The organism is Streptomyces sp. NPDC041814 (genome assembly GCF_055590565.1).
Genome location: NZ_JBVJAM010000002.1, coordinates 510,625 through 567,503 on the forward strand (window position 1 = coordinate 510,625; position 56,879 = coordinate 567,503).

The 56,879-nt window shown below is 71.6% G+C and carries 47 protein-coding genes and 1 pseudogene (2 of these 48 only partly in view); 22 read left to right on the top strand and 26 right to left on the bottom strand.

Annotation, left to right across the window (positions count from 1 at the left end):
- On the top strand, window positions 1–605 hold the final stretch of the coding sequence (locus ACZ6C6_RS07680; protein WP_469200141.1) for a protein kinase domain-containing protein. 1,150 nt of this gene lie to the left of the window's left edge; the window shows 605 of its 1,755 coding nt (coding positions 1,151–1,755); its start codon lies beyond the left edge, outside the window; it ends in the stop codon at window positions 603–605.
- A 6-nt stretch (window positions 606–611) separates the two neighbouring features.
- Here the strand turns inward: ACZ6C6_RS07680 and ACZ6C6_RS07685 are convergent, their stop codons facing one another.
- Complete coding sequence (locus tag ACZ6C6_RS07685) at window positions 612–2,162, bottom strand: alpha/beta hydrolase (RefSeq protein ID WP_469200142.1); 1,551 nt, start codon at window positions 2,160–2,162, stop codon at window positions 612–614.
- A gap of 358 nt (window positions 2,163–2,520) precedes the next feature.
- On the opposite strand from ACZ6C6_RS07685, the gene ACZ6C6_RS07690 reads away from it, so the two are divergent.
- Together ACZ6C6_RS07690 and lepB are read left to right on the top strand one after the other, a co-directional pair.
- Window positions 2,521–3,165: a hypothetical protein gene (locus ACZ6C6_RS07690; RefSeq protein ID WP_469200144.1), complete on the top strand. Its 645-nt coding sequence runs from the start codon at window positions 2,521–2,523 to the stop codon at window positions 3,163–3,165.
- Window positions 3,166–3,333: 168 nt separating this feature from the next.
- The gene (gene lepB / locus ACZ6C6_RS07695) at window positions 3,334–3,996 is read left to right on the top strand and encodes a signal peptidase I (RefSeq protein ID WP_469200146.1); all 663 of its coding nucleotides are present in this window, start codon (window positions 3,334–3,336) and stop codon (window positions 3,994–3,996) included.
- Between the two features lie 98 nt (window positions 3,997–4,094).
- Here lepB and ACZ6C6_RS07700 read toward each other — a convergent pair whose 3' ends face one another.
- Entirely contained in the window at window positions 4,095–4,658 is a 564-nt protein-coding gene (locus ACZ6C6_RS07700; protein ID WP_469200148.1) for a dihydrofolate reductase family protein, read from the bottom strand.
- A 58-nt stretch (window positions 4,659–4,716) separates the two neighbouring features.
- A pseudogene (locus ACZ6C6_RS07705) lies at window positions 4,717–5,667 on the bottom strand (sigma-70 family RNA polymerase sigma factor); the annotation flags it as partial.
- A 163-nt stretch (window positions 5,668–5,830) separates the two neighbouring features.
- Between ACZ6C6_RS07705 and ACZ6C6_RS07710 the strand changes: the two are divergent.
- Window positions 5,831–6,334 (top strand): lamin tail domain-containing protein, encoded by a 504-nt coding sequence (locus ACZ6C6_RS07710; protein WP_469200150.1) that lies wholly within the window; start codon window positions 5,831–5,833, stop codon window positions 6,332–6,334.
- Window positions 6,335–6,382: 48 nt separating this feature from the next.
- On the opposite strand, the gene ACZ6C6_RS07715 is transcribed toward ACZ6C6_RS07710, so the two are convergent.
- The 10 genes from ACZ6C6_RS07715 to ACZ6C6_RS07760 all read right to left on the bottom strand — a co-directional run bounded on the left by ACZ6C6_RS07715 (window position 6,383) and on the right by ACZ6C6_RS07760 (window position 19,889).
- Entirely contained in the window at window positions 6,383–6,958 is a 576-nt protein-coding gene (locus tag ACZ6C6_RS07715; RefSeq protein WP_469200152.1) for a hypothetical protein, read from the bottom strand.
- Window positions 6,959–7,143: 185 nt separating this feature from the next.
- The gene (locus ACZ6C6_RS07720) at window positions 7,144–8,418 is read right to left on the bottom strand and encodes an alpha/beta fold hydrolase (RefSeq protein ID WP_469200154.1); all 1,275 of its coding nucleotides are present in this window, start codon (window positions 8,416–8,418) and stop codon (window positions 7,144–7,146) included.
- A 48-nt stretch (window positions 8,419–8,466) separates the two neighbouring features.
- Complete coding sequence (locus ACZ6C6_RS07725; protein ID WP_458335995.1) at window positions 8,467–9,534, bottom strand: 2,5-dihydroxypyridine 5,6-dioxygenase NicX family protein; 1,068 nt, start codon at window positions 9,532–9,534, stop codon at window positions 8,467–8,469.
- A gap of 51 nt (window positions 9,535–9,585) precedes the next feature.
- Window positions 9,586–11,253, bottom strand: a complete 1,668-nt coding sequence (locus ACZ6C6_RS07730; protein ID WP_469200156.1) for an OPT/YSL family transporter — start codon at window positions 11,251–11,253, stop codon at window positions 9,586–9,588.
- Window positions 11,254–11,393: 140 nt separating this feature from the next.
- Window positions 11,394–12,227, bottom strand: coding sequence for an IclR family transcriptional regulator (locus ACZ6C6_RS07735; RefSeq protein ID WP_469200158.1), 834 nt, complete (start codon window positions 12,225–12,227; stop codon window positions 11,394–11,396).
- Between the two features lie 169 nt (window positions 12,228–12,396).
- Window positions 12,397–15,486: a glycoside hydrolase family 38 N-terminal domain-containing protein gene (locus tag ACZ6C6_RS07740; RefSeq protein WP_469200160.1), complete on the bottom strand. Its 3,090-nt coding sequence runs from the start codon at window positions 15,484–15,486 to the stop codon at window positions 12,397–12,399.
- Between the two features lie 75 nt (window positions 15,487–15,561).
- Entirely contained in the window at window positions 15,562–16,740 is a 1,179-nt protein-coding gene (locus tag ACZ6C6_RS07745; RefSeq protein WP_469200162.1) for a glycoside hydrolase family 76 protein, read from the bottom strand.
- Window positions 16,741–16,792: 52 nt separating this feature from the next.
- A complete protein-coding gene (locus tag ACZ6C6_RS07750) occupies window positions 16,793–17,623 on the bottom strand; it encodes a carbohydrate ABC transporter permease (protein ID WP_469200164.1) in 831 nt (276 codons plus the stop codon).
- A gap of 2 nt (window positions 17,624–17,625) precedes the next feature.
- A complete protein-coding gene (locus ACZ6C6_RS07755; RefSeq protein ID WP_469200166.1) occupies window positions 17,626–18,576 on the bottom strand; it encodes a carbohydrate ABC transporter permease in 951 nt (316 codons plus the stop codon).
- A complete protein-coding gene (locus ACZ6C6_RS07760; RefSeq protein ID WP_469200168.1) occupies window positions 18,573–19,889 on the bottom strand; it encodes an ABC transporter substrate-binding protein in 1,317 nt (438 codons plus the stop codon). The genes ACZ6C6_RS07755 and ACZ6C6_RS07760 overlap by 4 nt, the downstream gene beginning before the upstream one ends.
- A 270-nt stretch (window positions 19,890–20,159) precedes the next feature.
- On the opposite strand from ACZ6C6_RS07760, the gene ACZ6C6_RS07765 reads away from it, so the two are divergent.
- From ACZ6C6_RS07765 to ACZ6C6_RS07790, 6 genes are all read left to right on the top strand, one after another.
- The gene (locus ACZ6C6_RS07765) at window positions 20,160–21,872 is read left to right on the top strand and encodes a class I mannose-6-phosphate isomerase (protein WP_469200170.1); all 1,713 of its coding nucleotides are present in this window, start codon (window positions 20,160–20,162) and stop codon (window positions 21,870–21,872) included.
- A complete protein-coding gene (locus ACZ6C6_RS07770) occupies window positions 21,869–22,795 on the top strand; it encodes an ROK family protein (protein WP_469200172.1) in 927 nt (308 codons plus the stop codon). The genes ACZ6C6_RS07765 and ACZ6C6_RS07770 overlap by 4 nt, the downstream gene beginning before the upstream one ends.
- A gap of 55 nt (window positions 22,796–22,850) precedes the next feature.
- Window positions 22,851–23,867 (top strand): LacI family DNA-binding transcriptional regulator, encoded by a 1,017-nt coding sequence (locus ACZ6C6_RS07775; RefSeq protein ID WP_469200174.1) that lies wholly within the window; start codon window positions 22,851–22,853, stop codon window positions 23,865–23,867.
- 68 nt (window positions 23,868–23,935) lie between these two features.
- Window positions 23,936–27,001, top strand: a complete 3,066-nt coding sequence (locus ACZ6C6_RS07780) for an alpha-mannosidase (protein WP_469200175.1) — start codon at window positions 23,936–23,938, stop codon at window positions 26,999–27,001.
- Between the two features lie 41 nt (window positions 27,002–27,042).
- Window positions 27,043–28,290 carry a hypothetical protein gene (locus tag ACZ6C6_RS07785; protein WP_469200177.1) on the top strand — a complete coding sequence of 416 codons (1,248 nt, stop codon included), beginning with the start codon at window positions 27,043–27,045 and terminating at the stop codon, window positions 28,288–28,290.
- A 108-nt stretch (window positions 28,291–28,398) separates the two neighbouring features.
- The gene (locus ACZ6C6_RS07790; RefSeq protein WP_469200179.1) at window positions 28,399–28,818 is read left to right on the top strand and encodes an ATP-binding protein; all 420 of its coding nucleotides are present in this window, start codon (window positions 28,399–28,401) and stop codon (window positions 28,816–28,818) included.
- Window positions 28,819–28,956: 138 nt separating this feature from the next.
- On the opposite strand, the gene ACZ6C6_RS07795 is transcribed toward ACZ6C6_RS07790, so the two are convergent.
- On the bottom strand, window positions 28,957–29,532 hold the full coding sequence (locus tag ACZ6C6_RS07795; RefSeq protein WP_469200181.1) for a helix-turn-helix domain-containing protein: 576 nt from the start codon (window positions 29,530–29,532) through the stop codon (window positions 28,957–28,959).
- Window positions 29,533–29,783: 251 nt separating this feature from the next.
- Between ACZ6C6_RS07795 and ACZ6C6_RS07800 the strand changes: the two genes are divergently transcribed.
- Window positions 29,784–30,524 carry a B3/B4 domain-containing protein gene (locus tag ACZ6C6_RS07800; protein ID WP_469200183.1) on the top strand — a complete coding sequence of 247 codons (741 nt, stop codon included), beginning with the start codon at window positions 29,784–29,786 and terminating at the stop codon, window positions 30,522–30,524.
- Between the two features lie 11 nt (window positions 30,525–30,535).
- Here the strand turns inward: ACZ6C6_RS07800 and ACZ6C6_RS07805 are convergent, their stop codons facing one another.
- The 7 genes from ACZ6C6_RS07805 to ACZ6C6_RS07835 all read right to left on the bottom strand — a co-directional run bounded on the left by ACZ6C6_RS07805 (window position 30,536) and on the right by ACZ6C6_RS07835 (window position 40,308).
- Window positions 30,536–32,488 (bottom strand): APC family permease, encoded by a 1,953-nt coding sequence (locus ACZ6C6_RS07805; protein ID WP_469200186.1) that lies wholly within the window; start codon window positions 32,486–32,488, stop codon window positions 30,536–30,538.
- A gap of 378 nt (window positions 32,489–32,866) precedes the next feature.
- A complete protein-coding gene (locus ACZ6C6_RS07810) occupies window positions 32,867–34,096 on the bottom strand; it encodes a hypothetical protein (RefSeq protein WP_469200188.1) in 1,230 nt (409 codons plus the stop codon).
- The gene (locus ACZ6C6_RS07815) at window positions 34,093–35,190 is read right to left on the bottom strand and encodes a HesA/MoeB/ThiF family protein (RefSeq protein ID WP_469200190.1); all 1,098 of its coding nucleotides are present in this window, start codon (window positions 35,188–35,190) and stop codon (window positions 34,093–34,095) included. The genes ACZ6C6_RS07810 and ACZ6C6_RS07815 overlap by 4 nt, the downstream gene beginning before the upstream one ends.
- A 145-nt stretch (window positions 35,191–35,335) precedes the next feature.
- Complete coding sequence (locus tag ACZ6C6_RS07820; RefSeq protein ID WP_469200192.1) at window positions 35,336–38,158, bottom strand: AfsR/SARP family transcriptional regulator; 2,823 nt, start codon at window positions 38,156–38,158, stop codon at window positions 35,336–35,338.
- 132 nt (window positions 38,159–38,290) lie between these two features.
- The gene (locus ACZ6C6_RS07825) at window positions 38,291–38,632 is read right to left on the bottom strand and encodes a DUF5713 family protein (RefSeq protein WP_469200194.1); all 342 of its coding nucleotides are present in this window, start codon (window positions 38,630–38,632) and stop codon (window positions 38,291–38,293) included.
- A gap of 128 nt (window positions 38,633–38,760) precedes the next feature.
- The gene (locus ACZ6C6_RS07830) at window positions 38,761–39,570 is read right to left on the bottom strand and encodes a DUF1963 domain-containing protein (RefSeq protein ID WP_469200196.1); all 810 of its coding nucleotides are present in this window, start codon (window positions 39,568–39,570) and stop codon (window positions 38,761–38,763) included.
- Window positions 39,571–39,720: 150 nt separating this feature from the next.
- Complete coding sequence (locus tag ACZ6C6_RS07835) at window positions 39,721–40,308, bottom strand: TetR/AcrR family transcriptional regulator (protein ID WP_469200198.1); 588 nt, start codon at window positions 40,306–40,308, stop codon at window positions 39,721–39,723.
- Window positions 40,309–40,426: 118 nt separating this feature from the next.
- Here ACZ6C6_RS07835 and ACZ6C6_RS07840 point away from each other — a divergent pair, with 118 nt between their 5' ends.
- Together ACZ6C6_RS07840 and ACZ6C6_RS07845 are read left to right on the top strand one after the other, a co-directional pair.
- On the top strand, window positions 40,427–41,278 hold the full coding sequence (locus ACZ6C6_RS07840) for a class I SAM-dependent methyltransferase (RefSeq protein ID WP_469200200.1): 852 nt from the start codon (window positions 40,427–40,429) through the stop codon (window positions 41,276–41,278).
- A gap of 98 nt (window positions 41,279–41,376) precedes the next feature.
- The gene (locus ACZ6C6_RS07845) at window positions 41,377–41,841 is read left to right on the top strand and encodes a hypothetical protein (protein ID WP_469200202.1); all 465 of its coding nucleotides are present in this window, start codon (window positions 41,377–41,379) and stop codon (window positions 41,839–41,841) included.
- A 106-nt stretch (window positions 41,842–41,947) separates the two neighbouring features.
- Here the strand turns inward: ACZ6C6_RS07845 and ACZ6C6_RS07850 are convergent, their stop codons facing one another.
- Window positions 41,948–43,414, bottom strand: a complete 1,467-nt coding sequence (locus ACZ6C6_RS07850; protein ID WP_469200204.1) for a serine/threonine-protein kinase — start codon at window positions 43,412–43,414, stop codon at window positions 41,948–41,950.
- A 202-nt stretch (window positions 43,415–43,616) separates the two neighbouring features.
- Window positions 43,617–44,624, bottom strand: coding sequence for a Gfo/Idh/MocA family protein (locus ACZ6C6_RS07855; RefSeq protein WP_469200206.1), 1,008 nt, complete (start codon window positions 44,622–44,624; stop codon window positions 43,617–43,619).
- Window positions 44,625–44,796: 172 nt separating this feature from the next.
- Here ACZ6C6_RS07855 and ACZ6C6_RS07860 point away from each other — a divergent pair, with 172 nt between their 5' ends.
- Entirely contained in the window at window positions 44,797–45,540 is a 744-nt protein-coding gene (locus ACZ6C6_RS07860; protein WP_469200208.1) for a GntR family transcriptional regulator, read from the top strand.
- A gap of 108 nt (window positions 45,541–45,648) precedes the next feature.
- Here ACZ6C6_RS07860 and ACZ6C6_RS07865 read toward each other — a convergent pair whose 3' ends face one another.
- The 3 genes from ACZ6C6_RS07865 to ACZ6C6_RS07875 form a co-directional block, all read right to left on the bottom strand.
- Window positions 45,649–46,293 carry a DUF47 domain-containing protein gene (locus ACZ6C6_RS07865; RefSeq protein ID WP_469200210.1) on the bottom strand — a complete coding sequence of 215 codons (645 nt, stop codon included), beginning with the start codon at window positions 46,291–46,293 and terminating at the stop codon, window positions 45,649–45,651.
- Window positions 46,287–47,258: an inorganic phosphate transporter gene (locus ACZ6C6_RS07870; protein ID WP_469200212.1), complete on the bottom strand. Its 972-nt coding sequence runs from the start codon at window positions 47,256–47,258 to the stop codon at window positions 46,287–46,289. The genes ACZ6C6_RS07865 and ACZ6C6_RS07870 overlap by 7 nt, the downstream gene beginning before the upstream one ends.
- A 77-nt stretch (window positions 47,259–47,335) precedes the next feature.
- Window positions 47,336–48,643 carry a phytase gene (locus ACZ6C6_RS07875; protein ID WP_469200214.1) on the bottom strand — a complete coding sequence of 436 codons (1,308 nt, stop codon included), beginning with the start codon at window positions 48,641–48,643 and terminating at the stop codon, window positions 47,336–47,338.
- Window positions 48,644–48,924: 281 nt separating this feature from the next.
- Between ACZ6C6_RS07875 and ACZ6C6_RS07880 the strand changes: the two genes are divergently transcribed.
- The 8 genes from ACZ6C6_RS07880 to ACZ6C6_RS07915 form a co-directional block, all read left to right on the top strand.
- Window positions 48,925–50,139 (top strand): ABC transporter substrate-binding protein, encoded by a 1,215-nt coding sequence (locus tag ACZ6C6_RS07880; RefSeq protein ID WP_469200217.1) that lies wholly within the window; start codon window positions 48,925–48,927, stop codon window positions 50,137–50,139.
- 72 nt (window positions 50,140–50,211) lie between these two features.
- Entirely contained in the window at window positions 50,212–52,065 is a 1,854-nt protein-coding gene (locus tag ACZ6C6_RS07885; protein ID WP_469200219.1) for an ABC transporter permease, read from the top strand.
- 7 nt (window positions 52,066–52,072) lie between these two features.
- The gene (locus ACZ6C6_RS07890; RefSeq protein ID WP_469200221.1) at window positions 52,073–53,215 is read left to right on the top strand and encodes an ABC transporter ATP-binding protein; all 1,143 of its coding nucleotides are present in this window, start codon (window positions 52,073–52,075) and stop codon (window positions 53,213–53,215) included.
- Window positions 53,203–53,988, top strand: coding sequence for an HAD family hydrolase (locus ACZ6C6_RS07895; RefSeq protein WP_469200223.1), 786 nt, complete (start codon window positions 53,203–53,205; stop codon window positions 53,986–53,988). Before ACZ6C6_RS07890 ends, ACZ6C6_RS07895 begins: the two co-directional genes overlap by 13 nt.
- Before the next feature lie 100 nt (window positions 53,989–54,088).
- Window positions 54,089–54,892, top strand: coding sequence for an HAD family hydrolase (locus ACZ6C6_RS07900; RefSeq protein ID WP_469200225.1), 804 nt, complete (start codon window positions 54,089–54,091; stop codon window positions 54,890–54,892).
- Window positions 54,889–55,719, top strand: coding sequence for an inositol monophosphatase family protein (locus tag ACZ6C6_RS07905; protein ID WP_469200227.1), 831 nt, complete (start codon window positions 54,889–54,891; stop codon window positions 55,717–55,719). The genes ACZ6C6_RS07900 and ACZ6C6_RS07905 overlap by 4 nt, the downstream gene beginning before the upstream one ends.
- Window positions 55,716–56,531, top strand: a complete 816-nt coding sequence (locus ACZ6C6_RS07910) for an HAD hydrolase family protein (protein WP_469200229.1) — start codon at window positions 55,716–55,718, stop codon at window positions 56,529–56,531. The genes ACZ6C6_RS07905 and ACZ6C6_RS07910 overlap by 4 nt, the downstream gene beginning before the upstream one ends.
- A protein-coding gene (locus tag ACZ6C6_RS07915; RefSeq protein WP_469200231.1) for an MBL fold metallo-hydrolase crosses the window boundary here: on the top strand, window positions 56,528–56,879 show its start. Its footprint extends 440 nt past the window's final position; the window shows 352 of its 792 coding nt (coding positions 1–352); its start codon is at window positions 56,528–56,530; the stop codon falls past the right edge of the window. Before ACZ6C6_RS07910 ends, ACZ6C6_RS07915 begins: the two co-directional genes overlap by 4 nt.

Genomic DNA, 56,879 nt, shown 5'->3' on the forward strand with positions numbered 1-56,879 from the left:
TGGGCGCCACGATCACCCAGCTGAACCTCCTCGGCGACAGGATCTCGTCCGTCTCCTCGCTGGACGAGGAAATGGCGTACCCCTGGGGCTACATCCAGTCCGGGACCGCGGTCGGCTTCATCATCGCCTGGCTGATCTGGTGTGCGAGAACGCGTGCCACCGCCGAGGAGTTCGCCCCGGGCCGGCTGCGTTACACGTCCCGGCTGGCCGTCCTCTCGTGGTTCATCCCCCTGGGCAACCTCTACCTGCCCAAGCAGATCGCCAACGACGTATGGCACGCCTCCAGTCCGACGTCCCTGGGCGGCGCCATGGCCCCGGCCACCCGGCTCCACGTCTGGTGGGGATGCGCAGTCTTCACCGTGGTGACGTCACCGCTGTACCTGTACTGGGCGGCGTTCGCGTGGGCCGAGTACGGCGACTTCACCCAGCACGACAACGGGGTGGATTTCGGGGAGGACGGCTACGACGACTGGTACACGTACGACATGGCGGACGGCGCGTGGGTGGGCCTGGCCCTCCGCATCCTCGTGCTCCCCGCCGTCGTGACGACCGCCCTGTACGTCTCCCGCCTGACCGCCATGCAGCAGGCGCGCAGCACCACCTGATACCTCCTAGGACATGCTGCCCCGGCACACCGTCCCCGAGGCCGGAGCGCGCCCCGTGCGGAGGTACCGGTCGACCGCCTCCATGACGCAGCGGTTCTGCGGGTACGTTCCGTGGCCCTCCTCCTCGGCGGTCAGGAGCACGCCCACGCCCTCGCCCAGAGCGCGGGCCATACGGCGTGCCCCGGCGTACGGGGTGATCGGGTCACCGGTGCCGCCGACCACCAGAATGGGAGCCGCGCCGTCGGCGTTCACCCGCGGGGTGATCCGCTCGCCGTCGAACGGCCAGTCGTAGCAGAGGTAGACGCCCGAGGACCAGGCCGCGCCGAACACGGGCGACGCGGCCTCGACGCGCCCCGAGTCCCTGTCGAGGCGGTCCAGGCCAGGGCGGAGGCTGGAGTCCGCGCAGGTGATCGCGGTCAGGGCGGCGCGGCTGTTGTCGAGCGGCTCCGCCGCCCCGTCGGCGGAGCCGGTGAGGTCCGAGCCCTTGGCCAGCGGGCGGCCGTCGTTGCGGTCGGTCAGCGCGGTGAGCGCCTTGGCCAGTGGCTGCCAGCCGTCCGTGCCGCGGGCGAGATGGTCGCCGATGGCGTACGCGAAGTCGTCGGCGTCGAGGGTCCTGCCGCCTCCGGCCGGGGCGGGCTTCTTCTCCAGGCGGCCGGCCAGGCGCGCCATGCGGCGGGCGGCCTCCTCGGGCCCGTTGCCGGTCGGGCAGCCGCGGACATGGGCCGCGCAGTGCGCGGCGAACCGGTCGAACGCCGCCTGGACCGCCTCGGCCTGCGACACCTGCTCCTCGTCCAGGTCCTCGGTCGGATCGACCGACGCTTCGAGGACGAGCCGTCCGACGTGCGACGGGTACAGGTGGGCGTAGACCCCGCCCAGCGCCGTGCCGTACGAGACGCCGAAGTAGTGCAGCCGCTTGTCGCCGAGGAGGTACCGCATCAGGTCGAGGTCGCGCGCGGTGTGCGAGGTGCTGATGTACGGGAGGATCGCCCCGGAGTGCTCGGCACAGGCGTCGGCCCCCTCGTACGTGGTGTCGTCCGCGGTCTTCCCGCAGCGCACGGGGATGGTCGCGCCCACGCCGCGCGGGTCGAAGGAGACCAGGTCGTAGCGGTCGAGCAGCGGTCCGTACTGGCGGATGCGTGCGGGGAGTCCGCTCACGCCGGACACGCCGGGCCCGCCGAAGTTGAGGACGAGGGAACCGATGCGCCGGCTGTTCGGACCGGTGGCCTTGCGCCGGATCAGCGCGACGTCGATCGTCCGGCCGTCCGGCTTCCGGTAGTCGAGGGGCGCCTTCATGACGGCGCAGTCGTAGCCCTTGCGCGCGGCCCGCGGCGAGGTGCAGCGGGACCACCGGAGGTGCTGGCCGGTGGTGAGCGCGGCGGGCAGACCGGTGGGCGGGTTGGTCGCGGTGAACTCCGTGCGCGGCTCCGGGTGTTGCCGTGCGTCGCGCTGGAGCCAGGCGCCGACGGCCCCGGCCACGGTGAGGAGGAGGACCGCGATGATGCGCGCACCGACCGAGAAGCGCGGTCCGCGGCTTCGTATCGGATGTGCGTCGCTCATGGAAGCCCCCGCCTTCCCGCCCGTGGGCGCCCGCCCCGTGCCGCGCCCGTACTGATACCCGTCGAATGAGTGCAGCGTACAAGCCGCTTCCGGACGGGCGGGCGGCGTCGTCGCAGGTGCCTGCGCGGCGGCCGTGTCACCGCCACGCGCACGCTCGGTGACGGCGACCAGCCGTCGCGTGGCTGTGCCTTCCCTGGGACGAGCCTGTGTCATTCCTGGCCCAGTGTGAGGGGGGCGTCGCGGCGCGCCTCGTTGACGCACCGCCGTCGCCGTGCGAACCGGCACACCCGTCATGTGGTCCAGTTGTTGAACGCTTTGGCTGTAGTACCGCGCAGCCCTTACCGCGAATCAGGTCGAAATGATGCACAAGGGACGTATCTTCCTCGCAGCTGCCCTCACTACCCTGGGCCTCGGGCTCACGGCCTGCAACGACGGCGAAGACGACGCAGTGGGGCAGGAATCGCCTTCGGCCTCCGCCCCGGCCTCGCCCGCCCCGAGCAGCGAAAGCCCCTCCGCGGAGCCGAGCGACGACGCTTCCACCGCGCCCAGTGGTGACGTCGCCGCGCCGGGCACGAAGTTCAAGGTCGGTGACCGGGCGGTCCTGCCGTTCAAGTACGGGACGTCCAAGAAGGGCACGGTGGCCGTGACGGTCACGGCGATCGAGAAGGGCACCGAGGCCGACATGGCCCCGTTCGGTGACAAGGCGAAGGGCATGACGCCCTACTACATCCGCATGAAGGTGGAGAACGTCGGCGGCACGGACCTCTCCTACTCGTCGCTGAGGCTGCGCGGCAAGCTGGCGGGCGGCGCCCCCACGGGCGTCATCCTGATCGGTGACCTCCCGGGCAAGTGCGACAGCGAGACGGCACCCCGCGACTTCACCACGAAGGGCGCCTCGTACGAGACCTGCTCGCTCAGCGCCACGAAGACCGACCCCATCGCGGTCGCGTCGTTCGAGGAGGGCGACGCGTACAGCGACAGCCCGGTTCTCTGGAGCAACTGATCATCCGTTCCGCCCGCGTGGGCCGGGCGCCCCGTCAAGGACGGGGCGCCCGGCCCACGCGTCGCGCCACACACCGGTGGCGCAGGCGGTGACGGTTCGCGCGCCGGGCACGCTGTACGGAGTGTGCAGAGGATCAAGACAACGGATGAAGGTCCCGCGGGGCGGCCGATGGCGGGCCGGGGATGGCGGGTCGCGGCCCGGGTGCTGACGCCGGTGGGGCTCGTGCTGCTGGCCGGCTCGGTCGCCCACGGCATCGGGCGGTACGAGACGGTGACGGTCGGAGGTGATTCCATGCGACCCGGATTTCAGCCCGGGGCCCATGTGCTGGTGGAACGGGTCGGCTCGGACGGCATACACAGGGGCGACGTCGTCCTCATCGATCCGCCGGAGCGGTACATGACCGAGCCGGTGCTGCGGCGCGTCATCGGCATCGGCGGCGACCACGTCATCGGCGCCGGGAGCCGGGTCGCGGTGAACGGGAAGACGCTCGACGAGCCGTACGTGGCGGACACGCGGGGTGATCCGCACGCCGACCCGTACGACGTACGGGTCCCGGCGGGCCGGCTCTTCGTGCTGGGCGACTACCGCGCGAACTCCAACGACTCCCGCTACCACCTCGATGTGCACGAAGGCAGCTTCGCGGCCTCGGGCGTGCGAGGACGAGTGGTCGCGGACGGGACCGTGCCCACCGGCCCCGCGGTGTTCGCGATCCTGGGCCTCGTACTGACCGCAGCGGGTCTCGGCGGGTACGCGGCCGGGCGGCGCGCGGCCCGGAAGGGGCAGGTCACGCCACCCGTCGCGCCCCGGTGGCCCGGAGCCCGGAACGCGTAGCGGATCGACCGCCGAGGGGTGCGCGTGTGCACCGGACGGCGGCCACCGCGATCCCGGCCCGTGCACCGTGCGGCGATGCCGGGCCGGGGAGCGGTCGGTCAGCGGGCGGCCCTGCGGTAGCGGGTGAGGACGGCCGCGCCGACCCGCTCGGCGGCCAGGCATTCCAGGTCGGTGCGGGGGCCGTCGGCGGGGAACAGCTTCTGCCCGGTGCCGACGACGGTGGGGAAGGTCAGCAGCCGGTACTCGTCCACCAGGTCGGCGGCCATCAACCGGTGCACGACGCTCAGGCTTCCGGCGACGACCACATCCCTCCGCTCGCGCTTGACGGCATCGGCCGGATCGCCGTCGAGGAGCCGGGAGTTCCTCCAGACCGACATGTCGGCGGGGGCCAGGGACCGGGAGACGACCAGCTTGGGCACGGCGTTCATGCGCGCGGCGAACGGGTCGTCGCGGCCCGGCCAGATCCGCGAGAACAGCTCCCAGGTGGCGCGCCCGAGCAGCAGCACCCCGTCGTCCATGGTGCGGCCGAGCCGGAACTTGTCCCCGGCGACCGCTTCCGGTCCGTGCCGGAACGCCCAGCCGCCCAACGGGGTCGCCTGGGACCCGTCCGGGTCGGACGCGACCCCGTCCAGCGTGATGAACTCGATGACGACGACGCTCACGATGAGACTCCTCTCGGTTCGGTTGCTCACCGGTATCTACCGGCGGCTCCGCCCCGACTCATCGCTCCCGGCGGACATCGGTCACGGAAATCTCGCGCGGGAGACCGAAGGCGTCGCAGATACGCGGATCGGCGAAGACCACGTTGTGCGCGACACGGCCGTCAATGACGGTGAAGACCTGCAAGGTGTGCAGACGATGCCCACCGCCTCGCTCCGGGGCGTACGCGGCGAGAGCGGGCTGCCCGTTGGCGGTGAGTTCCCGCATGGCCCAGCCGGTGCCGCGCATCGCGAACACCCGCTCCAGGAACCGGCCGTAGTCCGCGCTGCCGGAGTACCACAGCGGCACCGGCGGCATCTCCAGCACCGCGTCGTCGGCCAGCAGCCGCACCAGCGCGGGCACGTCCGCCGCCTCGAACGCCCGCACATACCGCTGGACCACTGCCCGTGTCCGGGGGTCGTCCGGCTCGGAGACGGCACCGCTGTCGCCCACCTCGGCGATGGCGGAACGGGCCCGCTGCAGCGCGCTGTTGACCGCCGCCACCGACGTCCCCAACTGCCCGGCGACCTCAGCGGCGGTGAAGGCCAGCACCTCGCGCAGCACCAGCACCGCCCGCTGCCGGGCCGGCAGCACCTGCACCGCCGCCACCCAGGCCAGCCGCAGGTCTGCCCGCACCTCCACGTCGAACCGCGCGTCGGGGAAGGGCTCCAGCCAGGGAACGTCGAATGCCGGTACGAGCGGAGCTCCAGGATCGTCGCTGGGCGCCCCCAGCCCGGACGGCAGCGGACGGCGTCCGCGCCCCTCCAGGGCGGTCAGGCACGCGTTGGTCGCGATCCGGTACAACCAGGTCCGCACCGAGGCGCGCGCCGGATCGTACCGGTCCCGGGCCTTCCACGCCCGCAGCAATGTCTCCTGAACCAGGTCCTCGGCCTCGTGGTACGACCCCAGCATCCGGTAGCAGTACGCCATCAACTCGCCCCGGAACGGCTCGAACTCCACGCGCCCATCATGCCGTACCCCGTGCGGGCCGCGGCTCGGAGCTCGGGTGCGGCCCTCATGTGCGGGGGAGCCGAGACCGTCGGCGTACGCACAACCTCCTAGTTATGTTCACCGTATGGTCACATTATCGGTAGGCTCTGAGGCGCTCCATTCGCACCACCAAGGGGGATTCGCCATGCGCACCCGTCATGCCCTGACCGCCGCCGCAGCCATGGGCGCGGTCGTCTCGCTCGGCCTCGCCGCCGGCACTCCTGCCCAGGCTGCCGAGTACTCCTCGGTCCTGAAGATCAAGGGCGTCCAGTACGACGCACCGGGTCGTGACTCCAACAAGTGCTCGGGCGGCAACGCGGCGAGCGAGTACCTGACGATCAAGAACTACTCACGGTCCACGACGGTCAACCTCAAGGGCTATGTCGTCAAGGACGCCGCCGGGAACAAGTTCACCTTCACCAAGTCCCACACCCTGCAGCCCGGTGACTACGTGAAGCTCCGGGGCAACCGGGGCACCGACTCGGACGCCAAGAACGTCGTCTACCGCCAGAACTGCAACTTCATCTGGAACAACGACAAGGACACGATCTACCTGTACAAGCCCTCCGGCTCCCGCGCGGACGTCCACGCCTACACCAAGAAGGCCAACGACCGTGACGGCAACGGCTACATCACCTATCACGGGTAGGGCGGCCGGGAATCGGCGCGGGTCGGGAAGAGCCGACCCGCGCCGTCCTCAGACGCTCCAGATCTCCTTGATGGTCCGCACCTCGCCCCTGGCGCCCAGGGTGATCTCGTAGACGTTGCCGAAGCAGCCGAACGGTGGTTCCACCTGGGGGTAGTCGTCGGTCGGGGCACCGATCTCCTGGGCGTGGCAGCGGTCGATGTGCAGCGCCAGCTGTTCGTGGTCGACCTGCTTCCACTGACCGGGGCCGTCCATCAGGGCGAGGTGCGCCTCGACGTCGTCGGGCAGCACGTAGTGCTTGGCAGGGTCCGTCTCGTCGGCCCCGTAGATCCAGTCGTTGGGCGTGCAGTGGGGCTTCGCCTCCGCCGCCTCGAAACCGCCGGAGTCACGCATCAGGGTGATCTTCACCCGGCTGTGCCCGGTGGGCAGGGTCGGCGGCTTGCCGCAGTCCTCGTCCTGTCCGTCGCCGGAGTCCGTCGTCCCCGAAGCCGTGGCAGACGGTGCGGAGCCGGCGCTGTCGGGGCTCGCCGGAGCGCCGTCGGCGTCCGAGCCGTCCGGGCCGCAGGCAGTGACGCTCAGGGCGACGAGCAGTGCCATCACGCTGAAGGCGCGGCGAGTTGAGGCCATGGTCTTTTCGTCCCCCGGTGCGGATCGTTCAGGTGCGGTGATCAGCTAAGAGGGTGTCAGCCCTACCTGCGGAGAAGTTGACATCGCGTGCGCGAATCCTTGGCAGCCGCAGCCGCAGCCGCAGCCGCAGCCGCAGCCGCAGCCGCAGCCGCAGGCGAGGGCTCGTACCGTGTCCGGCGGCTGCCCTAGGACAGGGACATAAGGCGGTCCAGGACCCCGGGGTCGGCCTTCACGCCGTCGTGCAGGTGGGTCTCGGACACCCAGGTGCGCAGGCCGCGCACCCGGGACGCCGTGGTCAGGGCGTGGTCGTGGTCGACGTACATGTCCTGGCGGTACACCGCCGCGGCGACCGGCACCGTGTTGGCCGCGAGGCGGTCGAGGTCGTAGAGCGCGGGCCAGTCCGTACGGTGGGCGAGCGCGTCCGCGGCCGCCTTCAGGGGGACAAGGGCCGGATCCTCATCGAACATCCAGGGGTACATCATCTCGCCCGTGAAGTGCAGCGGACCGCCCGCGGCGGCGTCGAACTCGGGGAACTCCGCCCGCACCCGGTCGGCGGACCACGCCGTGGGACGGCCGCCCTGCGCGTAGATCGCCTCGTGCAGGACCGCGTACAGCGGACGCGGCGCGAGCGAGACGACGGAGTCGACGCCGCGCAGGAACGTGTCGGAGAGGACCGGGCCGCGCGGCCCGGCCACGAAGGCGCACTCCAGCAAGTAGTGCAGGGAGTCGAAGGCCGACGCCGTGCCGAACGTGATCCCGAGTGTCTGGAACCGTCGCACCGACAGGCGCTCGCCCGACGGCATACGGACATCGTGGTCCGCCAGGTGGGCCGCGACGCGCTCGGCCAGGGCACGGTCGAGCGGGTAGCGCTCGAAGTACCGGTCGTTGGCGGCGACCGTACGCCGGTACGCCGCGCGGTAGACGTCGTCGGCGTGCCCGGTGAGGGTGGGCAGTCCACCGGTGATCAGGGCCCGGTCGAGCCCCCCGGGGGCGAGGCCGAGATACGTGAGTGTGGCGAAGCCGCCGAAGCTCTGCCCCAGGACCGTCCAGGGCCGGTCGCCCTGCAACCGGCGGCGCAGCAGCTCCGCGTCGCGGACGATCGAGTCGGCCCGGAAATGCGTGAGGTACCGCGCCGCGTCGGTCCGCCCGGCCAGCGTGGTGCGGTCTGCCGGGGTGGACCGGCCGGTGCCGCGCTGGTCCAGGAGGACGACGCGGAACTCCTTCAGGGCGCGGCGCAGCCAGGCGCCCGCAGCGTTGGGACGCTCCGCCCGCCCGCCCGGCCCGCCCTGGAGCCAGAGCAGCCGCGGCAGCTCACGGCCCTCCATGCCCTCGGCGACGACCTCCCGTGCGAAGACGGAGATGCCCGGCCCGTCGGGGCGGGCGTGGTCGAGTGGTACGTCGAGGGTGTGATCGGTGCAGACGAGGCCGCTGTGGCGGTACGTGATCTGGTCGTCGGTCAAGTCCGGCTCCTGGGGCGGGGGTGAACGGGGCGGGTGCGCGGTCGGCCGTCAGTAGCCGGCGACGCCCAGCTCGCGGCAGATCTCGACCAGCTCGGGGTGCACGTACACGCCGTCCTTCTCGATGCACTCGCCGTCGAGGAAGAGGGACGGGCCGAGGATCGAGCCGTCGGTGTGGGCGGCGGACACCCACGGTTCGCCGCCGATCCAGGCGCCCTTGGTGCCGATGCCGAGCTCCACGCAGCCGAAGACGCGCTCGTCCTCCACGATACGGCCGGTCGGCGCCGGGACGCCCGGGTTGAAGCCCAGGGACCAGTGGGCGACGCGGAACATGTTCGGGTCGTCCCAGGACTCCATCCAGCGGCGGAAGATCTCCGCGTCCTGACCCTCGCCGTCGATCTTCGTGACGACGCCCTTCTCGACGGTGCAGCGGACCGGGGTGCGCAGCAGACCGAGCTGGTCCGGCGGCCACAGGGCACCGTCGAAGACGAGCACGCCGTCCTGGGTCTCCTCCAGCGGGTTCCAGGAGATCTGGCCGGAGAGCATGACGGTCTCGCCGGGATTCTCGGCGGGCTTGCCCCGGAGATTGATGGGGCGGTCCCCGTTGCGGCCGGTGATGTCGGTGCCGTTGGCCGAGGTGATGCGCACCTCGTCCGCCTGCTCCAGGAGGCGGACCAGCGCCTTGCCGAGCTTGATGACACCCTCGAAGTCGGGACGCCCGACCGTCGCGACGAGCATGTGCACGTCCATCGCGGTGAGGTTGGTGTAGCGGCAGCCGTTCGCCATCGCGCGGCGGAACGCGTCGGAGTGCATCACGTACGAGACGGCGAACTCGATCCACACGTCGGCGTCGGCTATGGCACCGGCGACGGGGCGCGGCGGCTCCATGGAGGAGCTGGGCATCGTCTCGTACCAGACGACGACGGGGTGCGCCCCGGCGGCCGCGACGGCCTGTGCGGTGGCGTCCACGACACGGCGGTCGCTGCTGGTGTCGCCGGTGAGGACGACGTGCTCGCCGGGCTTGACCAGCATGACCTGCTCGACGAGCTTGCGAGCGGCGAGGGCGAGTTCGTAGCTCAGGTACTCGGGGCGGGGTTCGAGCCTGCTGAACATCTCCATGGAATTTCTCCTTGCGGTGGTGCGTATGAACGAAGGTGGTAGAGGGGCGGGCTAGCTCGCCTTGATGATCTGGGCGGAGTCGCCCAGGGAGCTGCCCGCGATGAGGCCGGCGCCGACCAGGTTCAGTTCCTCGTCGGCGGCGGGGCCGCGCCACTTGCGGTAGCCGACGCGCACGGCGAGCGCGGCGAGGACGATCCAGCAGGCGTTCGGGGTGAGGATCAGGAGGCCGGTCGCGAGCATGACGCCCATCTGCCGCTTTGTGCCGCCGATCAGCTGGATCGCGGCGCCGGGGATGGCCCACAGCAGCAGGGTGCGCAGCACACCCGGCTCGCCCAGACCGTTCTTGACGGTGTCGGCGTAGACCTTGGCGACGGGCGGGATCAGCCCCTGCTTGAAGTACGACTGCCACAGCACGGCCACCACCACGAGGGCGGCGGCGAAGCCGATGAGGGCCGCGCGGAACTGCTCACGGCGCCCCTCCCGCTCGTACGGGTCCCAGGGCCGGTGTTCGCGGCGCAGCAGCCAGCCGGCCTTGAGGTCGTAGCCCATGTCGGCGAAGGCGGGGCCGGTGGCCGACACATAACCCACCAGGAGCGCGAGCGGCACCGACGGGATGCCGATGAGAAGCCCCAGGACCAGGAAGATCAGGGTGACGGCGAACGACGGGAACCAGCCGGACTGCATCGCCGCGAGCCCCACGATGAGCTCGTGCACGAGCGCGGCGAACGCGGCGAACAGCACCCAGCCGAGCAGGCCCAGCGGGCTCATGTCGCCGATCAGCCCACCCAGGACGGCGAGCAGCACGGCCCCGGCGACGAACAGGGCGTAACCGCGTACGAGCGCCTGGCGCAGCGCCTTCTCGTCAACGGTGTACGAGGTCGTCTCGTCGTGTCCCGGACGCGCTGCCGCGGCGGCCGGCGGGCGCGCCGGGCGGCGCCGGACCAGGAGCACGACCGCCTGGCCGAGGGCGACGACGCCCGCGCCGACCATCACGCCGTGCGGCACGTACCCGGCGCCGAGGTCGGTGTGGAACAGGTCGGGGCTGAACTCGCGCAGACCGAGCCCCACGCCGAACATCAGCAGCGCCCACACGTTGCCGAGGAAGGCGACACCGGCGGCGGACAGCGGCAGGCTGAACAGGGTGCCGCCGAGGCCGACGAGCGTGCCCGCGCCGAGGACCAGGGCCCGCTTGCCGCCCTTGTCACCGGCCTTGATCGTCTCGGCGGCGGCCTGCCCGGGCGGCCAGGCCGCGTCGGCGGGCAGCAGCCGGGAGCCGAAGGAGCGGTAGAGCACCCAGGTGTCGATGAGCAGGCCCACGAAGGAACCGGCCAGCATCGGCCACACCAGGTCCTTGCGGCCGAAGACGTACGGCACCGCGATCGAGGTGAGCAGTGCGTTGGCCGAGGCGAAGGTGGCCGCGGAGATGGCGCTCTGGGCGAGGTTCTGCCGGTGCACGGAGCGCATCGACCGCAGTCCGGCGAGCGGGATGCGCCCGATGAGCATGGCGATCAGGGCGCCGACGACCGAGGTGTTGGCGGAGATGCCCAGCTTGGCGACCAGGTCCGCGCCGATGACGGCGCCGACGACGGACAGCACGGCGAGGACGACGAACACGACGGGTTCGCGTACGCGGGGATGGCCGGCGCCGGAGGAGGTGGTGCCGGGACCGGAGTCGGAGGGCGGCGGCACGGTGGCCGACGGCGAGGTGTGATGCGACACGGAACACCCCTTAATGGGTGGGCCCTGCCCCGGGACGGGGAGGGACTTTTCGGGCAGGCTGCGGCGATCCGCGTACTCCGGCACGACGCACGTCGTACGGATCTGTGGCCCACCGGACGAGCGCCGCCGGGCCGGGCGGGTCAGGAGCCGAAGGCGGCCGTGGCCTCCTCGGCCCCGGCCAGAACGAGTTCGGTGATGCGGTCGACGGCGCGGGTGACACGGTGCGCCGGCCCGATGACGGTGAGCGACGCGGCGATGCTGCCGGCCTGGAACACGGGGGCGGCCACGGCGGCGACGGCCTCGTCGTACTCGCCGTGGCTGACGCTGTATCCCCGGGAGCGCACGTCCGCGTACCGGGCCGTGAGGGTGTCGAGGTCGGTGACGGTGTGGTCGTTGAAGCGCTGGAGGGGGGTGGCCCCGAACAGGCGGCGGATCTCCGCTTCGGAGTAGTGGGCGAAGATCGCGTGACCGGAAGCACCGGCGTGGCCGGGCATCACGGCACCGACGATCGCGGTGTAACGGACCGGACCGGTGCCGTCCACAGCTGCCGCGCACCGGTATCCGGCGCCCTGCGGCACGTTCAGCACGACGCTCTCGCCGGTCTCCCGCAGCAGTCCGGCCAGGATCGGCCGGACCAGCGACGGCAGCACGCCGCTGTGCTCCCCGGCGCGCGCCAGCCGGGAGACGGCGGGGCCGAGCCGGTAGCGGCGGGTGGTCGTGTCGCAGGTCAGGAAGGAACGGGAGGCCAGCGTGGTGAGGATGCGCTGGGCGACGGCCTTGTCCCAGCCGTGACGGCGCGCCATCTCGCTCACCCCCCACTCGGGGCGCCGCTCGGTGAACGACAGCAGGGCGAGCAGGGCGCGGTCCGCTCCCTGCAGGACGCCGGGCTGGGGTGGGGCCAGGGCGTCCGCGTCGTCGCGCCGGCCGGCCTCGGGTGCGTTGCCGCCGGCGGACGCGCCGTTCACCTCGTGCATGGCCTCGTCCCTTCCTCGCTGATCATGGTGCGCTCAGCGCAACGCCGTTGCGCTGAGCGGTGAGAACTATGTGATCAGCGGGGCGCGGTGTCAAGGGTGTTCTTCAGCACGGCCGCAGAAAGCCCGAAGCCCCGGAACGGATCGCCGTTCCGGGGCTCAGGGCCGGTGGTCACAGCCGCAGCAGCACCGCGCGGGTGCCCAGCACGGGCACGTCGACGGTCAGGGCGCCCTCGCCGTCCGGCGCCAGGAGGTCCCCGGCGGCCCCGAGGTAGTCGGCCGTACGGGCCTCCGTGACGGGGAAGCCCGGAGTGATCCGGCAGGCGACCGGTTCCTCGGCGAAGGACTGGAGCCTGACGAGCACCTGACCGGGGGCCGGAACGGTGAGCCCCACGATGCGCACACGCCGGTCGCCGACCGTCAGCAACGCGTACGAGGCGTCCGGTGCCGCGCTCTCCTCGCCCAGAGCGCGGACGGCGAGCAGCGGTCGGCTGCCCGCGGCCGCCGTGTGCATGCCCAGGACGGGCCCGCTGGTGTGCGGGGCCTGCCCGAAGGCCACGCTGTAGCGGAACACATGGTCGAAAGCCTGCTCGGAGGGGAAGTTGGTGTCCCAGATGTTGTTGTGGACCCAGGAGAAGAGCGTGCCGGGCTCGTCCTGGGCCAGCGACTGCGGATAGGGCACGTACGGCACGGCGATCCCGCCCACCTGCACGAGCGGGGCGTCCTGCGTGGCGACCGCCGCGACCACCGCGTCCTCCTCGAAGCTCACCCAGCGCCGTACCGCGCGCATGTGCCGAGCGGACCCCGGCACGACCGGCAGGCCGGTGCCCGTCATGCCACCGGTCGCCTCCATCCGGACGGCCGGCCGGCTCATCGCGAACGGGAACGCGAAGAACGCGCTCTCCTTGGTGAGCGTCGCCGGCTTCACGATCCGGTTCTCCAGATCGATCCTGGCCTGACCGTGCGGCAGGTGGACGCGCACCCGCAGCCGCTCGGTACCGGCCGGGGCGCACTCGTAGACCAGCGTCTCACCCGTGGCGTCGCGGAAACGGTCCACCAGCGCGGCCGGCGGCGCCGCCGTCCGGGAGGCGAGGAGGTGCATCGAATCGTTCGCCGTGGTCTTGCTCGACTGGTGGTTGAAACCGCCCGCCGTGGCGTACTCGTCGTACACATAGCCGTTGAGCCCCACCGTCGCGTCCTGCCGCACCAGCTCCCGGCCGGTGCGCTTGTCGACGACCGAGCCGATCCAGGCCGACCGCAGGTCCACGCTCACCCGCAGGAACTCGTTCTCCAGGACCACCGGGTCGCCGGCAGCAGCCCCCTCGGCCGGCGGCGCCTCCTCACCCGGGACGATGTCCACCCGTACCGCGCCGTGCGCCGGCACTTCCGGGAGCCGGAACAGCAGGAAGCGGCCCGCGGCCCGGTGCAGCTCGTTGGACTGCGCCTCCTCGGTGTGGACCAGCACCGAGCCGTCGCGCGCGTCGAGCACCCGGACCGGGTCCTCCAGCGCGACCGTGCTCTCGGGAAGGAACAGCCGGACCGCCTCCGATCGCGCCCAGCTGCATGTATTGGTCACGTAGAAACCGGCGAGCGTCCCCTCGCGCGGGTGGAGCCGGCCGCCGAGAGCCGCGCCCGCGCCGTCCAGGAGAGTCTTCGCGTCGTCATGGGCGCGCAGCGCCTGGGCGTACTTCCAGTGCCACTGACGCTCGCCGGACGCGTGCCCGTGGTCGCCGTGCGTCCAGGGGTCGCCACCGCCCCAGGTGTGCTCGTTGAACAGGGAGGCCGCCCGGTAGACATCCGGGGCCGACGCCGTGGTGCCCGCACCCGCCGCGCCCAGGATCTCCGCGTGCCCGGCGACCGTCTGGGCGTCCGCCAGCGCCGCCTGGCCGTCCCGGGTGGCCGCCAGCGGGACGGCGCCGGCTCCCACGCCGTCCACCCACCAGTCGCTCCAGTCGCCCTCGAACGTTTCGAGACGGTCCCCGTAACGGGCTTCCGCGTCCACGAAGAAGTCCTCGTTGCGTGACGTGCGCAGGACGGGGAAGGCCCACTCCTCGTTCCACCGGCGCACCGTGTCGGCGATGATCCGGCGCGGCGGCCCGTTGTCCGCGAACTTGCCCAGCACTCGCAGATGCAGCACGTCCCACGGGTAGGGGTCGCCCTTGAACTCCTCGTCCAGGACCGGGAAACCGGGGATCCCGCGCCCCTCGTGCGGGTACTGGTGGGTCGCCAGCGCCGAGAGGTAGTGCGGCAGGAGATCGTCCACCCGGTCGAAGGACTCGTCGAACCCGAGGATCGAGCCCTCCATGTACGCCAGCCCGTGCGGGGTGTCGGTGCGCCACACCAGGACGCTGCGTCCGCCCGGCGCACGCCACCGGAACAGCCGGGGCAGCGCTCCGCCGCCGGTGTGGTGCGGCACCGCCCGGCCCGCCCAGTTGTGGGCGACGGAGAGATAGCGGATGCCGCTGTCGGCGAGCACGTCGGGCAGGCCCACGACCTGACCGGGGACATCCGTCTGCATGGCCGTGGTGACGTCGATGCCGTGCCGGGCGCGCAGTTCGCGTACCGGGCGCAGCAACTCGTGCAGCTCGTCCGTCGAGCAGGTCTCCGTGTGCAGGTTGAAGGGCATCGCGGTCAGCTCGATGCGCCCCTGGCGCACCCGCTCCAGAAACTGTGCGACCTGCTCGGGCGGACGGTTGGCCGACCAGTTCTCGAAGCTGAAGAACCCCTCGACGGCCCAGCGGAACTTCGACGCGTCGGGCCGGTCGTCCGTCGTACGGCACAGTTCGAGCAGGGAGTCGAGGTACTTGCGGCCCTCGGCGAGCACGGTGCCCTGCGGATCGGTGTAGCCGATGTCGAGATGGGCGTGCTGCACCAGGTGCAGCGTCCAGTGCCGCTGCGGGGTCAGCAGCACCTCGACGCGCTCACCCGGAGCCAGGTCCGGCAGCTCGACCAGCACCGGGAGCGGAGCGTCCACCTCGGGGACCAGCAGCCGGGTCTCACCGGCCGGACCGGGTATCAGCTCGCCGCGGACGGGGGTACCGGACAGGGTCGTGACCACGGCCCGGGTGAGGGGGCGGCCGGCCTGGACGCGCACGGACTGCAGGAGCCCGCCGTCACCATCGTGGCGCAGCAGCGGTTCGCAGGAGAACCGGACGGGCTGTCCGCCGAGGACGCCGGTGGCGCTCACGCCGCGGTCGCGCAGGATGTCGCGGGCGATGTCGGAGTCCCACCAGGAGGGGCGGGACAGATCGGGGCGGGGCATGGAGAGGGTTCTCCGCTCTGGCAAGGTGCCGGTTCGGTGCGTGGGGCGGTCGGGAAGGCGGTCGGGAAGGCGGGGTCAGGAGGCGTCGGTGGCGAGGCCCGCGAAGATCTGGACCATCGCGGACTGTTCGAGGGTTTCCGCGGAGGCGGCCGGGTCGTAGTCGCCGCCGCCCGAGGGCTGGAAGCGGAAGAGACCGGTGGACGGATCGCGGTTCTCCTTCCACACGCGCTCCGCGTAGGCGCTCTCGGCCCGCCGGTAGGCCGGGTCGTGACGGATGCCGTCCAGAATCCGGAGGTTGTCGAAGTAGATCGCGTTGAAGATCGCCGGCTGGTCGTGCAGGCGTTCGCCCTGCTTCCAGTACGCGAGCGACCCCTCCGCGTCCTCCACGGCACGCCGGAGATACGAGCGGTCCCCGGTGGTCCTGTACAGCGTGGCCGCGGTACCGACCATGGCCCCGGAGTTGTACGTCCACAGGGTGGAGTTCACGGAGCCGTCGTCGCCGAGGCTGTTGCGGTACAGCCCGGGGGACTGGCGCAGACACGACCAGTTCCACTCGTACCACCGCTGCGCGCTCGTCAGGTAGCGGCTCTCGTGGGTCTCCTGGTGGAGCCGGGCGGCCAGTTCCGCGGCCAGGCCCGTGACGTTGGCGGCGCGCATGTCGTTGGCCGGCGAGTCGACCCAGTGCATCCCGCCGGGGCATTCCCTGGCCGGGTCGTCGTCCCAGCCGCGGCTGACGATGTCGAAGGCCGCCTCGGCCCGGCGCAGGTAGACGGCGTCGCCGGTGGCCTCGTACTGGTCCAGCAGCGTCAGCCCGACGACGGAGTTGTCGTCGTAGAAGACGTCACCGCCCTGCCCGAGCGGCGCCGGGAGGTACGAGTCGTAGCCGGGCCTGCCGTCGCGCGGCTCGAAGTACAGCTCCAGGGTCGTGAAGCGTTCCGCCGCGTCGGCCGTGTAGTGCCTGCCCGAGCCCGGAAGCCCGGCCATGTCGACCGTCGCGGCGGCGGCCTCCCGCATCGGCCAGAGGTAGGAGTGGGCGTTGTCGGCGCTGCGGTGCGGCGTCGCCTCCTGGTAGAGGCCGTGGTTCTCCGGGCCCTGGTACAGCTCGTGCTGGAGCGCGTCGTACGTCCGCACGGCACGGTCCTTCCAGGGGCCCGCCCCCGGGTGCCCGGCCGCGAGGGCGGGGGAGGGGGAGAGGGCGGCGCAGAGCAGGGGAGCTGCGGCCAGGGCGAGGGCGGTGCGGGTGGAGAGTTTCACCGGGGTGCCTTTCGGGGATCGGCTCGGGTGCTGATCGGAGGTACGGCGGTGCTCAGCCGAGCTTGAGGCTGCTGACGAAGAACCGCTGCGCCGCGAAGAAGAGGACGACGGTCGGCAGCGAGACGAGCAGGGCTCCGCCGAGGACGACCGGGGGCCCCACGTTCGAGTAGTTGCCCTGGAGTTCGGCGAGCGCGGCCATCACCGGCCGGATGTTGCGGCTCGTGGCCAGAGTGATGCCGAACAGCAGGTCGTTCCAGACGGCGACGAACTGGAAGACGAACGCGGCGATCATCGCGGACCGGGACAGCGGCACGTGGATCTGCCAGAACACCCGCCACCAGGAAGCGCCGTCGAGCCGTGCCGCCTCGATCACCTCACCGGGCAGCGTCTGGGCGAAGTTGCGCATGATGAAGTACGCGAACGGGATCGCCACCGCGGCGTAGATGAGGAACAGCCCGATCTGCGCGTCGTACAGGCCGGTGTTCGCGTAGGCGAGGAAGAGCGGGCGCAGGAAGACCTGGAGGGGCAGCAGGGTGCCCGAGTAGATCAGCCAGAACCACATGGTCTTGCGCTTGACCGGCATGATCACCGTGGCGAAAGCGGCGGTCGTGGCCACCACGATGGCCGCGGCCGAGCTGGTCACCGCGTACAGCAGGCTGTTGCCCATCGCGGGTCCGAGCCGGGCCCGGGACCATGCCTCGGACATGTTGTCGAACAGACCGAATCCTCCGTGCGGCAGCCAGTGCGGCGCACCGCCGTATTCAGCGGCCGGTACCAGCGCGTTGACCAGGAGCAGCCAGGTCGGCACGGCCCAGAGGAGCGAAATGAGCACGAGGACGGTGTTGCGGACGGCGGTGCCGGCGGAGACGCGGCGTATGGACATGCTCAGGCGCCTTTCGGAGTGAGCTGGCGCCGCAGGTAGAGCCAGGAGGCCAGCAGCACGATGACGGTGAGGACGACGGCGACGGCCGCTCCGGCGCCGGGGCGCAGGGCGAGGAAGGTCTCCTGGTACATCGAGACCGCGAGCGTCTCGGAGCTGCGGCCCGGCCCGCCCTGGGTGAGGACCCAGATCAGGTCGAACGACTTCAGCCCGTTCACCAGACTGCTGCCGACGACGATCACGGACACGGTCCGCAGCTGCGGCAGGACCACGTACCAGAACTTCCGGACGCCGTCGGCGCCGTCGAGCGACGCGGCCTCCAGGGTCTCCGGAGGGATGGTCTGCAGACCGACCAGGAAGAGGATCACGGCCACCCCGGTGGCCTGCCAGGTGTTGGCGACGATCATGACGAGGGTGTTCCCCGGCCATTCCAGCAGCCAGCCCTGGGCGAACGACCCCAGCCCCAGCGCGTCGAGCGCCTGGTTGGCCGCCCCGTCCGTGGTCAGCAGGAAGTTCCAGACGACGGCCACGGCCGAGCCGGAGATCGCGTACGGCAGGACCACCAGCAGCCGCGCCACCCGGGACCATCCGGAACCGTTCGTCATGACGGCGATGGCGAGCCCGAGCACGAGCGGCAGGACCACCGTGCCGACCACCCACATCAGGGTGTTCTCCACGGACTTCGCGAGCACGGGGTCGCTGAGGAAGCGCCCGTAGTTGGTGAACCAGGTGAAGTCGGAGACCCGGCCGTCGCTGAAGAAGCCGCGGTACAGGGTCATGACGAACGGGGTGAGCAGCAGGCCGGCGACGAGCAGGACGGCCGGGGCGAGGAAGCCTGCCGCGGCGGCTCGGTCCCTGAGCCCGCGGGAGGGCTTGCGGGCCGGGGGAGCGGGCGGGGCCGCGGGGGCGGGGGAGGCGCCGGCCCGGGTGCGGCGCGCGTCGAGGGCGGATGTCATGACTCGTCCTTGTTCCACGCGGCCCACTCCTTGGTGGCACGGCTCGCCATGCTGCGCAGCGTCGTCTCGGGCGACATGGCGTGCGTCATGAAGGCTCCCAGGTCATCGGTGTTCCCCTGCATGAGATTGGGCGGGCCGGACTGCCCGTAGCGGGGCAGCTCGGTCCAGTGCTCGTCCAGGGCCCGCTTCCTGAGCCGGGCGAGTACGGGATTGGAGGTGACCGCCTTCGGGTTGGCCGAGCCGTCCTGGAGGAAGTCGGTCCACACCCGCTGGACCGAGGGGTGCAGCCAGTGGCCCGCGTTGGCCATCGCGGCGTCGTGCGACACGGCCTTCTCCGGGACGGCGAGCACGCCCGCCTCGGTGATCACGGACCGCTTGGTGGAGGTGTCGACGGGAGGCAGGACGAAGGCGTCGAAGTCCTCGCCCGGCTTCATCCCCGCCGCGGCCAGCCCCTGGGACTGCCAGGAGCCGTGCAGGAACATGCCGACCTTGCCCGTCTTCAGCGCGGCCGGACCGTTGTTCTGATCGAAGTCGGCCGGGGTCATCCAGCCCTTCTTCATGAAGTCCTGCCAGATCTGCATGGCCTTGTGCGCCTGCGGATCGGTGTACTTCGCCCGGCCCGCGATCAGATCCGCGTAGAACACCGGGTCGACCTTGCTGATCAGCTCCTCGAACCACTCGTAGGCGGGCCAGTTGCCGCTCTGCGTGGCGACGAACGGAACGACACCGGACTTCTTCAGCACCTCGGCCGTGTGCAGCAGCTCGTCCCAGGTCTCCGGCGCCCGCAGGCCGTGCTTGTCGAACACGTGCGTGTTGTAGAAGAGGACGTAGTACGACTGGTAGAGCGGCATCCCGTACACGGCGCCCCGGTAGGACATCGAGTCGCGCAGCGACTTCGTCACCCAGCCCTTGCGCTCGTAGGCGTCCCACAGGTGCGTCAGGTCGCTGAGGCTGCCCGTGCGGGCGAGCTGCTTGAGGTTGTAGCCCGCCTGCCACTTGATCAGATCGGTCGCCTTGGTCGTCTGCAGCGAGATCTGTGTGACCTGGGTGTATGCGGTCGGGTTCGGGTTCGACAGGGGGCGCAGGGCGTAACCGGTGAGCTTCTTCAGCTCGCGTCCGGCGGCCACGTAGCCGTCGTCCCAGGTCGCGTTGTCGTTGGCCAGGGACGTCGTCCCCGGCTTCGCCGCGGTGCTGTCGCCCCGTGCGCAGCCGCCCGCCAGTGCGGCTGCCGCGCCGGCCCCGAGGCCGGCCAGCACGGTGCGCCGGCGGAGCGGGTGAGACGACCACTCTGTCGTCTCGCCGGTTGATCTCATGGGCTCACTTCCCTCTGGACCCGCCGGGGGTCCCTGGCTCCGGTGTTCGGTGGAGAGGCCACCGGAAGCGTGTACGGCGTGCGTTTCCGCGCTTCGGGTTGCCAGGATGTTAACGACACCATGTGGCTGAAACAAGAGGTTCTTCCATCGGTGCTTGGAAAATCGCTTCTGGACAGGACTTACGTGGAGGTGTTCGGGAGGCGCCTTGTCTGCTCAAAGTGTTATCGATACCATCCGAGTGCTCGCCCGGTCCCTTTCTCAGGAGCTTCTGTGCACCAGCCCCGTCCCTATGAACGCAACCCGCGGTACGCCGCCACCGGCGGCACCGTCGTCACCGGCTGGGCCGCCGCGGTCGCCGACGTGCCCGCGGCACCCACTGTCCTCGCCCTGGACGGTCCCGCCGCACTCGACTGGGAGGAGGCCGCCGCGTCCCTCGCCGCCGCCCTGCGCGCACGGGGTACGCAGGTCGTGCTGTGCGACGTGCGCGCCCTCTGGTCGGCCGAGGCGGTCCAGCGGCTCTGCGTCCCTGACGCGGACGCCGACGCGTTCTTCCTGCCGCTCGCCGAGTTCTCCATGGACGACCTGTTCGAGACGCCGCCCGTCCGGCCTCGTCCGGACACCGGCGTCCTGCTCCTCTTCGGGCCCGGCGCCGGGCTCGGCGAGCCCGATCTGCTGTGGTGGGCCGACCTGCCCAAGCGGTACGCGGAAGAGGCCGTCACCCGAGCCGAACTGCCCCTCGGCGTCAACCTGGGGCGCCCCGGCGCCCCCGGTGAGCTGCGCAGCCTCTTCTACACCGACTGGCCCGTCGGCGACCGCCACCGCGACCGCCTGGCCCCCCGCGTCGACCGCTGGATCGACCTCCAGGGCGAGAACGGCCCGGCCTCCCTGGACGGCGAGTCCGTGCGAGCCACCCTGGCCACCCTGGCCTCGGGCCCCGTTCGCAGCCGTCCCTTCTTCAACTCCACCGCGTGGGGCGGTCGGTGGGCCGCCCGCGAGCTCGGTTTCGAGCCCCGCAACGGCAACACGGCCCTCGGCTACGAGCTGATCGCCCCCGAAGCCGGAATCCTGGTCGGCCAGGACGAGACGGCCCAGGTGGAACTGCCCTTCCAGCTGCTCTGCGAGCTGCACCCCGAGACGTTCCTCGGCCCGGACGTCCACCGCCGCTTCGGCACGTCCTTCCCGATCCGCTTCGACTACCTCGACACGGTCGGCGGCGGCAACCTCTCGCTGCACCTGCACCCCCGGGAGCAGTACATGCGGCAGACCTTCGGGTGGCCGTACACCCAGGACGAGACGTACTACGTCACCGCGTGCGACCCCGGTGCGCGGGTCTACCTCGGGCTGCGGGACAGTACGGACGTGACAGTCATGCGCGAGGAGGTCGAGGCGTCCGCGGCCGAGGGGGTCCCGCTGCGCGTCGAGGACCATGTGATGACCCACCCGGCGGAGGCGGGGCAGCTCTACATGATCCCCGCCGGGACCCCGCACGCCTCCGGCGAGGGCAATCTGGTCCTGGAGATCAGCGCCACCCCCTACCTCTACTCCCTGCGCCTCTACGACTGGCTGCGCAAGGGCCTCTCCGGCGCCCCGAGGCCCCTCTCCTCCGGCCACGCCTTCGCCAACCTCGACACCGCACGGCGCGGCGACGACGTCCTCAAGGAACTCGTGCAGGAGCCGAGGACCGTGCGCGAGGGCCGCGGCTGGCGCGAGGAGGTCATCGGCGCACTGCCCGAGATGTTCTACGCCGTGCACCGCTTCGTGATCGAGGGGCCGGAGCCCGCCGAGGACGACACCGACGGGCGTTTCCACATCCTCAACGTCTCCTCGGGCGGCGGCGTCGTCGTGGAGACGGACCGGGGCGACCGGCACGACCTGGCCTTCGCCGAAACCCTCACCGTGCCCGCGGGCGTGGGCGGTTACCGGCTGCACCCCGTGGGAAGCGACCCGGTGCACGTGGTCAAGTCCCTGGTGAGCCCGGCATGAGCCGCGTCCCCGTGCTGGAGATCGGCGGCACCCACGTGACGGCCTCCGTCATCGACACCTCGTCCGCGGGGGCCGCCCCCCTGGCCGTCGTGCGGCAGCCGGTCCCCGCCCACGCACCGGCCCAGGAGCTCCTGGACGCCATCGCCGCCGCCGGTGCCCGGGTCGAGGCTCCGGCGGGCGCCCACTGGGGCGTGGCGATACCCGGTCCCTTCGACTACGAAGCCGGGATCGGCCGCTTCCGCGGCATCGGCAAGTTCGAATCGCTGCACGGCGTCGACGTGGGAGCCGGACTGCTCGACCGGCTCCCCGGAGCCCCGCGCGGCATCAGCTTCGTCAACGACGCCGACGCGTTCGCCCTGGGCGAGTACCGGGCGGGGGCCGCGGCCGGCCGGCGCCGGGTCCTGTGCATCACGCTCGGGACCGGCGTCGGGTCCTCCTTCCTGCGCGACGGCCGGCCCGTGGTCGACGGCCCCGACGTTCCGCCCGGCGGCCGCGCCCACCGGCTCACCGCCCACGGACTCCCGCTGGAGGAGGTGGTCTCGCGACGGGCGATCCGCAGGTTCTACGCCACCGCCGCCGGACTCCCCGGCGACGGGCCCCTCCCCGACGTGCACGACATCGCGGCCTCGGCCCGCACCGGCGAGGCGCCCGCCCGGCAGGCCATCCGGCACTGCTTCGGCGCCCTGGGACGGGCCCTCGCGCCCTGGTGCGAGCGGTTCCGGCCGGACCTGATGGTCGTCGGCGGATCGATGGCCGGCTCCTGGGACCTCGTCGGACCCGCCGTCCGCGAGGGCTTCGACGCCTGGGGGGCGGGGGTCGCGCCCCCGGCCGTCACGGCGCTGCGTCCGGTGGACGCGCCCCTGATCGGCGCCGCCCACTGGGCCCTGCGCGACGGCACCGCCGCCCTTCCGGCTCCGACCTAGAATGACCGCGTCACCGACCCCCACGCCTGTCCACGAAACCGCAGGAGAACCGCTCATGGCACAGCACCGCTCGGGCGAGACCGGCGCCCCGACGATGCGCGACGTCGCCGCGAGCGCCGGTGTCAGTGCCATGACCGTCTCCCGCGTGCTCAAGGACGACGCCCGGGTCAGCGGCAGCACACGGGAACGCGTACTGGCAGCCGTCGAAGCACTGGGATACCGGCGCAACGAGACGGCACGCAGCCTGCGCCTGGGCGGCAGCGGGATGATCGGGCTGGTCGTCACCAACCTCGCCAACCCGTTCTACTCCCGCCTGGCGCTGGGCGTACAGGAGGTGGCGTCCGAACACGGCCTGCGGGTCCTGCTCAGCAACACCGCCGAGCAGGTCGACAAGGAGCGCGGCCTCGTGGAGGACCTGGCGGCCCGTCAGGTCGACGGCATGATCGTCGTTCCCGCCGGCAGCAGCCACCGGCACCTCGCCCCCGCGGCGCTGCGCGGCATGCCGATCGTGCTGGCCTCAAGGCCACCGGCCGGAATGGACGCCGACTGCGTACTGGTCGACGACTTCGGCGGCGCAGAACAGGCCGTGGGACAGCTGATCGCGGACGGCCACCGCCGCATCGCGTTCCTGGGCAACCCGCCCGCCCTGTACACCGGAGCCGAACGGTTCCGCGGCTACTGGGCGGCCCACGAAGCGGCCGGGATCGAGCCCGCCGAGAGCCAGGTGCGGCGCGGCCTCACCGACGTACCCACCGCCGAGGCCGCCGCGGGCGCGCTCCTCGACGCCCCCGACGCGCCCACGGCGCTCTTCTGCACCAACAACCGGCTCACCCAGGGCGCCATCCGCGCCGTGCACGGACGCCGCCGTCCGGTCGCACTCGCCGGCTTCGACGACTTCGACCTGGCCGACGTCCTCGGACTGCCCCTGACCATCGTGTCCTACGACGCCGACGAGATCGGCCGACGGGCGGGCCAGATGCTCATCGACCGGATCAACGGCTCGTCCGCCGAGCCGATCCCCGCCCGCAGAACCGTCGTGCCCACCCGCGTCATCCGCTACGGGACGCGCTGACCCCGACGTCACCGCCGCTTCCACGGCACCGGTCTGCCCTCTTCCCCCGCACCTCCCCCGGAGCACCCATGCACCACGACCGCCTCGTCACCGAACGCCGACTGGCCCGCGTCCTCGATCTGCGCCTGAGGCCCGCCGTGTACCGCGAAAGCCGTCCTCTCGACGTCGCCGTGTGGAAGGTTCCCGGCGAGCCCGTTCCCGTGTCCGAGGGAATCGGCGCCCCCTTTGAACCGGTCCGCGCCGGCGCCCCGTGGGGCCCCGCCTGGTCCACCACCTGGTTCCGGATCAGCGGCACGGTCCCCGCCGGGTGGGCCGGACAGCGCGTCGAAGCGGTCCTGGACCTCGGCTTCGGCGCCACCCAGCCCGGCTTCTCCGCCGAAGGGCTCGTGTACCGGCCCGACGGAAGCCCGGTCAAGGCGCTCAACCCGCGCAACGCCTGGCTGCCGATCACCGAACGCGCCGAGGGCGGAGAGGAGTTCGTCCACTACATCGAGGCAGCGGCCAACCCGGTCATTTTCGATTCGGGCAGCGGCGGCGACCCCTTCGTCCCCACCCGGGCCGGCGGCGTCCCCGCGTGGCTGAACGGCGAGACCGCACCGGACACACCGCTCTACCGCCTGAACCGGATGGACCTCGCGGTCTTCGACCCCACGGTCTGGGAACTCGTACAGGACCTGGACGTCCTGTCCGGGCTGATGCACCAGCTTCCCGAGGACTCCACCCGGCGCTGGCAGTTGGTGCACGCGGTGGACCGCGCGCTGGACACGATCGATCTCCAGGACATCGGCGGCACCGCGGCGAGCGCGCGTGAAGTGCTCGCGCCCGCGCTCGCCTCACCCGCGCACGCGGGCGCGCACCGCGTCTCCGCCGTGGGCCACGCGCACATCGACACCGCCTGGCTCTGGCCCGTACGCGAGACCGTCCGCAAGGCGGCCAGGACCGTCTCCAACGTCACCGCCCTGATGGACGACCACCCCGGGTTCCGCTTCGTCATGTCCCAGGCCCAGCAGCTGGCCTGGCTCAAGGAGCAGCGGCCCGAGGTGTTCGCCCGTGTCGTGGAGAAGGTGCGCACCGGGCAGTTCATCCCCACGGGCAGCCTCTGGATCGAACCCGACACCAACCTCTCCGGCGGCGAGTCCCTGGTACGCCAGTTCGTCCACGGCAAGCGCTTCTACCTGGAGGAATTCGGGGTCGAGACCGAGGACATGTGGCTGCCCGACACCTTCGGGTACAACGCGGCCCTGCCCCAGCTCATGAAGCTGGCCGGGATCAAGTGGTTCCTCACCCAGAAGATCTCCTGGAACGCGACCAACGCCTTCCCGCACCACACCTTCTGGTGGGAGGGCATCGACGGAACCCGCATCTTCAGCCACTTCCCGCCGGTGGACAGCTACAACGGAGACCTCTCCGGCGCCGACATCGGGCACACCGAGCGCAACTTCCGCGACAAGGGACCGGCCAACCGCTCCCTGGTCCCCTTCGGCTACGGGGACGGGGGCGGCGGCCCCACCCGCGAGATGCTGGCCCGCGCCCGCAGGCTGGAGAACCTGGAGGGCTCGGCCCGCGTCGAGATGGAGAGCCCCGAGGAGTTCTTCACCAAGGCACAGGCGGAGTACGCCGACGCACCCGTGTGGTCGGGCGAGCTGTACCTGGAGCTGCACCGGGGCACCCTCACCAGCCAGCTCGCCACCAAGCAGGGCAACCGGCGCAGCGAACACCTGCTCAGGGAAGCCGAGTTGTGGTCCGCGACGGCGGCACTGCGGACCGGTCTGCCCTACCCGTACGAACTGCTCGACCGGGTGTGGAAGACCGTCCTGCTCCACCAGTTCCACGACATCCTGCCCGGCACCTCGATCGCCTGGGTGCACCGGGAGGCCGAGGAGGTCTACGCCGAAACCGCCCGGGTGCTCGGCGAGGTCATCGACTCCGCGCAACGCGCACTCGCCGCGTCCGGTGATCAGGGGGCGGCCGGGGAAACCGTGTTCAACGCCGCACCGCACACCCGTGACGGCATCCCCGCGCTCGGCGCGTCCCGCCGCGAGCGGGCGGTGCGTCCCGCCGAGCCCCGGCCCGCCCGCGGCGGCGGGTTCGTCCTGGACAACGGCCTCGTACGCGTCACGGTGGACACCCGCGGCCTGATCACCTCCGCCTACGACCTGACCGCCGGACGCGAGGCGCTCGCACCCGGCACGGTGGGGAACCTCCTCCAACTGCACCAGGACTTCCCGAACCAGTGGGACGCCTGGGACGTCGACGCCTTCTACCGCAACACCGTCCGCGACCTGACCGAGGCGGACGAGGTCGTCGCCGTCCCCGGGGGCATCCGGGTGGTACGCAGCTTCAACGCCTCCCGCGTCACCCAGGTGCTGCGCCTCGCCGAGGGCAGTCGCCGCCTCGACGTCGAGACCGACGTCGACTGGCAGGAGTGCGAGAAGATCCTCAAGGCCGCTTTCCCGCTCGACCTCCGGGCGGCGGAGTCCACCGCCGAGATCCCCTTCGGTCACGTCCGGCGCCCCACCCACACCAACACCTCGTGGGACAGCGCCCGCTTCGAGATCTGTGCCCACCGGTACCTCCACGTGGAGGAACCCGGCTGGGGCGCGGCTCTCGTGAACGACTCCAGCTACGGCCACGACGTCACGAGGGACGTGCGCCCCGACGGCGGAACCACCACGACCGTACGGCTCTCGCTCCTGCGCGCTCCGCTCTTCCCGGACCCCGACTGCGACCGGGGCGAACACCGCCTGCGCTATGGACTCGTCATCGGCGCCGAACTGCGGGACGCCGTCCGTGAGGGCTATCACTTCAACCTCCCCGAGCGCGCCGTCCCCGGCGGAGCGCCCGTCGAACCCCTGGTCCGGCCGGGCGACGGGATCACGGCCGACGTCGTCGTCGAGACCGTCAAGCTCGCCGACGACCGTTCGGGCCGCGTCATCGTCCGTCTCTACGAGTCCGCGGGGGGCCGCGCACGGACCACGCTCAGGGCCGGCTTCCCCCTGGCCGCCGCACAGGTCACGGACCTGCTGGAACGGGAACTCACGGACGAGCCCGCACCGGCCGTCGAAGGCCAGGACGTCCACCTGACCCTGCGGCCGTTCCAGATCCTGACCCTCGCTCTGACACCGGGTGAATGAGGGGCCCGGCGAGCCATGCACGGGGTCGTTAGGATCCCCGCATGGAGATCGAAGCCGGCACAGCGGCGCTCGTGGACGACCTGAACAGCGGCGACTCGGCACGCGTGGCCGCCGCGGTGGAACAGCTGGCGGCACACGGCGTGCGTGCGCTGCCGGGGTTGCTGAGCGGGGTGGTGGCAAACCACTCGGCCCAGCAACTCACGGCGTACGGAGCCGTGCTGAGGCGTATCGGACCGCCGGCCTTCGACGCCGTACTCGCGGCGGCACGCGACGGCGAGGTGGACGGCTGGCTGAGGGGCCGACTGCTCCGTGTCTTCGACGAGCGTTGTGCCGGGCAGTACGCGGCTCTGGCTTTCGACCCCGATCAGTGGCTGTCGAACGGGGGCTTCGAGGGGCTGCTCAGGCTGCGCGTGGACTCCGACGCCGGGATGCGGGCACTGGTGGCGAAGGCCGGCCGGGGCGGCGACTTCTACGGCCCGTCCGGTGAGTACGCCCGCGCCATGCTGGACGTCTTCGCGCCGCGCCTGCGGGAGCTGTGCCGGGACCGGACGGCTTCCCGGCAGGAGCGGCGCGGCGTGCTCGGGCTCCTGATCGAGGCCGGCGGCCTGGACGCCCTCGACGAACGCGACCGCATGCTGGTGGAGCGCCTGGTGCGGGTGAAGCTCCCGGGCAGCGTCCGCGCGGTGCCGGACACACAGCTCAGCGCCTGGTGGCTGGCCGTGCCCGGGGCGACCTACGAGGGCGTCTTCGAAGCGCTGGGCCTGCACGACCCGCGCCCGGTGACGGTCCAGGCGGGGGCGGCGGCCGCGATGGGCGCGGCGATACCGGCTCCGAGCGAGGAGGACCCCTCCCGGTGCGTCAGCCGGGCCTTCGTGACACCCGAACTCGACGGCTGGCGCCTGGTGTTCGGCCAGTTTTCCCAGCTCGTCGGCCGCGACGCCTGGACGGGCATGACCGAGACGGTCGAGCGGGTCAGCGTCGCATGCGGTCAGGCCCAGCTGTTCTTCGTGGACGACGCCGGCGGCGCGGACTTCTGGTTCGTCGCCAAGGACGGCCGGCTGTCCGACCTGTACACCGGCGAGGACGACCTGGGAGAGGAGGACGAGGACGAGGAGGACTACGACGCCGCGGACGACGTCACGGGCGGCGTCCGCGAGGCGTGCGGAGAGCTGTCGGTCGACCTGGACCTGGTGGGAGTGCTCGACACGGTCGTACGCGGCCACGGCTGGCTGGCGGTCACCGCACCGGACGTGGGACACGGACAGTTCCCCGGCCTGCTGCCCGTCTGACCTCCCACTCACCGGCGGCACCGGCCGCTCGTACGGGCTTCTGCCGCGTCAGCGCGCCCGTCGGGGGTAGGCGGCGAGAGGCAGGCGCCGACCGATGGAGGGAACAGCATGGGGGAGTCATTGCGCGCGGTGGGCTGGGCGCGGTCGTTTCCCCTGCACAGCGAAGTCCAGGCCGCGCGGGAGTGGGCGCGCGGCCATCTGGAGACGCTGCCGTGGGCGGGCGACGCCGCAGACGTGGTAGATGACGTGCTGCTGACCGTCTCGGAGCTGGTCACGAACGCACATGTACACGCGGGGAGCAACGCGCAATTGGTGATGACGTGGGACAGGCGGTGCCTGCACGTCGCCGTGCACGACTCCTCGACGACGCTGCCCGCACCGCAGCCACCGAGCTCCGAAAGGCCGGGCGGCCGCGGCATGTTCCTCGTCGAGGCGCTGGCGGACGACTGGGAGGCCCACCCCTGCAACGACGGGAAGATGGTGATCGCCTGCTTCCGTCCGCCCCTGGCGGACCGGGACGGTGAGTGACGCGCCGCACCGCAGGTTCCACGCTCGCCGAACGTCGCCGTTCCCGTTCCCGAGTGCCCCGGCCGCGGTTCATCGAGGCCATGGTTTCCCGCACGGACTGACGCCGGGCAGTCCGCGAGATCGATTCCTCCGCCGACGCTAGACGGGCCCCGGGGGCAGGTGGACGGTCATGATCAGATGGCACGTCTCCCTGCCCGAGCCGCGGTAGGCGTGCGAGGTGTCGGCGTCGAAGGAGGCCGTCTGTCCCGCGGCGACGGAGTGCTCGGAGCCGTCGACCACGAGAACCATCTCGCCCCTCGTCACGCTGACGGTCTCGGTCACTCCGGCCTGGTGGGGATGGCTGGGGTATTCCTCGCCGGGTTCCAGGGTCCAGCGCCAGACCTCGGTGGCCGCCGGGCCGCCGGTGGTCAGCATGAGCCGGGCCTCGCTGCCGTGCTCGCCCTTCCACAGGGGCATGACGGTGTCGGCGCTCACCACCCGCACACGTTGTTCGGTCCGGCCTTCCACCAGCGCGGAGACGGAGGCGCCCAGGGTGTCGGCGAGGCGGACCAGGGTGGCGAAGTTCGGATTGCCCTGGGCCCTCTCCAGGGCGACGAGGGCACCCTTGCTCACCTTGGCGCGGCGTCCGAGTTCGTCCAGGGACAGACCGGCGCGTGTGCGGGCCGCACGGACGTTGTGCGCGAGTGTCCGCAGCGCCGCTTCGGTCTCGGCCATCGGGTGATCCCTTCCGGAGGCTGGTCGGCATAGCGGACCGGGCGGTCGGTCGGTTGCCAACCTGCGGTCGTTGCGATGTACGGTGTAGTCGTTCCAATGATGGTAAGGGATGTGTCGCCTCTGATCGCTCCGCTGCTGACCCTGGCCTGGTCCCGCGGCGTCCTGGCGGAACGCACCCTCACCTGAATGTCCGCCGCCGGCGTCCCCCACGCCCCGGCCCAGCCGCCCTTTCCGGAACGGATTCCCTAGCTATGACCACCTTCCGTCTCACCCCCGCCGTCGCCGGCACTTTCCCCGACACCCTCATCGCCGTCGTCACCGCCCACGGCCTGCGCGGCACCGAGCCCTGGCCCCGCACCGCGACCGCCGTGGAGGAGTTGGAGCAGGAACTCGCCGCCGGCACCTGGCGGCCGGCCGACGAGGACGACCCGCGCATCGAGGCATGGCACACCGCTTACCGCTCCTTCGGAACCAACCCCCGCCGCATCCGCCCCAGCGTCGACGCCCTCGGCCGCCGCCTCGCGAAGAAGGGCGCCCTGCCCCGGATCAACCCGGCAGTCGACTCCTACAACGCCGTCTCCGTCCGTCACGGCCTGCCTGCCGGCGCCTTCGACCTCGACCACGTCACCGGCGACGTCGAGATCCGCTACGCCGACGGGACGGAGACCTTCACCCCGCTCGGCGAACCCGACACCGTCGAGACCCCCAAGCCCGGCGAGATCATCTACACGGACACCACCGACGTGCTCACCCGCCACTGGAACCACCGCGACGCCCACCGCACCCGGGTCACCGAGAGCTCCACCCGCGTCGCGTTCGTCCTGGAAACCCTCCACGCCGGCCGTGACGGCGACCTCCTCGAAACCGCCGCCGAAGAACTGCGTGGCCTGCTCACCCCGCACGCCGAACTGACCACGGTCCACTACCTGAGTCCGACGCGGCCCGAAGGCGTCGTCCGGGGCGATGCCGCGGGCTCCTCGGCCGAGGACTGACACCGGGCGGCTCAGTCCATGTCGGGCGGGCGATCCGACTCCAGGGCCTGCATGGCGCGCGACGCGTTGAACGGCAGAATCGTGACCGCGACGTGCGGCAGTTGCTCCAGCGTCCTCGACATCTTCTCGCCGGTGCCCCGGTGGAGGAGTTTGCCGAGGGCGTTGGCGTACATCCGCCGGGGCACCAGCACCGTCAGGGACGTGTCCCCGTCCTGTGTGGTGCGCACGGCCAGTTCCCGCATCGCGTGGCGCAGCCTGCGGTCGGGGCAGGCCACCAGTTCGAGGTCGACCGAGGTCGCGGACGTCGACGCCCAGCGGTTGGACAGGCGCAGCGCGTGTGCCTCGTCGATGGCGAAGTGGACGGCCCGGACCGTGTCGGGCCGCAGCTCGTGGGCGTACCGCAAGGCCTTCAGCGCGGCCAGGTCGAGTGTTTCGACAAGGACGAACACCTGATGGCGGCGCGTTCGTGGCCGGTCCGCACCCGTGGGCAGCCGTTCCAGTGCGGCGGCCTCGCGCCGGTACTCGCGGTTGATGCGCGTCAGCAACCAGACCCCGAGCGGGAAGATCACGACGACGAGCCAGGCGCCTTCGGTGAACTTCGTGACGGCGAAGATCAGCACCACGGCCGCGGAGACGAACGCCGCGAGCGCGTTGACCGCGACCTTCACCCTGCGAAGGGGCTCACGCCTGCGCAGGTGGTAGGCGGCGAGACCGGACCCGGCCATCGTGAACGCAGTGAACACACCGATCGCGTAGAGAGCCACCAGCCTGTCCACGCTGGCGCCCGTGCCGATCAACAGGGCCAGCGAGAGAGCCGAGAGGGTGATGATGCCGTTGGAGAAGGCCAGTCGGTGCCCGCGCCGGGTGAGCACCCGGGGTAGGAACCGGTCCTGCGCGACGAAACTGGCCAGGAAGGGGAAGCCGGTGAAAGGGGTGTTGGCGCCGGTGTAGAGGACCAGGGCGGTCGCCAGCTGAACGAAGACCAGCCCTGCCGTTCCCACCGCTCCGTTTCCGAAGGCGAGCCGCGCTTCCTGCGCGATGACGGTCGGGGTGCCGTCGGTGTACGGCACGGCGTGGGTGAAATGAGCGAGGGTGGAGACGCCCAGGACCAGGAAGGCGAGCACGCAGCTCATCGCGATGAGGGTGTGCCGGGCGTTTCGGCCCTGCGGTTCGCGAAAGGCGGAGATGCCGTTCGAAATCGCCTCAAGCCCCGTGAGGGACGAACCGCCGTTGGCGAAGGCACGCAGCACGATGAAGAGCGAGGCACCGTAGAGCCAGCTGTCGCCGGGCGTGCCCAGCGGGACGACACCCGGCGCCGACAGGTCGGTGTGCGGCAGCTCGCCCGTGAGAGCGCGGACCGCGGCGACGAGGAAGACCAGGCTCATGGCGCCGATGAAGAGGTACGCGGGCAGGGCGAACATCCGCCCCGCCTCGCGGACCCCGCGCAGATTCCCGTAGCCGAGGAGCACGATCACGGTGACGGAGACCGGCAACTGGAGATGGTCCAGGCCCGTCCAGCCATGACCGGCCAGATGGGCGAGCGAGATCAGCGCGTTCGTGCCGGCCGACACCTGGACGGCAACGGTGACGATGTAGTCGACCAGGAGGGACACGGCGGCGACCTGGGCCACAGTCGGCCCGAAATTCTCCCGGGCCACCACATAGGAACCGCCGGCCCGGGTGTAGATGGTGACGACATCGCTGTAGCAGAGCGTCAGAAGCAGCAGCACCAGCAGGATCGCGCCCGTCACCGGCATGACCAGGGTGAAGGCGGCGGTTCCGACGACCGGTACGAGGACGCGGAGCATCTCCTCGGAGCCGTAGGCCGAGGAACTGATGCAGTCGGAGGCGAGCACACCCAGCGCCGTCCGGTTGCTCAGCTTCTCGTCGCTGACGTGTTCCGTCGTGAGCGGCTTGCCCAGGAGCCGCCGCTTGAGGTGGTACATCGGCTGATCACGGGTCATGCGCCCATCAGAACGGGTCGGAGCGGGGACACCGTGCAGGCACTACCGGCAGGCACCCGTACGCACGCGCCGGGCCCCGGCGCCCGCTCCGGTGCCAGGTCGGCCACGGCCACTGTGCCACCGCCCTCATCGGGGGAGGGGGAGGGACCGAAGTCCCTCCCCCTCCCCAGTAGCTGTTCCCCATCCGGCCGTGCTCCGGCGGATCAGGAACGTGCGGCGGCCGGGCCGCCGCGGACGGTTCAGACCTGGAGCCCCGTGGCCTTCACGTCCTCGACCTTGCGGACCTTGATCTCCATGCGATTTCACCTCCTCGTGACTGGATGACGTCCCCCGGTCCGGCGATGCGCCGGGCAGGGGCGGATCGGTACCCGCGGCGCCTCAGGCCCTCGTCGTGAGCCGCCGTGCGCGCTCACGGACCGAGAGGACCGCGGGAAGAATGAAGGGGGTCAGGCAGACCGCGGTGCACAGCAGCGCCCACCAGAACTGCCCGGCGGCCGGGCCCGTTCCGAGCCCGTCGGCGGCCCAGCGCAGCACCTCCCAGACGGAGGGCGCCAGGAAGAGCCCCGCCCAGGCCAGGGTCAGCGCGGCCCCGAAGAACCGGATCCAGCGGAACCAGCGTCCGGCCCGCACATCGGCCGGGTGCGCGTCGGCCAGTTCGGCCTTCCCCGCGTCGTCCAGCCGGCCGACGGCCTGCCGGAGCATCAGGGTCGACACCCGCCACAGGTTGCGACAGCCCAGCGCGTTGACCAGCACCGCGTACAGGTCGGTGCGCAGGAACACCATGCACTGCCAGAGCATCGCGGTGAGCTTCACGTAGACCCAGGTGGCGAGCACCGCGTCGAGCGGGTCCGGCACTGTCCACGCACCGGTGTCGATCAGCAGTCGTGCCGCCAGCGGTACGGCGAGCAGCACCGCGTCGAGGGCGAGGCCGGCCAGCAGCGGCCCGTACCGCTTGCGTCTCGGCACGGTCCACAGCTGGGTCAGGTCGGTCTCGAAGACCAGCAGGAACCCCATGCGCCGGTCCATGCCGAACCTCGCCCCCAGGCCGAGCGCGCGGGCCGCGAGCCAGTGCCCCAGCTCGTGGATGGCGGTGGCGGCCGTGGCGAGCGGGATGAGGAGCAGGCTGCCGAGGCCGATGTCGTTCACGACGAAGGCGTCGTCGGCCGGATCGGGGAAGAGCCCGGGCCGGAACACGAACACGGCGAGCGCGAACACCGCGCACGCGGCGTAACAGCTCCAGGCCACCCGCCCGAAGAAGGGCCGTGCGACCTCCTGGCGGACGCCGTCCAGCCACCGTCCTCCCTGGACGGGCGCCGAGCGGACCGGTTCGCTCTGCTGCCCCTCGTCGACGAAACCGAGCTCGCGCAGGACCTCGACGAAGGACGGCACATCGACGGGCTGCCCGGCGAACTCCTCGGCCTCGGCAGCGGCCTCGGCGATCGTCGCCCCGCGCAGCAGTGCCTCGATGACCACACCGCCGACCTGGGGAATGGCGACGAACTGCCCCGTTCCGGGGTCGCCGACCAGGACTTCGTCCTCTCCCTCGGGCACCAGACTCAGCGGCCGCAGCCGCACGGTCGTGCCCGGGGACCCGTCCACCCCGGTCATGCCGCGGCCACCCGTGCCGGGGCCAGCGCGCACACCGGGCAGTCCGGCACCTCGGGAAACGGCACCCGGCTGCCCGCCAGGCCCTCGCGCAGGTCGAGCCGGACCCGGGCGCCGGCGGCCAGTGGCTCCTGGAACCCGGTGAGATAGCGCAGGCCCTCCAGCGCGATCAGCGAGCCGACCTGCATGGCGACCGGGCCGATGAGCGGGTTGGTCGTGCGCATCCCGTGCACGAGGTCCTCCGCGGCCGCCGCACCGGTGCCCTCCTCCGGCTGCTGCGAGAACTCGCATGCCAGGCAGGCGCTCCGGCCCGGGTCGACGGACATGTACGAGAGGAGCGTGCGGGTCGCACCGCCGACGACCAGCGGTACTCCGGCCCGGACCGCGGCCTCGTTCACCCAGAGGCCGGCGTCGGGGTGGCCGTCCAGGCCGCCCAGTATCAGGTCGATCCCGTCGGTGAGATCGGTGAGGTCCTCGGGGCCCGCGACCCAGCGGTCGACGGTGCGCACCTCGATGTCCGGGTCGTACGCCTGTACCCAGGCGGCGGCGCGCTCCACCTTGGAGCGGCCGACGTCCTCGTGCCGGTAGAGGAACTGCCGGGCGAAGTTGCGGGTCTCGACGCGATCGTGGTCCAGCAGCGTCAGCCGGCCGACTCCGAGGCCCGCCAGGCACTGCACCAGGGAGGACCCGCCGCCGCCCACCCCGAGCACCAGGACGTGCGCGTCGCGCACCCGGCGCAGGAAGTCGGTGCGGTGGCGGTCGAGGTCCGAGAACGTGCCGAAGAACGCCAGGTTGGAGAAGTGCCGTTCGTCCACCGCCGGATCACCGGTGAACCGGCCCTCGTCGCGTTCGACCAGCCCCAGCCCCGCCAGGCCCGCCAGCCCTCCGTCGAGCTCCTCCGCGGTCACCTCCACACCCCGGGCGGTGAGTTCGGCGCGCAGGTCCGGAACGCACCGGGGGCCCTCCCGCAGCACGGAGAGAAGCGCCTCGACCTTCCCCTCGGGGTCCTCCAGAGTGATGGACTCACGGGGGTCGAAGACGACGATCAGGTCTTCCCCCACCGTTCGCCAGGAGCACTCCTTGAGCGCGACACGCATCAACCCACTCGCTTCCGGCCTCAGCGGACCCCGGACCCCCCGGGCATGGCCGTAACTCTGCGACCCGGGGCTGAACTCCCGCTTTGACGGCGCTTTGAGCCCGTACGGAGAGGCAAGGACCATCGGCGGGTCCGTGACCGGTGGCTCAGTCCGTGGCCCGCAGCAGCTCGCGCACGGCGTCCGCGTCCGGGTGTTCGAGTGCGTCGAAGAGGGCGAGTGCGGACCGCCACGCCTCACGCGCGCCCGCGGGGTCGCCGACGATGCGCTGGACCTCGCCGAGGCCGCGCAGCGCTACCCCCTCGCCGTACCGGTTGCCGAGCCGGTGGAACCCCTCCTGGCAGCGTCGGTAGCAGTCGAGCGCTTCGGCGTACTGCCCCATGGCGCGGTGGGCGACGGCGAAGGTCTCCCAGGTGTACGCCTCGCCGATCGGACTGCCCTCCTCCCGGTGGAGTCGCAGCGCTTCCTCGCAGTAGGCGAGCGCCTTCTCGTGGTTGCCCAGATGGGTCTGGCACCAGCCGATGTTGTTCAGCGCGCCGCCCCACCGGGCCCGGTTGCCGGTCGCGCGCTCCAGTGCGAGGACCTGCTCGCCGCAGCGGAGCGCGGCGCGGTAATCACCCTGCTGCTCGTACGACCAGCCGAGCGTCTGCAGCGTGTGGGCCTGCGCGGTCAGGTCGTTCAGCTCACGCTGCAGCTCCAGGGCCCGTGACAGCTCGTCCCGGGCCTCCTCGTACCGTCCCAGCCGGACCGCGGCCCGGCCCGACTCGCAGTGACACTGTGCCGTCCCGGCCCGGTCCCCCTGCCGCCGGGCTGCGGCGACGGCCGTGCGCTGGGTGGCCGCCCAGTCGTGCCAACGACCGCTGAGGTGGAGGAAGTGGCCCATGACGAGCGGGAGTTGCCAGGCGTGGTCGTCGAACCCTGCCGGGCCCGCCGCGTGCGTGACCGAGAGCAGTGCGACGTGCTCCGCCTCGAACCAGGCCAGTGCCTCCTCGTACCCCTTCGGGTAGTGGGGCAGGGACCCCGGCACCGGTGACGACAGAGGCATCTCCGCGCGGGCCGGGGCGAGTTGGCGACTCGCGGCGTACGCGGAGTGCAGGAAGTGGTCGAACAGGCGGTGCAGCGCCCCGGTGCGTTCCGCCTCGGAATCCTCGGTCGCCGCCAGCCCCGCGGCGTAGGTGCGCAGCAGGTCGTGGAATGAGTACCGGCCGGGGTGGTGCTCATCGATCAGATGGACGCGGGCCAGCGCGGTGAGCGCGGCCGCGGCCTCCCGGACGGACAGCCGGGTGAGCGCCGCCACCGCGGGCGCGGCGGCATCCCGGCCGGGGTAGAGGCCGAGCAGCCGGAACACCCGGGCCGTGACGGCATCCAGCCGGAGGTACGACCACGAGAAGACCGTCCGTACGCTGCTCACCCCCTCACCGGCGTCCAGCGCGTCCAACCGCCCCCGGGTGTCGCGCAGTTCCGCGGCGATCGCACTCAGCGCGAACGCGGGCCGCCCGATGGCGCGGGCGGCGGTCACCGCGAGGGCCAACGGCAGACGGGCACACAGCTCGATCAGCTCCGCGACCGCGTCCGGCTCGGCGGCGATCCGGTCCGGGCCGAGCCGGGCGACGAGCAGTTCGTGCGCCTCCTGCCGTGACAGCACGTCGAGGGAGACGAGCCGGGCGCCGTCGGTGACGGCGAGACCGGCCAGCCGGCCGCGACCGGTGACGACGACGGCGCAACCGGCGCCGCCGGGCAGCAGCGGACGTACCTGAGCGGCGTCGGTGGCGTTGTCGAGGACGAACAGCAGACGGCGACCGGCGGTCTCGGTCCGCAGGAGCGCCGCCCGCGCGTCCAGCGGATCAGGGATCCGCTCCGGCGGCACCCCCAGGGCCTCCAGGAAGCCGCGGATCGCCTCGCCGGGCGGCACCGGCCCGGCGGCGGAGTCGAAGCCACGCAGATTCACGTACAGCTGACCGTCCGGGAAGTCCGGCGCCACGCGGTGTGCCCAGTGCAGTGCCAGCGCCGTCTTTCCCGCGCCCGCCGTTCCGGTGATCGCGCGTACGGCCGGTCCCGTCCCGGTGGGCGCGTCACCGGCAGGTCCGTCCAGCAGGTGCAGCTCGGTCCGCCGTCCCGCGAAACCGCCGACGGCGGACGGAAGTTGACGTGGAATCGGGGGCGGGGCCGGCATCCGTCCGTGCTGGGCGGACGCCTCGGGCGGCAGGTGGCCCGACCGGGAGGCGAGGAGCCCGGGATCGCCGCGCAGCATGCGCAGATGCAACTCGCACAGCGGGGCGGACGGTTCGACGCTCAGCTCCGCGTCCAGCAGCCGGTGTACCTCCCGGTAGGCGTCGAGGGCTTCCGCCTGTCGCCCGGATCGGTACAGCGCCAGCATCAACTGCTCCCACAGGCCTTCCCGGAGCGGATGCTCGCGCACCAGCTGCCGCAGCTCCGGCACCAGTGAGGTGTGCCGCCCGCAGGCGAGCTCCGCCTCGACACGGGCCTGGAGCACGTCGAGCCGCTGTTCGTTCAGCCGTGCTGCCTCCGCCTCCACCACCGGTCCGGCCGGTACGTCCGAGAGCGCGGGACCGCGCCACAGCGCGAGTGCCTCCGCGAGCAGGACCGCCGCGCGTTCCGCCTCACCCGCCGCCAGCGCCGCGTGGCCGGAATCGCCGAGCCGGGTGAAGACGGTGGCGTCCAGCCCGTCGTCGCCGGGCACCACCTGGTAGCCCGGTGACCGTGTGACGAGCAACCGGCCCTGCTTGTCGTCGAGTTCCCGGCGCAGACGTAATACGTACTGCTGGATGAGGTTGCCGGCCGCCCTGGGTTCCCGCTCGCCCCACAGCTCCGTCACCAGCCGGTCCGTCGGTACGGGGGTGTCGCGCCGGACCAGCAGGTTGGCGAGCAACGCGCGCGGCTTGGCGGCGGAGATCCCCCGCCACTGGGTGCCGTCGAATATTTCGAGGGGGCCGAGGATACGAAAACGCATCCGACCGCCCCCTCGTGCTCCGTACCGTGTGCGTGCGATCTTGCCACCGGCCGACGTGATCCGCCACGTCGTTCGGGGAGCCCGGCGGACCGTAACCCGAGGCGGTGCGGCGCGGCTCCGGCGGGTCCCGGTTCACCAGTCCCGGTTTGCGGTCAGTTCCTCCGGGTCCGCCTCCGTGAACCCGTACGCGGACGCGATGAAGCAGAACTCCTCACAGATCCACTCCCGTCCGACCGTCTCGATCCCGCTCCAGGCCGCCACGGACTCGCTGTCCAGCAGGTTGAACTCCTCCGTCGCGGCCTGGGTGAGTACGTACAGGTTTTCCAGGTCCGACGGCCGCTCGGCCTCGATGCGCTCGCAGAGTCGCGCCAGGATCGCCTTCCCCCGGCTGACCACGGGCTCGGGGAAGTACGGGTCTTCGTGCATGAGGTGCAGGAAGGCGTGTTCCGCCACCTGCTGGTTTGTGATCGGCAAGGTGCTTCCCCGGGTCCGGAGGGGCTGATGCGTCGATCATGCACGGCACCACTGACAACGACCGTGCCAGGACGTCCCGTGGCGCCCCGGCGCCACCGCAATTGCGGTGGCGCCGGGGCCTGCGGGTGTCAGTGGCAGTCGAAGCGCCAGTCCCAGGGAAGGTCCGTGCACTGACGGCAGTGGAAGAAGTAGACGCCGCCGCAGTCGCCCAGTTGGATGTCGCCGGTGATGGTCAGGAGGTGTTCCATGCGGTGGCCGCTCGCGCAGTCCGGCCAGTCCGCCGGTTGTGTCCAGGCGGGCCAGCCGCCGGCCTTCGAGGCGATGATGTTGGAATCGGGCGGCCGGGTGGAACGGGCGGTCGAAAGCTCGGGGAGGGAGCCCGAGGCGGACTCCCAGAAGTCCCGCGGCAGATCGGTCCACCTCGGGAAGTCCTCCGCGGCGCTCGGGGACAGTGTGGAGGGCGTCGGCATGTGGTCCTCGTCGTATTCTCCCTCCGCCGCCGCGGGTATCTCCCGCAGCAGCCCGACGGACGCCACCTCCGCCTCACTGCGCCAGAACAGCCGGGGCACCACCGGTCCGGCGTCCTGCTCGTGTATCAGCGCGCACCACACCACCTGAAGCAGGTCCTTCCCTTCCGGGAATTCGAGGCCGGGCGCGTCCCGGGCGAAGAGCTGCAGGATCGGGACCATGGGCACTCTCCCCGGAACGATCTCGGTGCGATTGCGCCAGTCGCTCCCGAACGTCCAATGGTCCTCCTGCGCGCAGTGCGGCCACGGCTCATCGGCGGGCCACAGCATCGCGCCACCGAGGGAGCTCTCCCGCACGCCGGGACTGCCGCTCTCGGGGTTGAGGACGACGGCGTTGCGGGCAAGGCGCGCGTACTCCGGGACCAAGTCGCACAGGGTCTTCTCGCGTGTTTCGGGTGTGTCCTGGGGCACGGTGGTTCCTCCCGGGGCGGAGATCGACTGGATGTATGCCGTGGGCACCGTAGTACCCGTCACCGACAATCCCCGCCGCAGCGTTCCCGCCCACGGCTCACCACCACCCGCCGCCCTGCGGTCGGGGGAGTGCGGGCCGACCGACCGGCCTCAGCAGGCCAGGAGAACGGCCAGCAGCCGTTGCGTGGCCGCCACGGTGTCCGCGGTCTGCCCGGGGCTGCCGGTCATCAGCAGGTGATGGGTCGTGCCGACGAGTGCGAGCGCGATGGTGGCGGTGTCGCTGCCGGCGGGCACCCGGCCGATGCCCTGTTCCGCCCGGAGGTACGAGGTGACGGCGTCCTGGATCGCGTCGAACGCGGGTGCGCCGGACCGGAGGCCGTCGCGCGTGTGCGACGCGGCTGCGGGGCGGGTCATGGCCAGGCCCACCACCGCGGGCGGCAGGGAGTCCAACAGAGTCCGGACCACCTCCTGGAGGTTCTCCGCGACGGTGGCGCGGCCCACCTTGGCCTCCAGCGCCCAGGCTTGGCGGGCGCCGCGGGCGAAGCGGTCCAGGACCAGCTCGGCGACGAACTCGTCCAGGCCGGCGAAGTGCGTGTGCAACACGCCTTTGGCGCAATCGGCCTCCGCGGTGACCGCCCGGCTGGTCAGAGAGGCGGCGCCGTCGCGGGCCACCACCCGTTCCGCGGCCGCGAACAGCCGTTCGCGCAGATCTGGAATCGCGACTCCGCGAGGTGACACAACTGCCCCTTTCTCTCGGCCCGTTGCAACTATGGGCGTTCGCCCATACTCTTTGGGCGCCTGCCCATTCTAGGGTCGGGGCGCGCCCTGCCGCGTGCCCGGCGGAGGGAGTTCACCCATGCAACAGTTCACCAACACCGCGCAGGCCGAGGCGTGGAACGGATACGAGGGTGCGCAGTGGGCCCGTAGCCAGGAGCGCTGGGACGCCGTCAACGACGGCTTCAACCAGCCTCTGCTGGACGCCGGAGCCATCGTCGGGACCGACACCGTCCTGGACGTGGGCTGCGGAACCGGCCGCACCACCCGCCTCGCCGCCCGCCGTGCCGCGCTCGGTCGGGCACTCGGACTGGACCTGTCGGGGCCGATGCTGGGCAAGGCCCGGGAGAGCGCCGTGCGCGAAGGGGTCGCGAACGTGACCTTCGTGCAGGGCGACGCGCAGGTCCATCCTCTGGACGACGGCGTTTTCGATGCGGTGATCAGCCGGTACGGCATGACCTTCTTCGCCGACCCGGTCGCCGCGTTCACCAACCTCCACCGCGCGCTGCGGCCCGGCGGCAGACTGGCGTTCATCTGCGCGGCGGAGGCGGAGGCCAACGAGTGGCTCGCCGCGCTCAAGTCGCTCAAGGACATTCTGCCGCTCGGCGGGTTCGGGAAGGACGCCGGCCCCGGCATGTTCTCCCTCGCCGATCCCGGTCGTGTCCACGAACTGCTCGCCGCGTGCGGGTTCGAGGAGGCGGGCGTGCAGCGCGTCGAAGCGGCGGGGAAGTGGGGCACCGACGCGGCGGACGCCGCGGCGTTCCTGCTGGATTCCGGCCCGGCGCGGCACCTGCTCGACCAAGTGCCCCCGCCCGCGCGGGAAGCGGCGCGCCGGGCGCTGACGGCCGCTCTGGAGCGTCACGAAACGGAGACCGGGGTATGGCTGCGCAGCAACTCCTGGCTGGTCACCGCCGTGCGTCCAGCACACGACTGAGTCCCCGCCGGCCACCGAGCCGCCTCATGACAGCTCTCGCAGTCGTCGAGCGTGCGGGTGCATGATGTGCGGGGCCGCCAGGGCGATAGCGTTCCGCCATGGCTGACATCTTTGAGCTGTTCATAGCCCTGGACCTGCGCGAAGGCATCGCGGATGAGGACATCGAGGAGCTCCGGTGGCATCTTGGGCTGGGTGACCGGCCGGAGGCCCTTCGTATCGTGGCCGGGTTTTCCGGTGCGTCCTGTGACGAGGACGGCGAGGCTCTCGGCGATGAGCGCCCGGAGCCGCTGCTGGCCGAACGCGGCGGGGCCTGGAAGGCCGGCGGAGCGCTCGTTTCGGTGCTGGAGCGCGCCCGGCGCGGGACGTGGGCCCTGACCGTCCGGCAGGAGGTCCATCCGGACGCATTCGATGTCACCGGTGAACTGCTCCGGTGGCTGGCCGACCAGGTCGATGACCGGCACCGGAGCGGCGACGGGGTGGTGCACCTGGGGTGGACGAGGTTCTGCGAAGCGGACCGGTTCGAGCCCTTGGTGGTCCGGGCGGGTGAGGTGCTGTGGCCGTAGCGCGGCCGTCCCCGCTCGAAGATCCCCCGTGCCCCACCGGGATCGCCGTCCCGGCCTCGGTGGGGCAGCGGCCGGGCGCGGCGAGGTGGATGGCGGGCGTCCTGGGTCAGAGGTAGTCGATGTGGACGTGCGGGGCGCAGCGGGCGATGGCTTCCCGCAGTTTTCCCCGGAGCGTGGTGGTGCTCGTGCCGATCGGCCGGGGCACGGTGACGGTGACCCAGTCCGGCTGACGGGGCTCGACGCCCTGGCGGGGAAGTGGCAACGGGGCTCCCCAGCGCAGCTTGAGGAGCAGCTGTACGTTCGGGCCCTGGGCGACCGGCGGACGTCCGGCGGAGACGATGTCCGTCCAGGGGATGGTGACGAAGGGGTCGTCCTTGCGGGTGCCGCGCCTGCTGCGGATGGTGAGGCCGGGTGGTTCGACGGTGACGGTGTGGGGCCGGGCCATGGCCCTGGCGACGTGGTACACACACGCGGCTAAGGCCAGCGGCGCCAACAGGCGGAGTCTCTGGGAGTCCTCGTAGCCGGTCTGCCAGGCCCCGAGGGTGACCAGGGCCGCGCACAGCGCGCCGATCAGGGGCCAGACGAGCTTGGTGAGTTTCCGTCCCGGGGTGGCCTGGAAGACCGCTGTGGGCGGCGGGGCCACGGCGGTGGGCGGCGCGGGTCTCGGGGCGGCGGGCGGGGGTGCGGGGGCCTTCGGTGGCGTGGCCGGGGCAGGGGTGGGACCGGCGGACGGGCCGGGGGAAGGCGCCGGTACCGGGACCGGTGTGTGGGCGCGCAGTCGGACGAGCAGATCGGACGCGGTCGGCCTGTCCGCCGGGTCCTTCGCGAGACAGGAGCCGACGACGGCCCGCAGCCCCTCCGGTACCGCCGACAGGTCCGGCTCGCCGTGCACGGCCCGGTAGAGCAGGCTCATCGCCGGCCCCTCGCCGAAGGCGCTGCCGCCCGCCGCGTGCACCAGGACCGCGCCGAGGGCGAAGGTGTCGCAGGCGGGGCCGACGGTGCCCTGCTCGATCTGCTCGGGCGCGAGGAACCCTGCCGTGCCGATGACGCTGCCGGTGTGGGTGAGACGGGTGTCATGGACGGCGCGGGCGATGCCGAAGTCGAGGACCCTCGGCCCGTCGTCGGACATGATGACGTTGCCCGGCTTGAGGTCACGGTGCACCACCCCGCACGCGTGGATCGCCGTCAGTGCCTCGGCCAGCGCCGCACCCAGGGCGTACAGCGCGCCCTCGTCGAACGGTCCGTCCTCGGCGACTGTCCGGTCGAGATCGCGGCCGGGTACGAAGGCGGTGACCATCCAGGGCGGGGCGGCATCCGGGTCGGCGTCCACGACCTGCGCGGTGTGGAAGCCGCCGACCTGCCGCGCGGCGGCTATCTCGCTGCGGAAGCGGGCGCGGAACCCCTCGTCGGCAGCGAGTTCGGCGCGGGCCACCTTGACGGCGACCAGCCGGCCGCCGGGCGAGCGGCCCTGGTAGACCCGGCCCATGCCGCCCTCGCCGAGCTTGCCCGTGATCTCGTACTCCCCGACCGTGCGCGGATCCTCGGGCCCCAGGCCCCGTCCCGGCTCATGCATATACATCTCCGACATGTCGTCGCCAGCCCGCGGAGTGAATTCCCCAGGACGCCAATCTTGACGTACTGCCGTTCAACTCAGGTCGGAATCAAGGGACTCAGGGATCGAATCCGACCGTGTCGAGCCACGGGCCGGCCGCGGCGGCAAGGTGATCCGCTCCCGGCCCGGGTCTCGTCCGCGGGGCTCGGAGGTGCCCGTCGCCCTACACGTGGGCGCGCGCGGGAGCGGGGACCGGAAGGGGGCGCCCCTCGGCGCGGGAGCGGGTGGCGGTCTCGGCCACGGCCAGAGCAGCGCGGGCGTCCTCGCCGGTGCACGGGCTGGGGCGGACGCCTGCCACGACTTCGGTGAAAGCGGTGAGTTCCGCACGGTAGGCGTCCTGGAAACGCTCCATGAAGCCCGGGTAGGGCGAGCCGTTCGGATAGGCCGCCCCCTCGGCCGAGGCCAGCGGGGCCTGCTCGGTCAGGCCGGCGACCAGCGTTCCCGCGGAGCCGCAGACCTCCAGACGTACGTCGTAACCGGCGCCGTTGTAGCGGGTGGCGGTGCACGTGGCCAGGGTGCCGTCGTCCAGGGTGAGTACGGAGACGGCGGTGTCGACGTCCTGGGCCGCGGCGAAGAACTCCTCGCCGCGATTGGCTCCGGTGGCGTAGACCTCGGTGATCTCCCGGCCCGTCACCCATCGGACGATGTCGTAGTCGTGTACGGAGCAGTCGCGGAAGATGCCGCCCGAACCGGGGATGTACCCGGGGTGCGGGGGCGCCGGGTCCGAGGTGCAGGCCCGAAGGGTGTGTGTCCAGCCGAGGCGTCCGGACGCGACGGCCTCGCGCGCGGAACGGTAACCGGCGTCGAACCGGCGTTGGAAGCCGATCTGCAGGGGCACGTCCGAGTCCCGCAACGCGGACAGCACCCGGTCGGTCTCCTCCAGGGTCGAGGCGACCGGCTTCTCGCAGAAGGTGGGGAGCCCCGCCCCGTGCGCGGCCATGATCAGTTCCGCGTGGGAGCCGGTGGGCGCCGCGATGACCATCCCGTCCAGTCCGGCGTCGAGCAGTCCGCCGAGGCTGTCGGCGCACTCGCCGCCGACGCGGTTCGCCACGGCCCGGGCGGAGCGTGCGTCGGGATCGTGGAGGACGAGCGTGGTGACGGCCGGCAGCGCGGCGAGCGTGGAGGCGTGGAACGCGCCGATGCGGCCCGTCCCGATGAGTCCAATACGCATGTGCGAGACCTTTCCTGCGGGCGGATGGTCGGGTCGAGCCTGGGACGGCCCAGCTGATTTCTATCCCCCGGCCGCCGGAAGAGCAAGTATTTGTTCAGACATAAAGACGTACGAATCTAAAGGAGATTGAGGCATACTTGCAGGTGTCGGCAGCAGAGTGCAGGAGGGCGACGTGGAACCGCTCACGAAGAAGATCACGATCGACCGGAGCAGTCCGGTCCCCCTCTACTTCCAGTTCGCCCAGCAGTTGCAGGACCTCATCGAGGCGGGAGACCTGCCGCCGGGCACCAGGCTGAGCAACGAGATCCTGATGGCCGATGAGTTCGGACTCTCCCGCCCGACCATGCGCCAGGCGATGCAACACCTCGTCAACAAGGGTCTGCTGGCCCGCAAACGGGGCGTGGGCACCCAGGTCGTCGCGAATCGCATACGACGTCAGATCGAGCTCACCAGCCTCTTCGAGGACCTGGAGCGGGGCGGCCGTCGCCCGTCCACGCAGGTGCTCTCCGTCGAGACGGTCCCGGCCGGGGCGCCCGTCGCCGCCGCACTCGGTCTGGAAGAGGGCCGGCCGGTGCTCGCCGTCGACCGCCTGCGTTTCGCCGAGGACCAGCCGATCGCGCTGCTGCACAACTACCTTCCGGAGGGCGTCATCGAGCTGAGCGCCGACGCGCTGGCCGAAGGAGGGCTGTACCAGCTGCTCCGCCGGTCCGGCGTGGTCCTGAGCACCGCCGAGCAGAGCATCGGAGCCCGCAGGGCGACAGCCGCGGAGGCCAGGCTGCTGGACGAGGCCCGCGGCGCGACCCTGCTCACCATGACACGCACCGCATTCGACGGCTCGGGGAGGCCGGTCGAATACGGATCGCACGTCTACCGCGCTTCCCGCTACGCGTTCGAGATGACCGTCGCCGCGCACTGACCGGCGGGCGTGACGGACCCGCACGGATGCCTCCGCGTGCGCGGGCCGTGTCCGTACCGGCCGCTGCGCGCGTGGGTCGTGCGCGGGGGACGGCCCGGGTCGCACCGGTCAGTGCCCTCGCTTGAGCAGGGCGTCGGACAGGTCGGCGGCGGCATCCTTGAGCCGTCGCCCGATTCCGTCGAGGCGGCGCAATAGCTCCCGGCGGCCGAGCGTTCCGACGCGCCCTTCGTCGCGCAACAGCGCGGCGATCGCTTCCTGGTACGCGCGTCGCACCCGTCCCGCGGCCTTGCGGGCGACCATGGCGCCCTGATGCACCTGGCCGGGAGCGCCCGGCAGCCCGGCGACGGCCTGGCGCAGGGCGATCAGGCCCTCGCGCACCGCCCGCAGTGCGGGCAGGTCGGCCGGGTCGCCGGGCAGGCCAAAGAGGTCGGTCTCACGGACCAGGTCCCGGAGCCCGTCCAGGACGTCGTCGACGGACCGGGAGAAGCGGTAGAGGTCCTCGCGGTCGATCGGCGTGGTGAGTGTCGTGGACAGCTCCGCGACCAGCGCGGCCCGGCGTGCGTCGCCCTCGTGCTCCACGCCGGCCATGCGCTCGCGCGCCTCGGCCGGAGAGACACGCCCCGCCGCGAGGTCCGCCGCCAGATCGACACCTTGGACCGTCGCGTCGAGCTGGGCGGTCAGCAGGTCGATGGTTCTGCGGTGGGTGCGTCCGGTGAGATCGCCGATGATGCGGCGCACGGTCGCGTTCACCATGAGGTGACTCCCTTGAGGATCAGACCGGCCAAGGCGCCGGCGGCGAAACCGGCCGGCAGCGTTACCAGCCAGACTGTCAGCAGCGGGAGGGTGTACTGCCAGCGCACACGCCGGCCGCCGTCGCTGACGCCGGTGCCGACGAGTCCGCCGGCCACGGACTGGGTCATGCTGACCGGCATGCCGAAGCCGGCCGTGGACAGCACCGCGGCGGACGAGGCGAACTCGGCGGACATCACCTGCCAGGGCCGGGTGGTGAGCAGGCGGCTGGTCGCGCCGCGCGCCACTCTGCGCGCGCCGGTGACGGCGCCCGCGGCGAAGACCGCGGCCACCATGAGGTCACCGGCCTGCCACGGGTGGGGCATGAGTACGTCTCCCGCGAACGCGACGGCCACCACGGCGAACATCTTCTGCGCGTCATTGGCGGCGTAGGCCAGGCATTGGCAGCCGAACGCCGTCAGTTGCAGACCGCTCACCAGCCGCGGCATTCCGTGCAGCGCGGGGAGGAGGCGCACCGCGCGGCCGATGAACCAGCCGGCTCCCGCTCCCACCAGGGGTGCGGCGGCTCCGATGGCCAGCACCGAGCCCAGATCGCCCCACGCCGGACGGATACCGAGGGCGGAATCGGCTCCGGCCAGGCCCCCCAGAACGGCCAGGGTCAGAGAGGTGGGCACGCCGCGCCAGGCCAGCAGCAGCACCAGTACGACCGAGGCGCCGGCGCCCGCCAGGAAGACCAGCCGCGCGGCGCCGGGCGGCCCCTGGGCGAGATGGCCGGTGAAGGTGCGGGCGACGGCGAGTCCGAAGAGGTCCGGGCCCAGTCCGACGGTCACGACGAGCAGCGCGAGCAGCGGTCCCACCGATCGGCCGCGGTGCCGTACGGCGAGCTCCAGCAGGGCCCCTCCGTCGTTGGCGCCGCAGATGAAGACGAAGGCGACAGCGGTGACGCACAGGGCGACGGTGACGGTCACGGAGAGCCTCTCTTCCGGCCGGCCCGGACAAGGCGGGAAGGGGAGGGCGGCGCCTGCCGCCCTCCCCGGCGGTTCGGTCAGCGCACGCCCGCGGCGCGCAGTATGTCGGACAGGTCGACGAGCTTGTAGTTGGTGTCCGTCCGGTCGCCGTCGTCGCCGGACGCCGGGGCGTTGTAGCCGTCCTGGGCGACGAAGAGGCCGTTGGGGAAGGCCGTGCCGAGCGCCCGGCCCGTGGCGGCGATGCCGTCGGTCTCCTCGGAGCCGTCGGCGACCGTACCGGGAGCCACCCGGAAGGAGCCGGTCCACTCGTCGTCGTCCGAGGTGTCGTAGACGGAGTAGGTGTAGTCGCCCTGACTGGAGACGATCAGGTACTGCCGGCCCGAGGGGCCGCGGAACAGGGTGACGCCCTCGGTGTCCGCGGTGATGTGCTCACCGCCGTATCCCGGATCGGCGCCCGCCACACACTCGTCGCTCTCCGGGTCGTAGACCGCCGGTATTCCGAACTGACGCACCCGGTCGACCATTTCGGGCTCGTCGTCGAGGTCGGCGTCCACCTTCCAGACGCCGACGTCCTCCTGGCCGATGTAGAGCTCCTCCTCGTCCGCGTCCACCGCGAGGCCCTCGATCTGGGGACCGTCGCCCGGGTCCTGGCAGGGGCTCCAGAGACCTCCGGGCGTGCGGAAGGTGCTCGGAAGGGTGAGCGTGCGGACCTTGTCGTAGGTCACGGTGCCCGACCGGGTGACCCGGAGCTCGAACAGCGCCAGGTCAGGGGTGTGACGGCGACTGGCGAGCACGTAAGAGCGGCCGGTGTCCTCGTCCTGCCACACCGCGGTGCCGTACGCCGTGTACTGGTCGTCGACTTCGGCCTCGGTGGCGGCGAAGGCGCGCGGGACGGCGGTGTCGGTGACGTCGGTCAGCGGCGCGGCCGGCCTGGAGCCGTCGATCCGGTAGAAGCGGATGCGGTCGCGCCCGCGGTCGGTGACGACGGCGACGTCCGAGCGCCGGCCGTCGGGGAAGCGCACCTTGGTGAGCACATCCACGTTGTTGAAGCGGCCGGGCGCGGACTCCGGCCCGGGCGCGGCCGGGGCGGGGAGGGACTGCACCAGTGAGCCGTCGAGGCGGTAGACATCCAGACCGCCTTCCTTGGCAGTGCCCAGCACCAGACTGGAGCCGGGGTGTGCGGAGTTGTACCAGATCGCGGGGTCGTCGGCGTTGGAGTTGCCCCCGGCCTCGTCGTCGTACAGGGCCCGGGTCTCGGCCTTGGCGTATACGGGCGCTACGGACTGGTTGCCCGGGAGCGGCGGGGTCGAGGCGGTGGCGGTCGCGGCGGTCAGTCCGGTCGCGAGCACGGCGAGACCGGCGGCCAGGCGGGTGCGTCTGTGCATGGTTCCTCCTTGACGGTGGGTCACCTCTGCGGTGAAGAGGGACCTTACATAAGAATGTGCTGACAAATAAAGGGGTTCGACCGGACCTCCGGACGGACGGTGGATGACCTGCTGGTTACGGCGATGTGAATGTCGTGTGCGGCCGTTTCATCCTTATGTCTTGACATAGTGCGGGGGCAGGTCGAAGCTGTCGGGCATCAGGTCGCCGAGCGGTGCTCGTTGGCCTCGGACCACGCCAATCGAGCCCCGGTTCTCTCCGGGACACCGCGGGAGGTCAACCCATGCCCAGCTCTGCTCTCGGAGTCACCACCCGCCCCGGCGGCCGGTGCCGGCGCGTCGCCGTATCCCTCGTGCTCGCCGGGGCGATTGGCGCCGCGGCGGCCTGCGCGCCGTCCACCGGCCCCACGGGAACCGGAGCCGAATCCGGCTCCGCGTCCGGTGTCGAGCCGCAGATCGACTCCGACTTCGACCTGGACGCACTCATCGCCGAGGCGAAGAAGGACGGCAGCGTCACGGTCTACGACAGCACCGGTGACATCACCAAGACCGCTGCCGCCTTCACCGCCAAGTACGGCATCAAGGCGACCGGGGTCAAGAGCAAGGTCGGCGACACCCTGGAGAAGATGACCAGGGAGAACCAGGCCGGCAACGTCACCATCGATGCCACCTTCTACGAGGACGGGCCCTCGCTCGTCGGCCAGTTGCTGGCGCAGAAGGTCGTCCACACCTGGATACCCGGAAGTCTCGCCAAGGACATACCCGCCGCCCGGCAGAACCCGTTGCAGGTGCTGTCCAAGGGGAACATGTGGATCTACAACCCCAAGCTCTTCCCCGAGGGCTGCCCCGTGAAGAACATCTGGGACCTGGCCGACCCCGCCTGGAAGGGCAAGGCCGCCATGCAGGACCCCCTCGGCAAGCCCAACATCGTCGAGTTCTTCAACCAGTTGAAGGCCGGCGGAGACGCGCCGCTGCGGCAGGCGTACGAGGCCAAGTACGGGAAGGAACTGCCCGCGGGTGACTCGGCGGCCGAGGCATGGATCAAGGGACTGGCCAGGAACAGCCCGATCCTGACCTCCTCGGACGACGACGCCGCGGCTGCCGTCGCCTCGCCGAACCAGACCAAGGAGCGGGTCGCGCTGGTGTCCAACGCGAAGTTCCGCGACGTGAAGGAAAAGAACTACAGCATGCGGGTCTGCACCGGGATGCAGCCGTGGTCCGGTTACCAGTACCCGAAGTACGCGGCCGTCGCCACGAAGAGCAAGCACCCCGCCGCGGCCAAGCTGTTCGTCCACTTCATGCTCACGCAGGACGGCGTGGACACCCAGCTGGGCACCGGCGGCGTCCCGGGCAACCCCACCCTGAAGCAGGGCGCGTTCCTGCCCGACGGGCTGACCGACTGGAACAAGCAGCTCTTCGTCTTCGACCCGGCCAACCTCAAGAACGACTTCGACAACCTGCAGCCGACGCAGGACCTCTGGCGCCTCAACCACGGCTGACCGATCGCCGGCGCGTCCGCCCGGACCCCGCCGGCCCGCACACGGACACGGACACGTTACGGAGAACCGCGTATGGCCGCCGCCACCCGTTCACCCGAAACCGCCCCACCCGAAGCCGACGGACCGGCGGGAACCCGGCTCAGCCGACTGCGCTACCGGCTGAGCGTCCTACGGCACGAACCGACGCACCTGCTGGGCGTCCTGCTCGTCGTCGCCCTCCTCTATCTGGTCCTGGCACCGCTCATCGCGGTCCTTTCCGACTCCGCACAGGTGCAGTACGGGGACGAGGGCCAGGCGCGTCAGGCTCCCGGCAGCCTCAGCAGCTACTACTTCTGGCGGGTCTTCCGTTCGCCGGTCGCCAGGGTGCTCTTCTGGGAGCCCCTGCTGCACACCGTCGTGGTGGCGCTCGGGGTCACGGTCGTGGCCGTGGTTCTCGGCGGGTCCATGGCCTGGCTGCTGACCCGCACCGACGTGAAGGGCCGCAAGTGGCTGTCCACCGCCCTGGTCGTGCCGTACATGCTGCCGTCCTGGACCTTCGCGCTGGCCTGGCTGGCGCTGTTCAAGAACGACTCATCCGGCGGGCAGATCGGCATCCTGGAGTCCTGGGGCGTGCACACGCCCGACTGGCTGGCGTACGGCCAGGTACCCATCATCCTCTGCCTGGGTCTGCACTACTACCCGTTCGTCCTCCTGCTGTTCGGCAACGCGCTGCGCCGCATCGACAGCCAGCTGGAGGACTCCGCCCGCATCCTGGGCGCCGGCCGCCGCACGGTCGCCGCCCGGATCACCCTCCCGCTGATGCTCCCGTCGCTGTCGTCCTCGGTCCTCCTGGTCTTCGGCCGTATCCTCGGCACCTTCGGCACCCCGTACATCCTGGGCCTGCCCGTCGACTACAGCCTGCTGTCCACCTCGCTGTTCCGGGCCGTCAACAGCCACCAGCGCGGCGTCACCGCCGTGCTGACCGCGGTCATCGTGGTGATCGGGGTCCTGGTGATCCTCGTCGACACCCGGCTCGCCAGGAATCAGAAGCGATTCATCACGGTGGGCGGCAAGGGCGCCATGGACCGCGTCTCGGCCCTCGGGCGCTGGCGCCTGCCCGCCCTCGGTGCCGCGCTGGCCGTGTTCATGGCCGGAGTCGTGATTCCGGTGGCCACCCTCGCCCTGTCCACCGTCACCAAAACCCCCGGAGTCTTCCGCGCCGACAACTTCACCCTCAAGTACTGGATCGGCTCCCACCTGTCCGGCGCCCCCGGCTTCCCGCACGGTGTGCTGCGCGGCAGCCAGCTCTACGAAGCCGCGTGGAACAGCCTGCGCATCGTCGGCCTCGCCGCACTCATCTGCGGCGTCGTGGGACTGCTCGTCGGGTACGTCGTGGTCCGCGCCGGCACCAGCAGAACCGGCGCCCTCCTGAGGCAGATCAGCTTCCTGCCCTACATGGTGCCGGGCATTGCCTTCGCGGCCGCCTTCCTCTCCCTGTTCGCCGTGCGCCGGGGCCCGGTTCCCGCGCTGTACGGCTCGGTCAGCCTGCTCGTGCTCGTCCTGGCCGTCACCCACCTGCCCTACGCCTCGCGGTCCGGCATCAGCGCCATGACGCAGCTCGGCCGGGAACCCGAGGAGGCCGCGCAGATATCCGGGGCCGGCTGGTTCACCCGGCTGCGCAAGATCATCATCCCGATCCAGCGCGGCGCCCTGACCACCGGCGTCATCCTGCCGTTCATCTCGGGTCTCAAGGAACTGAGCATCGTCATCATGCTCACCACCACCGGTACCCAGCTGCTGACGACGCTGTCGATCAACCTCGTCGACTACGCCTACGACCAGATGGCCAACGCGGTGGTGCTCGTCATCGCTCTGGTCTCCTTCCTCGCCACCTACCTCACCCAACGCCTGACCAGGACCAACCTGTCGTCCGGACTCGGAGGCTGAAGACGTCATGCCGACCATCACGCTCTCGTCGGTGCGCAAGAGCTACGGCTCCGGACCGCCCGCGGTCGACCACCTCGACCTGGAGATCCCGGACGGTTCGTTCACCTGTCTGCTGGGACCCTCCGGGTGCGGGAAGACCACCACCCTGCGCATGATCTCCGGCCTCGAACCGCTCAACGCCGGCACCATCACCGTCGGCGGCCGCATCATGGACTCCACGGTCGACGGCGTCTTCGTCCCGCCGGAGAAGCGCGGCATGGGCCTCGTGTTCCAGAACTACGCGCTCTGGCCGCACCTCACGGTGGCCAGGAACGTCGAGTTCGGCCTGAGGGTCCGCAAGGTCAAGCCCGCGGAACGAGCCGAACGCGCCACCGCCGCGCTCAGGATGATGCAGATCGAGTGGGCTGCCGACCGCTACCCCGCCCAGCTCTCCGGCGGCCAGCAGCAGCGCGTCTCCCTGGCACGCATGCTCGCCGTCAACCCGAATGTGCTGCTGCTGGACGAACCGTTGTCCAACCTCGACGCTCAACTGCGTCTGGACATGCGGGCGGAACTCAAGCGCATCCACGAGGAGACCGGCCACACCATCGTCTTCGTCACGCACGACCAGCTGGAGGCCATGACCATGGCCACCCACGTCGTGGTGATGAACAAGGGGCTCGTGCAGCAGATGGCCCCACCGATGGAGGTCTACACCCGGCCGGCCAACACGTTCGTGGCCCGTTTCGTCGGCAGCCCCCCGATGAACCTCTTCGAGACCGGCGACGACGCGTTCACCGAGGCAGTCCGCGACCGGGTCCTGGCGGAACGCCCCGACCTCACGGGCCGGCTGAACACCGTCGGCGCCCGTCCGGAGAACCTGCGGCTCCTCGACGACGGCGAACAGCTACCCGCCGGCGCCCACGTCTTCGAAGCCACCGTCAAGACCGCGCTGCCCACCGGCTCCAGCTGGACCGTGCTGGTGAGCGCCGGGGACACCGAGTTGTACCTCGTCTCGTACACCGATGTACGCGCCACCCCCGGAACGACCGTGCGCTGCGCGGTCCGTACGAGCGACCTGCACCTGTTCGACGCGTCGGGGGACAGGCTCCCCGACGAAGCGGACGACGCCGCCCTCACCAAGGAGAACACCACCACATGGGCCAGCTGACCCGCCCCTCCGCCCTGCTGCTCGACTTCGGCGGGGTGCTCGTGGCAACGACCAACCGGCCCACCTGGGCACGCGAACTCGCCACCGAGCTGCACACGGCGCTGAGCGCGGCGGGCTGCCGCGAACTGAGCGTCGAGCACATCGAGACGGACCTCAAGGCGGGTTCCGCTGCCGACTCGCACTGGAAGAACGCGATGAGCCGGCCGGCCGCACCCCGGGAAATGACCCACCGGCGGTTCTGGAGCGAGTTCGTCGCCGCGGACTGGCCGGACGCGGCGCACGCCTGGGTGACCGCGCACGCCGACCCGCTGTGCCACCGCCTCGGCGAACTCAAACAGGACCGCACCACCCGCCCGGGCATCTCCGAACTCCTCGACGCCTGCGACGACCTCGGCGTCGGCGTCGCCATCGTCTCCAACGCACTCGCCGGATCCGTGCACCGCGCCTACATGACCCAGCACGGTCTCGACAAGCGGGTGGCGGTGCAGGTCTACAGCGACGAGGTCGCCGTCCGCAAACCCAACCCCGAGATGATCCGCATCGCCGCCCGGGCCCTGGGCACCGACCCGGCCGACTGCTGGTACGTCGGCGACAACTACGACCGCGACGTCCTGTGCGGCAGGCGGGCCGGCGCCGGCGCCACCGTTCTGATGGAAGCCCGCGGCACCTACGACCGCCCCTACATCGTCCGGGCGGAACCCGACGCCGTCGTCGGAGACCCGGACGAACTGCGCGGACTGCTCCTCGGGGCAGCCGCCCCGCAGGCCCGGTGACCGGCGTCGGCCCGGCAGCCCCCGGAGCCGCCCGGGGGCGCGTGCCGGACGAGCCCCGCGCATCCGTCCCGACCACCCGAACCACCCGAGGGGAGAACCCGTGACGACGCCCCGCCCCCCGCGGGCGCTGCTGCTGGACCACGGCGGCGTGCTGATGCGGTCCGTCAAGCGCCCCGAGCGCATCGACGCCTTCGCCGCCCGCGTGCACGCGCTGACCGGTCCTTCCACAGGGCTCGACCGCGCCGGCGTGCTGGCCTCCATCACCGCCGGCAGGACCGCGTACCGGGCCTGGAAGAACGGGCTTGTGCGCACCCCCGCGCCCCGGGAGATCGGGCACCGTGAGCTCTGGGAGGACTTCATCGCCGCGGACTGGCCCTCCGCGGCACGCGCACTGGTCGGCGCGGAGGCGACCTGGCTGTGCCGCGAACTGGTCCTCGCGGAGAGCGACAGGACGGTGGCCCCCGGCATGCTCGACACGCTGCGCCTCGCCCGTCGGCACGGCGTACGCACGGGCATCGTCTCCAACACCCTCGTCGGCGCGCTCAACCGCGATCTCGCCCACCGCTTCGGCACCCACCCCCTGCTCGACGTGCAGGTCTACTCCGACGAGACGGGTCGCCGCAAGCCCGACCCCGAGATGATCCGGCTGGCCGCCCGCGCCCTGTCCGTCGACCCCGCCGACTGCTGGTACGTGGGCGACAACTACGACCGTGACGTGGTGTGCGGCAAGCGCGCCGGAGTCGGTACGACGATCCTCATGCGTCCCGCCGACCACCGCGACCCGCGGGCCCGCCCCCGGCCCGACGCCGAGGTCGCCGACGGAACGGAACTGCTGGACCTGCTGCGTACCGCACTGGTCCGCCACGACACCGCACGGGACCCCGGACAGGAGGCCGCGGCATGAGCGAACTGGACGAACTCTCCACACGGCTGCGCGAAGTGGCCACCGAGGCGGCGACGGCCGTGGCTCCCGACCTGGTGGCGGCGTTCCGGGACACCATGGACGTCGACTTCAAACGCGACGAGCACGATCCTGTCACCGTGCACGACAGGCGCGCCGAGGAGCGCATCCGGGAGCTGCTGCTCGAACGGATACCCGACAGCACGGTCGTGGGCGAGGAAGGCGGCCGTCAGGACGGGAGCGGTCGCATCGCCTGGTACGTCGACCCCATCGACGGCACCGCCAACTTCGCACGGGGGCTCGCGTTCTTCTGCACCTCCGTCGGCGCCACGGTCGACGGCGAACCCGTGGCGGGCGCGATCGTCGATCCGGTCGCCGGACACGTCTTCACCGCCGATGCCGGCGGCGCCTACCTCGGCGGCGAGCCGTTGCGCCCGCGCGGAGTGCGTGAGGAGTCCCGGGGACTGCTCATCACCGGATTCCCCACCACCCGGGAGCTCGCGTGGAACGACCCGCAGACGCTGCCCAGGTTCGGTGAACTCGTCACCCGCTACGGAACCGTACGCCGCACAGGAAGTGCCGCGCTGACCCTCGCCCACGTCGCGGCGGGCTGGTGCGACGCGGCCCTGGGTACAGCCGTGAACGCCTGGGACATCTGCGCCGCTCACGTCCTGGTGCGGCGCTCCGGCGGTGTGTACCGCTCCTTCGCCGGGCGTGACGGCTGGGACCAGCCCGGCTATCTCGCGCACGGGGCGAACCTCGAACCGCACGCGGCACGCGAGTTCGTGGACTGGTACCTGAGCCGCCTGCCCGCGAGGAGCACCTCATGACGCCGCCCGCAGAACCCCTGCGCCACTCGTGGATCGTCACCGACCTGGACGGCACGCTGGTCGACCGCGACCTGAGGATCGTCCCCCGCAGCGGCCAGGCCCTGCGTCGCTACCAGGACATGGGCGGCACCGTCGTCATCGCCACCGGCCGCAACGAGGTCTCCGCCGGCCGCTACCACCGGGAACTCGGCCTGCGCACACCGCTGATCGTCTACAACGGCGCACGCGTAGTCGATCCGCTGACCGGAAAACGGCTGCTCGATCTGCACCTGGGCGTGTCGTGGGAGGCCCTGCGCGACGACCTGCTCCCCGCCCTTCCCGAAGGTGTCGGAGCGGTGGCGTTCTCCGGCGAGGACGCCCACGTCCTGCGCGAAGCGCCGTCGCTGGCGCCCTACGCGGCACGCGACCGGATCGGACTTCGGGAGGACCCGGTCCAGCAGGCGCCGACGAAGGTGATGCTGATCGCCGACCGCCCGGGCCTCGGCCCGCTGGCGCGGCTGGCGGCCAGGCACTGTCCGGCCGCCCGGCTCCTCCAGTCGGAGGACACCTATCTGGAGATCCTGCCGGGTGCCGCGGGGAAGGAAGTGGCGGTGCGCCGCCTCGCCGACCGGGCGGGCGTCCCGATGGAACGCATCGCCGCCATCGGCGACAACCCCAACGACACCGCCATGGTGCGGGCGGCCGGTCTCGGCGCGGCGGTCGGCGACGGGCACAAGGAAGTGCGCGCCGCCGCCGACGTGGTGGTGGGTCCGTGCGGGCTCGGCGCGGTCGCCGACCTCGTCGAGCTCGTCATCGAAGGTGCCGGGCCGTGATCGTCACGGTCCTCGGCTCCTCGGGGTCGGTGCCGGGGCCGGGCAACCCCTGCTCCGGCTACCTGGTCGAGCACGGCGGACACCGGCTCGTGCTCGACCTCGGAACGGGAGCTTTCGGCACTCTGCTGACGTACGCCCGGCCGGATCAGGTCGACACCGTGGTCGTCAGCCATCGGCACGGCGACCACTCGGCGGACCTGGCGGCACTGGCGTACGCGCAGGAGAAACTGGCGCCACGCGCCGAACCGACCCGCGTGATCGCACCGGCCGGCACGCGGGCGAGGGTGGGCCGCACCTCGCCCCTGGTCTTCGAGGACGCCCGTCCGGGCGAGGCGGTTTGCGGCCTCT

Bases quoted from the DNA above. Each gene is read 5' to 3' on its own strand.
- ACZ6C6_RS07685 (WP_469200142.1), bottom strand. From the start codon at position 2,162: ATGAGCGACGCACATCCGATACGAAGCCGCGGACCGCGCTTCTCGGTC.
- ACZ6C6_RS07690 (WP_469200144.1), top strand. From the start codon at position 2,521: ATGATGCACAAGGGACGTATCTTCCTCGCAGCTGCCCTCACTACCCTG.
- lepB (WP_469200146.1), top strand. From the start codon at position 3,334: ATGGCGGGCCGGGGATGGCGGGTCGCGGCCCGGGTGCTGACGCCGGTG.
- ACZ6C6_RS07710 (WP_469200150.1), top strand. From the start codon at position 5,831: ATGCGCACCCGTCATGCCCTGACCGCCGCCGCAGCCATGGGCGCGGTC.
- ACZ6C6_RS07715 (WP_469200152.1), bottom strand. From the start codon at position 6,958: ATGGCCTCAACTCGCCGCGCCTTCAGCGTGATGGCACTGCTCGTCGCC.
- ACZ6C6_RS07725 (WP_458335995.1), bottom strand. From the start codon at position 9,534: ATGGAGATGTTCAGCAGGCTCGAACCCCGCCCCGAGTACCTGAGCTAC.
- ACZ6C6_RS07735 (WP_469200158.1), bottom strand. From the start codon at position 12,227: ATGCACGAGGTGAACGGCGCGTCCGCCGGCGGCAACGCACCCGAGGCC.
- ACZ6C6_RS07740 (WP_469200160.1), bottom strand. From the start codon at position 15,486: ATGCCCCGCCCCGATCTGTCCCGCCCCTCCTGGTGGGACTCCGACATC.
- ACZ6C6_RS07750 (WP_469200164.1), bottom strand. From the start codon at position 17,623: ATGTCCATACGCCGCGTCTCCGCCGGCACCGCCGTCCGCAACACCGTC.
- ACZ6C6_RS07755 (WP_469200166.1), bottom strand. From the start codon at position 18,576: ATGACATCCGCCCTCGACGCGCGCCGCACCCGGGCCGGCGCCTCCCCC.
- ACZ6C6_RS07760 (WP_469200168.1), bottom strand. From the start codon at position 19,889: ATGAGATCAACCGGCGAGACGACAGAGTGGTCGTCTCACCCGCTCCGC.
- ACZ6C6_RS07770 (WP_469200172.1), top strand. From the start codon at position 21,869: ATGAGCCGCGTCCCCGTGCTGGAGATCGGCGGCACCCACGTGACGGCC.
- ACZ6C6_RS07775 (WP_469200174.1), top strand. From the start codon at position 22,851: ATGGCACAGCACCGCTCGGGCGAGACCGGCGCCCCGACGATGCGCGAC.
- ACZ6C6_RS07780 (WP_469200175.1), top strand. From the start codon at position 23,936: ATGCACCACGACCGCCTCGTCACCGAACGCCGACTGGCCCGCGTCCTC.
- ACZ6C6_RS07785 (WP_469200177.1), top strand. From the start codon at position 27,043: ATGGAGATCGAAGCCGGCACAGCGGCGCTCGTGGACGACCTGAACAGC.
- ACZ6C6_RS07790 (WP_469200179.1), top strand. From the start codon at position 28,399: ATGGGGGAGTCATTGCGCGCGGTGGGCTGGGCGCGGTCGTTTCCCCTG.
- ACZ6C6_RS07795 (WP_469200181.1), bottom strand. From the start codon at position 29,532: ATGGCCGAGACCGAAGCGGCGCTGCGGACACTCGCGCACAACGTCCGT.
- ACZ6C6_RS07800 (WP_469200183.1), top strand. From the start codon at position 29,784: ATGACCACCTTCCGTCTCACCCCCGCCGTCGCCGGCACTTTCCCCGAC.
- ACZ6C6_RS07805 (WP_469200186.1), bottom strand. From the start codon at position 32,488: ATGACCCGTGATCAGCCGATGTACCACCTCAAGCGGCGGCTCCTGGGC.
- ACZ6C6_RS07810 (WP_469200188.1), bottom strand. From the start codon at position 34,096: ATGACCGGGGTGGACGGGTCCCCGGGCACGACCGTGCGGCTGCGGCCG.
- ACZ6C6_RS07815 (WP_469200190.1), bottom strand. From the start codon at position 35,190: ATGCGTGTCGCGCTCAAGGAGTGCTCCTGGCGAACGGTGGGGGAAGAC.
- ACZ6C6_RS07820 (WP_469200192.1), bottom strand. From the start codon at position 38,158: ATGCGTTTTCGTATCCTCGGCCCCCTCGAAATATTCGACGGCACCCAG.
- ACZ6C6_RS07840 (WP_469200200.1), top strand. From the start codon at position 40,427: ATGCAACAGTTCACCAACACCGCGCAGGCCGAGGCGTGGAACGGATAC.
- ACZ6C6_RS07845 (WP_469200202.1), top strand. From the start codon at position 41,377: ATGGCTGACATCTTTGAGCTGTTCATAGCCCTGGACCTGCGCGAAGGC.
- ACZ6C6_RS07850 (WP_469200204.1), bottom strand. From the start codon at position 43,414: ATGCATGAGCCGGGACGGGGCCTGGGGCCCGAGGATCCGCGCACGGTC.
- ACZ6C6_RS07855 (WP_469200206.1), bottom strand. From the start codon at position 44,624: ATGCGTATTGGACTCATCGGGACGGGCCGCATCGGCGCGTTCCACGCC.
- ACZ6C6_RS07865 (WP_469200210.1), bottom strand. From the start codon at position 46,293: ATGGTGAACGCGACCGTGCGCCGCATCATCGGCGATCTCACCGGACGC.
- ACZ6C6_RS07875 (WP_469200214.1), bottom strand. From the start codon at position 48,643: ATGCACAGACGCACCCGCCTGGCCGCCGGTCTCGCCGTGCTCGCGACC.
- ACZ6C6_RS07880 (WP_469200217.1), top strand. From the start codon at position 48,925: ATGCCCAGCTCTGCTCTCGGAGTCACCACCCGCCCCGGCGGCCGGTGC.
- ACZ6C6_RS07885 (WP_469200219.1), top strand. From the start codon at position 50,212: ATGGCCGCCGCCACCCGTTCACCCGAAACCGCCCCACCCGAAGCCGAC.
- ACZ6C6_RS07890 (WP_469200221.1), top strand. From the start codon at position 52,073: ATGCCGACCATCACGCTCTCGTCGGTGCGCAAGAGCTACGGCTCCGGA.
- ACZ6C6_RS07895 (WP_469200223.1), top strand. From the start codon at position 53,203: ATGGGCCAGCTGACCCGCCCCTCCGCCCTGCTGCTCGACTTCGGCGGG.
- ACZ6C6_RS07905 (WP_469200227.1), top strand. From the start codon at position 54,889: ATGAGCGAACTGGACGAACTCTCCACACGGCTGCGCGAAGTGGCCACC.
- ACZ6C6_RS07910 (WP_469200229.1), top strand. From the start codon at position 55,716: ATGACGCCGCCCGCAGAACCCCTGCGCCACTCGTGGATCGTCACCGAC.